The 57,324-nt window shown below is 71.0% G+C and carries 51 protein-coding genes; 38 read left to right on the top strand and 13 right to left on the bottom strand.

The window, feature by feature from the left end; translation table 11 throughout:
- The first annotated feature begins 95 nt into the window (after positions 1-95).
- Positions 96-1,037: an acetamidase/formamidase family protein gene (locus IEX89_RS00005; RefSeq protein WP_188908162.1), complete on the top strand. Its 942-nt coding sequence runs from the start codon at positions 96-98 to the stop codon at positions 1,035-1,037.
- Between the two features lie 63 nt (positions 1,038-1,100).
- The gene (locus IEX89_RS00010) at positions 1,101-2,231 is read left to right on the top strand and encodes an AI-2E family transporter (RefSeq protein ID WP_188908164.1); all 1,131 of its coding nucleotides are present in this window, start codon (positions 1,101-1,103) and stop codon (positions 2,229-2,231) included.
- Here the strand turns inward: IEX89_RS00010 and IEX89_RS00015 are convergent.
- From IEX89_RS00015 to IEX89_RS00030, 4 genes are all read right to left on the bottom strand, one after another.
- Entirely contained in the window at positions 2,228-2,794 is a 567-nt protein-coding gene (locus IEX89_RS00015; protein WP_188908166.1) for a hypothetical protein, read from the bottom strand. The two genes, IEX89_RS00010 and IEX89_RS00015, sit on opposite strands and share 4 nt — an antisense overlap.
- A gap of 136 nt (positions 2,795-2,930) precedes the next feature.
- A complete protein-coding gene (locus IEX89_RS00020; RefSeq protein WP_188908168.1) occupies positions 2,931-3,359 on the bottom strand; it encodes a hypothetical protein in 429 nt (142 codons plus the stop codon).
- 172 nt (positions 3,360-3,531) lie between these two features.
- Positions 3,532-5,943 carry a methyl-accepting chemotaxis protein gene (locus IEX89_RS00025; protein ID WP_188908170.1) on the bottom strand — a complete coding sequence of 804 codons (2,412 nt, stop codon included), beginning with the start codon at positions 5,941-5,943 and terminating at the stop codon, positions 3,532-3,534.
- Between the two features lie 112 nt (positions 5,944-6,055).
- Complete coding sequence (locus IEX89_RS00030) at positions 6,056-6,544, bottom strand: YcgN family cysteine cluster protein (RefSeq protein WP_188908172.1); 489 nt, start codon at positions 6,542-6,544, stop codon at positions 6,056-6,058.
- Positions 6,545-6,837: 293 nt separating this feature from the next.
- Between IEX89_RS00030 and IEX89_RS00035 the strand changes: the two genes are divergently transcribed.
- From IEX89_RS00035 to IEX89_RS00060, 6 genes are all read left to right on the top strand, one after another.
- On the top strand, positions 6,838-9,051 hold the full coding sequence (locus IEX89_RS00035; RefSeq protein ID WP_188908174.1) for a transglycosylase domain-containing protein: 2,214 nt from the start codon (positions 6,838-6,840) through the stop codon (positions 9,049-9,051).
- 80 nt (positions 9,052-9,131) lie between these two features.
- Complete coding sequence (locus tag IEX89_RS00040; RefSeq protein WP_188908176.1) at positions 9,132-9,758, top strand: DUF1214 domain-containing protein; 627 nt, start codon at positions 9,132-9,134, stop codon at positions 9,756-9,758.
- On the top strand, positions 9,755-10,402 hold the full coding sequence (locus IEX89_RS00045; protein WP_244645036.1) for a DUF1254 domain-containing protein: 648 nt from the start codon (positions 9,755-9,757) through the stop codon (positions 10,400-10,402). The genes IEX89_RS00040 and IEX89_RS00045 overlap by 4 nt, the downstream gene beginning before the upstream one ends.
- A gap of 161 nt (positions 10,403-10,563) precedes the next feature.
- A complete protein-coding gene (locus IEX89_RS00050; protein WP_188908178.1) occupies positions 10,564-11,310 on the top strand; it encodes a heme ABC transporter permease in 747 nt (248 codons plus the stop codon).
- Between the two features lie 11 nt (positions 11,311-11,321).
- Positions 11,322-11,507: a heme exporter protein CcmD gene (gene ccmD / locus IEX89_RS00055; RefSeq protein WP_188908180.1), complete on the top strand. Its 186-nt coding sequence runs from the start codon at positions 11,322-11,324 to the stop codon at positions 11,505-11,507.
- A 1-nt stretch (position 11,508) separates the two neighbouring features.
- On the top strand, positions 11,509-12,165 hold the full coding sequence (locus IEX89_RS00060; protein WP_188908182.1) for a DsbE family thiol:disulfide interchange protein: 657 nt from the start codon (positions 11,509-11,511) through the stop codon (positions 12,163-12,165).
- A gap of 8 nt (positions 12,166-12,173) precedes the next feature.
- Here the strand turns inward: IEX89_RS00060 and leuD are convergent, their stop codons facing one another.
- Entirely contained in the window at positions 12,174-12,785 is a 612-nt protein-coding gene (gene leuD / locus IEX89_RS00065; RefSeq protein ID WP_188908184.1) for a 3-isopropylmalate dehydratase small subunit, read from the bottom strand.
- A 2-nt stretch (positions 12,786-12,787) separates the two neighbouring features.
- On the bottom strand, positions 12,788-14,224 hold the full coding sequence (leuC, locus tag IEX89_RS00070; RefSeq protein WP_188908186.1) for a 3-isopropylmalate dehydratase large subunit: 1,437 nt from the start codon (positions 14,222-14,224) through the stop codon (positions 12,788-12,790).
- Positions 14,225-14,349: 125 nt separating this feature from the next.
- Between leuC and IEX89_RS00075 the strand changes: the two genes are divergently transcribed.
- From IEX89_RS00075 to IEX89_RS00130, 12 genes are all read left to right on the top strand, one after another.
- Positions 14,350-15,204 carry a GntR family transcriptional regulator gene (locus IEX89_RS00075; RefSeq protein WP_188908188.1) on the top strand — a complete coding sequence of 285 codons (855 nt, stop codon included), beginning with the start codon at positions 14,350-14,352 and terminating at the stop codon, positions 15,202-15,204.
- On the top strand, positions 15,201-16,409 hold the full coding sequence (locus tag IEX89_RS00080; RefSeq protein WP_188908190.1) for an ABC transporter substrate-binding protein: 1,209 nt from the start codon (positions 15,201-15,203) through the stop codon (positions 16,407-16,409). The genes IEX89_RS00075 and IEX89_RS00080 overlap by 4 nt, the downstream gene beginning before the upstream one ends.
- 282 nt (positions 16,410-16,691) lie before the next feature.
- Positions 16,692-17,564 carry a branched-chain amino acid ABC transporter permease gene (locus tag IEX89_RS00085; RefSeq protein ID WP_188909083.1) on the top strand — a complete coding sequence of 291 codons (873 nt, stop codon included), beginning with the start codon at positions 16,692-16,694 and terminating at the stop codon, positions 17,562-17,564.
- Positions 17,561-18,607: a branched-chain amino acid ABC transporter permease gene (locus IEX89_RS00090; protein WP_188908192.1), complete on the top strand. Its 1,047-nt coding sequence runs from the start codon at positions 17,561-17,563 to the stop codon at positions 18,605-18,607. Before IEX89_RS00085 ends, IEX89_RS00090 begins: the two co-directional genes overlap by 4 nt.
- A 2-nt stretch (positions 18,608-18,609) precedes the next feature.
- Entirely contained in the window at positions 18,610-19,380 is a 771-nt protein-coding gene (locus IEX89_RS00095; protein ID WP_188909085.1) for an ABC transporter ATP-binding protein, read from the top strand.
- The gene (locus tag IEX89_RS00100; protein WP_188908194.1) at positions 19,364-20,065 is read left to right on the top strand and encodes an ABC transporter ATP-binding protein; all 702 of its coding nucleotides are present in this window, start codon (positions 19,364-19,366) and stop codon (positions 20,063-20,065) included. The genes IEX89_RS00095 and IEX89_RS00100 overlap by 17 nt, the downstream gene beginning before the upstream one ends.
- 39 nt (positions 20,066-20,104) lie before the next feature.
- On the top strand, positions 20,105-21,487 hold the full coding sequence (locus IEX89_RS00105; protein ID WP_188908196.1) for an MmgE/PrpD family protein: 1,383 nt from the start codon (positions 20,105-20,107) through the stop codon (positions 21,485-21,487).
- A 24-nt stretch (positions 21,488-21,511) separates the two neighbouring features.
- On the top strand, positions 21,512-22,408 hold the full coding sequence (locus IEX89_RS00110) for an isocitrate lyase/PEP mutase family protein (protein ID WP_188908198.1): 897 nt from the start codon (positions 21,512-21,514) through the stop codon (positions 22,406-22,408).
- Positions 22,405-24,144, top strand: coding sequence for a hydantoinase B/oxoprolinase family protein (locus IEX89_RS00115; protein ID WP_188908200.1), 1,740 nt, complete (start codon positions 22,405-22,407; stop codon positions 24,142-24,144). Before IEX89_RS00110 ends, IEX89_RS00115 begins: the two co-directional genes overlap by 4 nt.
- A 232-nt stretch (positions 24,145-24,376) precedes the next feature.
- On the top strand, positions 24,377-26,464 hold the full coding sequence (locus IEX89_RS00120; RefSeq protein ID WP_244645038.1) for a hydantoinase/oxoprolinase family protein: 2,088 nt from the start codon (positions 24,377-24,379) through the stop codon (positions 26,462-26,464).
- Positions 26,465-26,687: 223 nt separating this feature from the next.
- Positions 26,688-27,287: a cysteine hydrolase family protein gene (locus IEX89_RS00125; protein ID WP_188908202.1), complete on the top strand. Its 600-nt coding sequence runs from the start codon at positions 26,688-26,690 to the stop codon at positions 27,285-27,287.
- On the top strand, positions 27,284-28,684 hold the full coding sequence (locus IEX89_RS00130; RefSeq protein WP_188908205.1) for an FAD-dependent oxidoreductase: 1,401 nt from the start codon (positions 27,284-27,286) through the stop codon (positions 28,682-28,684). Before IEX89_RS00125 ends, IEX89_RS00130 begins: the two co-directional genes overlap by 4 nt.
- Here the strand turns inward: IEX89_RS00130 and IEX89_RS00135 are convergent, their stop codons facing one another.
- Both IEX89_RS00135 and ilvD read right to left on the bottom strand, forming a co-directional pair.
- Positions 28,685-29,500 (bottom strand): tetratricopeptide repeat protein, encoded by an 816-nt coding sequence (locus tag IEX89_RS00135; protein WP_188908207.1) that lies wholly within the window; start codon positions 29,498-29,500, stop codon positions 28,685-28,687.
- On the bottom strand, positions 29,487-31,217 hold the full coding sequence (gene ilvD / locus IEX89_RS00140) for a dihydroxy-acid dehydratase (RefSeq protein WP_188908209.1): 1,731 nt from the start codon (positions 31,215-31,217) through the stop codon (positions 29,487-29,489). The genes IEX89_RS00135 and ilvD overlap by 14 nt, the downstream gene beginning before the upstream one ends.
- A 514-nt stretch (positions 31,218-31,731) precedes the next feature.
- On the opposite strand from ilvD, the gene IEX89_RS00145 reads away from it, so the two are divergent.
- A complete protein-coding gene (locus IEX89_RS00145) occupies positions 31,732-32,619 on the top strand; it encodes a diiron oxygenase (RefSeq protein ID WP_188908211.1) in 888 nt (295 codons plus the stop codon).
- A gap of 47 nt (positions 32,620-32,666) precedes the next feature.
- On the top strand, positions 32,667-33,470 hold the full coding sequence (locus tag IEX89_RS00150) for a class-II aminoacyl-tRNA synthetase family protein (RefSeq protein ID WP_188908213.1): 804 nt from the start codon (positions 32,667-32,669) through the stop codon (positions 33,468-33,470).
- Between the two features lie 23 nt (positions 33,471-33,493).
- On the opposite strand, the gene IEX89_RS00155 is transcribed toward IEX89_RS00150, so the two are convergent.
- Positions 33,494-34,525 (bottom strand): helix-turn-helix domain-containing protein, encoded by a 1,032-nt coding sequence (locus IEX89_RS00155; RefSeq protein WP_188908215.1) that lies wholly within the window; start codon positions 34,523-34,525, stop codon positions 33,494-33,496.
- 154 nt (positions 34,526-34,679) lie between these two features.
- Here IEX89_RS00155 and IEX89_RS00160 point away from each other — a divergent pair, with 154 nt between their 5' ends.
- From IEX89_RS00160 to IEX89_RS00170, 3 genes are all read left to right on the top strand, one after another.
- Positions 34,680-35,738 (top strand): alpha/beta hydrolase family protein, encoded by a 1,059-nt coding sequence (locus tag IEX89_RS00160; RefSeq protein ID WP_188908217.1) that lies wholly within the window; start codon positions 34,680-34,682, stop codon positions 35,736-35,738.
- Positions 35,739-35,842: 104 nt separating this feature from the next.
- On the top strand, positions 35,843-36,820 hold the full coding sequence (locus tag IEX89_RS00165) for an ABC transporter ATP-binding protein (RefSeq protein ID WP_188908219.1): 978 nt from the start codon (positions 35,843-35,845) through the stop codon (positions 36,818-36,820).
- Positions 36,817-37,578 (top strand): ABC transporter permease, encoded by a 762-nt coding sequence (locus IEX89_RS00170; protein ID WP_188908221.1) that lies wholly within the window; start codon positions 36,817-36,819, stop codon positions 37,576-37,578. The genes IEX89_RS00165 and IEX89_RS00170 overlap by 4 nt, the downstream gene beginning before the upstream one ends.
- Before the next feature lie 39 nt (positions 37,579-37,617).
- Here the strand turns inward: IEX89_RS00170 and IEX89_RS00175 are convergent, their stop codons facing one another.
- A complete protein-coding gene (locus IEX89_RS00175) occupies positions 37,618-38,790 on the bottom strand; it encodes an isovaleryl-CoA dehydrogenase (protein WP_188908223.1) in 1,173 nt (390 codons plus the stop codon).
- A gap of 107 nt (positions 38,791-38,897) precedes the next feature.
- Between IEX89_RS00175 and IEX89_RS00180 the strand changes: the two genes are divergently transcribed.
- From IEX89_RS00180 to IEX89_RS00190, 3 genes are all read left to right on the top strand, one after another.
- Positions 38,898-39,359, top strand: a complete 462-nt coding sequence (locus IEX89_RS00180; RefSeq protein WP_188908225.1) for a methyltransferase family protein — start codon at positions 38,898-38,900, stop codon at positions 39,357-39,359.
- 87 nt (positions 39,360-39,446) lie between these two features.
- A complete protein-coding gene (locus tag IEX89_RS00185) occupies positions 39,447-39,611 on the top strand; it encodes a hypothetical protein (RefSeq protein WP_188908227.1) in 165 nt (54 codons plus the stop codon).
- Between the two features lie 103 nt (positions 39,612-39,714).
- Entirely contained in the window at positions 39,715-42,198 is a 2,484-nt protein-coding gene (locus tag IEX89_RS00190) for a putative bifunctional diguanylate cyclase/phosphodiesterase (protein WP_188908229.1), read from the top strand.
- A 12-nt stretch (positions 42,199-42,210) separates the two neighbouring features.
- Here IEX89_RS00190 and IEX89_RS00195 read toward each other — a convergent pair whose 3' ends face one another.
- A complete protein-coding gene (locus IEX89_RS00195) occupies positions 42,211-43,236 on the bottom strand; it encodes an SDR family oxidoreductase (protein ID WP_188908231.1) in 1,026 nt (341 codons plus the stop codon).
- A gap of 264 nt (positions 43,237-43,500) precedes the next feature.
- Here IEX89_RS00195 and IEX89_RS00200 point away from each other — a divergent pair, with 264 nt between their 5' ends.
- Entirely contained in the window at positions 43,501-43,968 is a 468-nt protein-coding gene (locus IEX89_RS00200; RefSeq protein ID WP_244645039.1) for an NUDIX hydrolase, read from the top strand.
- A 93-nt stretch (positions 43,969-44,061) separates the two neighbouring features.
- The gene (locus IEX89_RS00205) at positions 44,062-44,220 is read left to right on the top strand and encodes a hypothetical protein (protein WP_188908235.1); all 159 of its coding nucleotides are present in this window, start codon (positions 44,062-44,064) and stop codon (positions 44,218-44,220) included.
- On the opposite strand, the gene nagA is transcribed toward IEX89_RS00205, so the two are convergent.
- Positions 44,196-45,380, bottom strand: coding sequence for an N-acetylglucosamine-6-phosphate deacetylase (nagA, locus tag IEX89_RS00210; RefSeq protein ID WP_188908237.1), 1,185 nt, complete (start codon positions 45,378-45,380; stop codon positions 44,196-44,198). The two genes, IEX89_RS00205 and nagA, sit on opposite strands and share 25 nt — an antisense overlap.
- Before the next feature lie 123 nt (positions 45,381-45,503).
- Here nagA and murA point away from each other — a divergent pair, with 123 nt between their 5' ends.
- From murA to IEX89_RS00250, 8 genes are all read left to right on the top strand, one after another.
- The gene (gene murA / locus IEX89_RS00215; protein ID WP_188908239.1) at positions 45,504-46,766 is read left to right on the top strand and encodes a UDP-N-acetylglucosamine 1-carboxyvinyltransferase; all 1,263 of its coding nucleotides are present in this window, start codon (positions 45,504-45,506) and stop codon (positions 46,764-46,766) included.
- 19 nt (positions 46,767-46,785) lie between these two features.
- On the top strand, positions 46,786-47,487 hold the full coding sequence (locus tag IEX89_RS00220; protein WP_188908241.1) for a D-lyxose/D-mannose family sugar isomerase: 702 nt from the start codon (positions 46,786-46,788) through the stop codon (positions 47,485-47,487).
- A 155-nt stretch (positions 47,488-47,642) separates the two neighbouring features.
- Complete coding sequence (locus IEX89_RS00225; protein WP_188908244.1) at positions 47,643-49,136, top strand: replicative DNA helicase; 1,494 nt, start codon at positions 47,643-47,645, stop codon at positions 49,134-49,136.
- Between the two features lie 19 nt (positions 49,137-49,155).
- Positions 49,156-50,355 (top strand): alanine racemase, encoded by a 1,200-nt coding sequence (gene alr / locus IEX89_RS00230; protein WP_188908246.1) that lies wholly within the window; start codon positions 49,156-49,158, stop codon positions 50,353-50,355.
- 3 nt (positions 50,356-50,358) lie between these two features.
- On the top strand, positions 50,359-51,771 hold the full coding sequence (gene radA, locus IEX89_RS00235) for a DNA repair protein RadA (RefSeq protein WP_188908248.1): 1,413 nt from the start codon (positions 50,359-50,361) through the stop codon (positions 51,769-51,771).
- 91 nt (positions 51,772-51,862) lie between these two features.
- The gene (locus IEX89_RS00240) at positions 51,863-52,429 is read left to right on the top strand and encodes a CvpA family protein (protein WP_188908250.1); all 567 of its coding nucleotides are present in this window, start codon (positions 51,863-51,865) and stop codon (positions 52,427-52,429) included.
- 98 nt (positions 52,430-52,527) lie between these two features.
- The gene (gene purF / locus IEX89_RS00245) at positions 52,528-54,000 is read left to right on the top strand and encodes an amidophosphoribosyltransferase (protein WP_188908252.1); all 1,473 of its coding nucleotides are present in this window, start codon (positions 52,528-52,530) and stop codon (positions 53,998-54,000) included.
- Between the two features lie 18 nt (positions 54,001-54,018).
- Entirely contained in the window at positions 54,019-54,762 is a 744-nt protein-coding gene (locus IEX89_RS00250) for an SDR family NAD(P)-dependent oxidoreductase (RefSeq protein WP_188908254.1), read from the top strand.
- Positions 54,763-54,853: 91 nt separating this feature from the next.
- Here IEX89_RS00250 and IEX89_RS00255 read toward each other — a convergent pair whose 3' ends face one another.
- Positions 54,854-57,289: a penicillin-binding protein 1A gene (locus tag IEX89_RS00255; RefSeq protein ID WP_188908256.1), complete on the bottom strand. Its 2,436-nt coding sequence runs from the start codon at positions 57,287-57,289 to the stop codon at positions 54,854-54,856.
- Between the last annotated feature and the right edge of the window lie 35 nt (positions 57,290-57,324).

Raw genomic sequence — 57,324 nt, forward strand, 5'->3', positions numbered from 1 at the left:
AAGGGCGAGCACACGTGGCCGTCGCGGCAAGTGCTCGGGCTGGAGAATACTACGCCGCTTCGCGGCTCCGCATCCTCCAGCCCGAAGGTGCACCAATGAGCACGCACCGCCTCGACGCGTCGCCGCAGACCGTCCACTGGGGCTATTTCGACGCCGCGCTGGCGCCGCGCCTCGAGATCGACAGCGGCGAGACGGTGACGATCTCCACCGTCTCCGGAGCGCCCGAGGTGATGCCGGGAGCGCCCTTCGTCGTGCCACCGGCGCTTTCCGCCATCCACGCCGCGCTCTCGCCGAAGCTGCCGGGCCACATCTGCACGGGCCCCGTCGCCGTGCGCGGGCTGAAGGCCGGGGGCGTGCTCGAGGTACGCATCCGCGAGATCGAGCTGCACTACGACTGGGGCTACAACACGCTCGGCCCCCAGCGCGGCGCGCTGCCGGACGACTTCGCCACGCCGCGCTGCGTGCACATCCCGCTCGATCGCGAGAAGAACGTCGCGCGCCTCTCCTGGGGCCTGGAATTGCCGCTCGCGCCGTTCTTCGGGGTCATGGGCGTCGCGCCGCCGAAGGAATGGGGCGCGCTCTCCACACTCCCGCCGCGCCGCAACGGCGGCAATCTCGACAACAAGGAACTCGTCGCCGGCACGACGCTCTACCTCCCCTGCTTCGTCGACGGCGGCAATTTCTCCGTCGGCGACGGCCACGGCGCGCAGGGCGACGGCGAGGTCTGCATCACGGCGATCGAGACCGGCCTCGTCGGCACGTTCGAGCTGCACGCCCGCAACGACATGCGGCTCGCCTGGCCGCTCGCGGAGACGCCGACGCACTGGATCACCATGGCCTTCGACCCGGATCTCGACGATTGCGTCGTGATCGCGCTGCGCGAGATGATCGACCTCGTCGTCGATCGCGTCGGCATCTCGCGGGAGGACGCCTACATGCTGGCGAGCCTCGCCGCGGACCTGCGGGTGACGCAGGTCGTCAACGGCAACAAGGGCGTCCACTGCATGCTCGCCAAGGACTTCATGCGCCGCGGCTGAACCGAAGGCCGCACGGAACGACCCCGCTCCTCTCCCGTTCATCGGCGGCGAAGAGGAGCGGGCATGCCTGAAGACGAAACGAAGCCGGCGACGAGAACCACGCGTGCGCAGGGCGCGAGACGGGGCGATTTCGCCGGCGTCGAGGCGGGGTTCGTGCGCAAGGTCCTCGTGGTCCTCGCGGTCGTCGCCATCGCCTACGCCCTCTACAACGTCGCCTACGTCCTCGTTCTCGCCTTCGGCGCCCTGCTGCTGGGGATCATCATCCGCGCCTTCGTGCGGCTCGTCGAGCGCATCCCGGGCCTGCCGGAGCCGGCCGCGTTCTATGTGGGGCTCCTGGTCCTCGTCGCGCTCCTCGTCGGCTTCGGCTTCTTCTTCACGATGACGATGCAGAGCCAGGTTCGCGACGTCGTCGAGCAGCTGCCGCAGGCGATCGAGAGCCTCGGCGAGCGCTTCGACATCCAGGACCCGGTCCAGCGGCTGGAGGAACGCTTCACGGAGGCGAGCGGCAGCGGCACGACGCTGATGGGACGCGCCGCGAACATCGGCTTCACCGTCCTGGGCGGGCTCGTCGACGTCGGCATCGTGCTGTTCGCGGCGATCTATCTCGCCTACGACCCCTCCCTCTACCGGCGCGGCCTCGTGCACCTCTTCCCGCCCGAGCAGCACGAGCGCATCGACGCCGCGCTCGTCACGACGGGCAACGCGCTCGAGCTGTGGTTCTTCGGCCAGCTCGTCTCGATGGCCCTCGTGGGGCTGCTGACGGGTCTCGGCTTCTGGTGGGTCGGGCTGCCGGCCCCGGCGGCGCTGGGGCTGATCGCGGGGGTGACGAACTTCATCCCCTTCCTCGGACCCTTCCTCGGCTCCGCGCCCGCCCTCGTCTTCGCCTTCGGCGAGGGCATGAACGCGGTCTGGTGGACGATCGGCATCGTCGTCGTCGTCCAGCAGCTCGAAGGCAACCTCTTCCTGCCGCTGATCCAGCGCCGCGCGGTGAGCCTCGCCCCCGCCTTCGCGCTGTTCGCCATCGTCGCCTTCGGCCTGCTCTGGGGCTTCCTCGGCGTCTTCCTCGCCGTCCCCATGGCCGTGACGATCATGGTGCTCGTCAAGATGCTCTGGATGCGCGACACGCTGGGCGAGGAGACGGACGTGCCGGGGGAGGCGGATGGGGAGGACGACGGGGAGACGCGCGATCACTAGGGCGTGAACGCCGCCGTGCTTCTCTCGTCCGATCCAGCCCGGGCAAGCGTCGCCTCTACCGCGCGCACGAAACGTTCGCGACCATGCGAGAAGGCGCGCGCGTCGCTCGGCACGGTCTCAACCGCCCAGCAGAGGATCGCACGCAGCGGATCTGCGACCTCCTCGCGCGAAAGCCGTACGGCTCCGGGCGCACAATCGGTCTCGAGGAACGCTGGCGCGAACGACGCCCGCTCGCCCGACCACGAGATTTCGACGCCGTCGCCGAACCGCCTGATGTAGAGGTCCGGGACGATGCCGCCCGCCGCGGCGCTCCGAAGGCCGTGCCGGGCGTACCAATCCGACGCGGCACGCTCCAGAACGTCACCGTCCCGCTCGTCCGCCGCAAAGGCTCGATCCAGCGCATCCCGGACCGCTCGCGCCGCGGGAACGTCCGGCCGTTCCGCCCACGTGTAGGCTTGCTCGCCGAGGAGATGATCCCATTCCTCTGCCACCCATTCGAGCAGGGGCGCGAGATACCAGCGGATGCCGCTCGCAGGGCCGTCCGGCGTCACCAGCGCGCTCACGCGGTGGCCCGCTACGACGATCTCGAGCTCGCCCCACGACCAGCCGTAATCTGCCGGGCGCCGCTCCGGCGGATCGGGATCCTGCAGCCAGCGTGCCGCGAAGGCGAAGCGGGATGGATCACCGGTGCGAAATAGGTCAGTCATCGTCGCTCAACGCCCAGAAGCGGTCATTCGGTGCAAGCCGGACCTGCCGGCGAATGTCGCGCCGTACGACATGCCCCGCGTCGACCAGGGCGTCGCGCACAACGGGCGGCACGTCCAGCCAAGGCACCGGATAGCCATGCCATGTCCCATCATTGCTCATCTGCGCCGAGAATGCGATGCCGCGGCTCGCAGCATATCGGCGCCCGCGCTTATCGACCACGCTCGCCGAGAGCATCGTCTGAGCGGTCGTTCGGCTCCAGGCTGTCGCATCGTCCTCGTCGACGATAGCTCTTCGCCCATCGGTGTGCGTCCATGCCGGGCAGATGGTGCCGAACCCACCGTCCGGTCGCCAGAGCTTGTGCTTCTTGCTCCCGCGATAGACCAGACCGGTCGTCGACGATGGACTCTCCTCGCCTCGCATGCTCCGCCCCGTCTATGCACGTGTGGAGCCTATAGTATAGATCACCATCATGATGCAACTTTCGAATCGTGACCAGATCCATCCACGCTAGTCATCGTCGATCCGCGACAAACGAAAGGCGGAGCCCTCGCGAGCCCCGCCCCGTCGCTGATCGAACCTCGGCGTCAATCCCTCACGCCGCCAGCGCCTCCAGCTCATCCTGGCGCTCGACGAAGCGCAGGCCGGCGTCGCCGTCGCCGGCGCGGACGAGCTCGGCGTCGATGCGGCGGCCGGTGCCGAGCTCGAGCTGGACGCGGGTGCCGCGCGGCAGGTCGCCGGCGCCGGAGACGCGCGCGCCGGTCTCGCTGACGTCGACGATGGTCACCGGGCGGCGGCCGCCGGCGGCCCAGAGGGAAGCGCCCGTCATGATGCGCTTGCGGAAGCTCTCGCGGCGATCCCGCACGTCGGCCGCGACGTCGGCGAGGAAGCGCTCGACCGCGGTGGCGAGCTCGCCCGCCACCGCGTTGAGGTCGTCGGAGACCTTGTTGACCCGAGACGCCTCGCTCGAGGTCTCGTCGATGGCCGCGGTGACGGTGTCGACGTTGCGCGTCGCCTCGGTGCTGCCGTTCGAGGCCACCGAGATCGAGTGCGATATCTCCTTCGTTGCGGCGTCCTGCTGCTCCACGGCGGCGGCGATGGCGCCCATGAAGCTGCGGATCTCGCGCACCGCCGCGTCGATCTCGCGGATCGCCTCGACGGAGGAGGAGGCCGCGGACTGCACGGCGGCGATCTGCTCGGCGATCTCGGCGGTGGCCTTGCCGGTCTGGCCGGCGAGCGTCTTCACCTCCGCCGCCACGACGGCGAAGCCCTTGCCGGCCTCGCCCGCTCGCGCGGCCTCGATCGTCGCGTTCAGAGCCAGCAGGTTCGTCTGCGCGGCGATGGCGTCGATCATCTCGACGACGGCGCCGATGCGGTCGGCGCTCTCGGAGAGGCCGCCCACGCGGGCGTTGGTGCGCTCGGCGACCTCGCTGGCGCGCCCCACGACGCCGGTGGCGCGCTGGGCCTGCTCGGCGATCTCGCGGATCGAGGCGGCGAGCTGCTCCGCCGCGGCGGCGACGGACTGGACCTCGTTGGCCGCCGTCATCGAGGCGGAGCGGGCGGCGCCGGCGCGGGTGACCGCGTTGCCGGCGACGCTCGCCAGATGACCGGCCGTGTCGCGCATCGTCCCGGTCCCCTCGCGCATGCCGGCGATGGTGCGCGAGATCAGGTCGCGGAAGCGCGCGATGAGCGTGTCGAGCTGGGCCTGACGCTGGCGCTCGCGGTCGCGTTCGCGCTGCGCCTCGGCCTCCAGCCGCTCGCGGGCCAACGCGTTCTCCTTGAACACGGCGACCGCGCGGCTCATGGCGCCGATCTCGTCGGCGCGCTCGGTGCCGTCGATGGCGACGCCCAGGCGCCCGTCCGCGATCTCGCCCATGGTGCGCACGAGGCGCGTGATCGGCACCGTGAGCGTGCGGGCGATCAGCCAGCCGCCGATCGCGGCCGCCGCGAACAGGACGAGGGCGGTGAGGATCATCATGTTGCGCATGGCGACGAGCGGCGCGCCGATCTCCGTCGTTCCCTGGCTCGCGACGATGGCCCAGGTCGTGCCGTGGAAGGAGAGCGGCGTGCCCACCTTCAGGTGGGGCGTGCCGTCCGCCCCGGTGCTCTCGACGACGACGTGGCGTCCCTCCAGCGCGGCGTCGATGGCCGGGCCGTCGACGCGCGTCGCGAGGATGTCGTTGGCCTCCGTCAGGCGGCTGTCGTTGCGCGCGAGGCGGTCCGTCCCGACGATGAGCGTCTCGCCCGTCTCGCCGAGGCCGGAGGCGGCGCTCATCACGGTGTTGATCGTGTCGATGGGCATCTGGAAGGCGAGGACGCCGACGGTGCGCCCGTCAGCGACGATCGGCGTCGAGATGAAGCTCGCCGGCGCGTCGGCGCTCGGGGCGTAGGGCTCGAAATCGAAGAAGGAGATCGCCCCCTCCCCGGCCGGGCGCGCGGCGCGGAACGCCTCGCCGAGCGCCGTGCGCGCCCATTCGCCGGCACCGCTCGCGAAGCCGGTGGCGAAGTCCTCCTCCTTGAACACCGTGTAGACGAGGCGCCCTTCGGCGTCGAAGAGGAAGATGTCGTAATAGCCGCGCTCCTCCAGGAGCGTGCGGAACCAGGGGTGATAGGCCGCGTGGGCGTCGTCGTAGGCCGCGCCCGCGTCGCCGCGGTCGAGCAGGTGCTTCGACCCGAGCGGGTTGGGGTTCTCGCGGATGTAGGCGCGCTTCAGGACCGTGGTGGCATCGGCGCCCAGCGCGTCGTAGCCGGCGGTGAAGCTCTCGAGCGCCTCGGCGACGAAGGGGCTCTGGGCCGTGATGCGCAGATCCTGCTCGATCGAGGCGAGGTAGGCGCCGAGTTGCCGGGCGCGGTCGTCGGCGATCGCCGCCAGATCGTCCTGCTTGATCGTCACGAGGGCGTCCGCCGCCCGCCAATAGCTGGCGGCGCCGACGCCGATCCCCACCAGCATGGCGAAGCCGACGATGGTCGCCGGCAGCTTTGCCTCGATCTTGAGCCCCTTGATCATCCCGTTCCCCCGGCAAGCCACGTTGCACGGGAGACGAATGTCGACACGATCATCTAAGAAAGCGCTAATTTTATCGTATGTGAGTGTATACAATGGGAACCGCGGCGCGTCCTCAGGCGCCCTCCTCGTCCTCCCACGGCCAGGCGACGACGCGCGCGCAGATCTCGCCGAGCGTCATCTGCGTCTCGAGACCGGACACCCGCCCCCGCACGGAGATCCCGGCGGCATGCACCGTCTCGGGCGAGCCCGAGACGAGGGGGTGCCACCAGGCGAGCCCCCTGCCCTCCGCCACGCGGCGATAGGCGCAGGTCCCCGGCAGCCAGGAGAGCGTCTCCACCGCCTGGGGCGTGAGACGCACGCAATCGGGCACCTTCGCCTGACGGTTCGGGTAGTCGCGGCAGCGGCAGCTCTGCGCGTCGAGGAGCTCGCACCCGACGTCGGTGTAGACGATCTCGTCGGTGTCCTCGTCCTCCAGCTTGACGAGGCAGCAGCGCCCGCAGCCGTCGCACAGGCTCTCCCATTCCGCCTCGCTCATCTCGGAAAGAGACTTCTCGTCCCAGAACGGGGCGGCGGCGGTGAGTGGCGTGTCGCGACGGGACATGCGGGCGATCCTCGACGGGCGTTCACCGCCCGTCAACCTCAACGAATTCCGAACGCGGCCGTGCCGTTTCGCGACGAATGCGAGCGGCACGACCCTTGCGGAGCCCGCCCATCAGGCGCCGGCCGGGCGGCAGCGGGGCCGCGGCGCGGCGAGAATGCGGCGAACGAGTTCCGTCCGGCGTCGTTTAACGAACGGAGCTGGTGACGCGAAATCGATTCGCGGGCCTACGAGGGTTCTGGTACGAAGCTTAACCTGCGGTTAAGCACCGCGAACGGGGACGGGGGCTCATCGACGTGCGTTTCGATCGGAGGATCAGCGTCTGGACACGCATCAAGCGGGCCTCGCTCGCTTTCGACGCGTGGCTGTCCGCCTCCGCCTTCGATTCGAGCGAGGACCTGAAGGGCGTCTGGCGCCGCTTCACGGCCTTCACCGACCTGTTCCGTGCCCGCGGCGCCACGCGCGTCGTGCTCGATCTCGCCTCCGAGGGCGTGACGCTCGGCCTCGCCGGCGCCTTCGTCATGCTCGGCCTCGCCATCCCCGCCTTCTACGAGACGCAGGAGGATTGGCGCCGCACGGACGAGCTCGCCGTCACCTTCCTGGACCGCTACGGGCAGGAGGTCGGCCGCCGCGGCATCCGCCACGACGACAGCGTGGCGCTGGACGAGATCCCCGAGGTCGTCATCAAGGCGGCGCTCGCCACCGAGGACCGGCGGTTCTTCACCCATTGGGGCATCGACCCGATCGGCACCGCCCGCGCGCTCGTCGCGAACTCGCGGGAGGGCGGCGTCGTCCAGGGCGGCTCGACGATCACCCAGCAGCTCGCCAAGAACCTGTTCCTGTCGAACGAGCGCACCCTCGACCGCAAGATCAAGGAGGCGTTCCTCGCGCTCTGGCTCGAGTTCCAGCTCTCGAAGAACGAGATCCTCAAGCTCTATCTCGACCGCGCCTACATGGGCGGCGGCAATTTCGGCGTCGTCGCGGCGGCGGACTTCTATTTCGGCAAGCCGATCGGCGAGGTGACGCTCGCGGAGGCCGCCATGCTGGCGGGCCTGTTCAAGGCGCCCTCGCGCTATTCGCCGCACGTGAACCTGCCCGCTGCCCGCGCCCGCGCCAACGACGTGCTCGGCGCCATGGTGGATGCCGGCTTCATGTCGGAGGGCCAGGTCCAGATCGCCCGCCGCAACCCGGCGAGCGCCATCGACCGCGGCCGCGAGACGACGCCGGACTATTACCTCGACTGGGCCTTCGAGCAGGTCCGCGACATGGCGCGGGACGGGCGCTTCGGCGACCACCGCGTCCTCCTCGTGAAGACGCCGCTCGACCAGGCCATGCAGCGCCGCTCCGAGCTCGCGGTGGAGGACACGCTGCGCCAGAACGGCGAGCGCTACGACGTCGCCCAGGCGGCCGCCGTGCTGATGGAGCCCGACGGCGCGGTGCGCGCCATCGTCGGCGGGCGCGATTACGGGCAGAGCCAGTTCAACCGCGCGGCCCATGCGCGCCGGCAGCCGGGCTCGTCGTTCAAGCCCTTCGTCTACGCGACGGCGCTCTCCTACCTGCCCTACAGGCCCGATTCGACCGTCGTCGACCGGCCGATCTGCCTCGGCAATTGGTGCCCCAACAACTACAATCGCTCCTTCGCCGGGGCGATGCCGATGATCACGGCGCTGGCGCGCTCGATCAACACCATCCCCGTGCGGCTCTCCGTCGAGATCGGCGAGGGCAACGCCCGGCGCGGGCGCGCGCGAATCATCGAGACGGCGCGTGCCATGGGCGTCGAGACGCCGCTCGCCGACACGTCCTCGCTGCCGATCGGCGCCTCCGAGATGACGGTGCTCGACATGGCGGCGGGCTACGCCGTCTTCGCCAACGGCGGCCAGCGCGCGCGGCCCTACGCCGCCGTGGAGGTGACGACGCCCGACGGCGAGGTGCTCTACGTCCACGATCGCGACGAGCCGCGCCCTCAGGTCCTCTCGAGCCGCGTGGTCGGCGACATGAACACCATGCTCGTCGCCGTGCCCGAGCGCGGCACCGGCCGCCGCGCGGCGCTGGACGGCATCCGCTCGGCCGGCAAGACCGGGACGACGAACGCCTATCGCGACGCGTGGTACGCCGGCTACACCGGCAATTTCGTCACCGCCGTGTGGTTCGGCAACGACGACTTCACCTCCACGAACCGCATGACCGGCGGCTCCCTCCCCGCGATGGCCTTCAAGGAGATCATGAGCTTCGCCCATCGCAACGTCGAGATCCGCCCCATCCCCGGCCTCGACGGCGACGGGCCGGCCATGGCCGCCGTCGATCCGGCGACGACGGCGAGCGTCGATCCCCAGGTGCTCGCGCTCCAGCGCAACACGCTCTCGCGGCGCTCCTTCGAGGTGATCAACGGGATCGGCAGCCTGTTCGAGACCGCCCGCGCGCCCCGCGGCTTCCGCGAGAGCCGCGCCGTGCCGGGTGCGGGGCTGGCGCAGCCGGCGGCGGCGGGCGGCTTCACGTCCGTGACCCGCTGAGCGAGGGCGTGCTTCCCGCGCACGCCGCGACGGGGTAGGAGTACGCGGCGCCGGTCGGCGCCCGCCAACGAAGACGTGCCATGCTCGATGCCCTGCGCCGCGCGGCGCGGAACGCCTACCACCTCCTGCTGATCGGATATGCGGCGGCGCTCGGCGCCGGGCTCGGGCTCGGCTCGGCGCTGTGGGTGCTGGAGGGGGACTATCCGTTCGGGGAGCGTCGCGCCCAGGCCTGGCTCGCCTGGCCGAGCGTCGGCTCGCCGCAATCGGACCCGTATGCCCGCGCCATCCTCGCCCGCTCGGCGGACGTGCCGCTGGCGCTGGGCGAAGGCATCGCCTTCCACGCCTACGAGGACGAGCTCGGCCGCCCCCTCGACGCGCGCTGCCGCTACGCGATCTCCGGCGAGACGCCCGTGGCGCGCGCCTGGACGCTCACCCTCTACGATCCCGACGGGCGCCTGATCGAGACGCCGCAACGTCGCCCGGGCCTCACCTCGGCGGAGGTGCTCCGCGCGGAAGACGGCGCCGTGACGATCGCGCTCGCGCCCGATCCGCAGCCCGGCAACTGGATCCAGCTTCCCGGCAGCGGCGGCTTCCAGGCGGTGCTGCGGCTCTACGACAGCCCCGTCTCCGGCGCGCTCGGCTGGCTCGACGACGGCGCCATGCCGCGAATCGTGCGCCTCTCCTGCACCGGGGAGGCGACGTCGTGAGGCCCCGCTCCCGCGCCATCCTCGACAGCCTGGGCCGCAACGTCGGCAAGCTCGCGCTCGCCACGACGATCGCGATCGTGCTCGCGGCGATGACGCACATCGCCGCGATCCTGATGCTCCCCTGGCTCGCGCGGCAGGACGCGTACGCTCGCCTCGCGCCCACGGCGAGCGCGGAGAACGCCGTCCTCGTCGCCGCCCCGCGCGCCGGCGGCTTCGGCGAGGTCGACGCGCCGCTTCCCGAGACCTGGCTGCCGCTGCACGACCCCGCGCTCGCGGTCGGCGCCTGCGCCTACGATCTCGCCGACGGGCCGCTGCGCGTCAGCGCGCCGGACGGTGCGCTCTTTCAGACGATCTCCCTCCACGCGAGGGGCGCCGGCGCCTACTACGCAATCACCGACCGCGCCGCCGTGCGCGGGCGCCTGGAGCTCGTCGTCGCGACCCGCGACCAGCTCGACGCAATCCTCGCGGAGGAGGCGGCGGCACAGGTGGAGACGGGGCCCGCCGACGCCTTCGGAGACCTGCGCGTCGTCGCACCCACGCGGGAGGGCTTCGTCCTCGTGCGCACGCTCGCCGCCTTCCCGAGCGAGGCGCCGCTGGCGGAGGCGCTGGTCGAGGCGGTGTCCTGCACGATCGAGCCGCTCTGAGGCGCGAAGATCGGCGTGACGGGGTCCGGTCTTGCGCGCATTGCCGGGTGCGTCCGCGCGAGGCATGGTCGGCCGGCCCGGAACGGTTCCGAGGTGCGACCACGGCGCCGTTGCGGCGCGGAGGCCCGCTCGCTACATCGAACGGGGTCCGAGGAAGCCGAATGCTGACGAAACTCGCCAATCCGACCACGTTCCTGCGCTGGTCAGGGGCTCTCCTGCCCTGGCTCGGCGGCCTCGCCGTCGCCACGCTCGCGGTCGGCCTCTACATGGCCTGGTTCGTCGCCCCGCCGGACTACCAGCAGGGCGAGACGATCCGGATCATGTACATCCACGTCCCGGCCGCCTGGCTCGCGCTCTTCCTGTACGCGATGATGAGCGCCTCCGCGATCGGCACGCTGGTCTGGCGCCATCCCCTCGCAGACGTCTCGCAGAAGGCGGCCGCTCCCATCGGCGCGGCGTTCACCCTCGTGTGCCTGATCACGGGGGCGCTGTGGGGCAAGCCGATGTGGGGGACCTACTGGGTATGGGACGCGCGGCTGACCTCCGTGCTCGTCCTCTTCCTCGTCTATGCCGGCATCATCGCGCTGTGGCGCACGATCGAGGATCCCTCCCGCGCCGCGCGGGCGGTAGCGATCCTCACCCTCGTCGGCGCGCTGAACCTGCCCATCGTCAAGTTCTCGGTCGATTGGTGGAACACGCTGCACCAGCCCGCCAGCGTCTTCCGCGTCGACGGCCCGACGATCTACCCGTCCATGCTCTACCCGCTGCTCGTCATGGCGGTGGGCGTCAGCCTGCTCGCCATCGCCATGCACATGTACGCCATGCGCACCGAGATCTTCCGGAGGCGCGTGCGCACCCTCTCCATCCTCGAGGCCGAGCGCCTCGACGAGCGCCGCCTCGCGGCCTGAAGCGTCCCCCGATGAGCGATCCGCACACGCCCTTCATCCTCGCGAGCTACGCCGCGACAATCCTCGTCGTCGGCGGGCTGATGGTGCGCATGGTCCTCGACCAGCGCGCCCAGAAGCGCGCGCTCGCCGATCTCGAGGCCCGCGGCGTGGGTCGTGGGCGGCGCAGCGGCCGCGCGGCCGAGACGGAGAAGAGGTGAGATGGACGAGCGCCCGCACCATCCGCCCGAGGCTACGTCGCCCGACGCGGCCGATCCCGCGCCCCGCGCCAAGGTGCGCGTGCTCTTCCTCCTGCCGGTCCTGATCTTCGCGGGCCTCGCAATCGTGTTCCTGATCGGGCTCTTCGGCGACCCGTCCCGCGTGCCCTCCGTCCTCATCGGCCGCGCCGCGCCGGAGGTGAGCCTGCCGCCGCTGGAGGGGCTCACCGAGGCCGGCATGCAGATCCCGGGCTTCGCCACGGCCGATCTCGCGGGCACGCCGGAGGCGCCCGTCACCATCGTCAACGTCTGGGCCTCCTGGTGCGGCCCCTGCCGCGTCGAGCATCCGGTGCTCATGGAGCTCGCGACGCTGCCCTACCTCAACATCGTCGGCATCAACTACAAGGACGCGCCCGAGAACGCGCGGCGCTTCCTCGGCGCGCTCGGCAACCCGTACGACCGCGTCGGCGTCGATGAGAACGGCCGCTCCGCCATCGAATGGGGCGTCTACGGCGTGCCGGAGACCTTCGTCGTCGATTCCGAGGGCGTCATCCGCTACAAGCACATCGGGCCGATCGAGCCGCACCAGATCGAGACGTTCCTGGACGCCGTGCGCGCCGCCCTCCCCGAGGACATGCGCGCGCGCCTGCCCACCGGCTGAACGCTTCCTCAGGCGTCCGGCCGCGCCCAGGGCCGGCGCGTGGCATCGGCCTCGGCGAAGGCGGCGATCTCGTCGGCGCGGCTGAGCGTCATGTCGAGATCGTCCCAGCCGTTGAGCAGCTTCGTGCGCATCACGGGGTCGATCATGATGGCGATGGGCTCGCCCGCGCCCTCGATCCGCTCCGCCTCGAGATCGACGACGAGCTCCTCGAGCCCCGCTTCGAGCGCGAAGAGCAGGCGCTCGGCGTCCTCCTCGCTCACCACCGCCGGCAGGAGACCGTTGTTGGCGGCATTGGCGGCGAAGATGTCGCCGAAGCTCGGGGCGATCACGCAGCGGATCCCGTAATCGACCAGCGCGTAGACCGCGGCCTCGCGCGAGGAGCCCGCACCGAAATTGCGCCGCGCGACGAGGATCTGCGCGCCCGCCCGCGCCGGTTCGTCGAGGGGAAGCGCACCGCTCGGCCGCCCGTCCGAACCGTATCGCAGGTCGTACAGCAGAAAGCGCCCGTAGCCCTCCGCGCGCGGCGTCTTCATGAATCGCGCGGGGATGAGCTGGTCGGTGTCCACCGAGGCGAGCGGCAGCGGGCAGGCGAGTGCGCTCAGGCGTCGAAACGGCTCCATCCTCAGATCCTCCCCTCGAGCAGCGGGCGCGCATCGGCGAGACGGCCCTCGATGGCCGCGGCGGCGACCATCGCGGGCGACATCAGGTGCGTACGCGCGCCGGGGCCCTGACGGCCCTTGAAGTTGCGGTTCGTGGTCGAGGCGCAGCGCTCGCCCGACGCGACGATGTCGCCGTTCATGCCCACGCACATCGAGCAGCCCGAGGCGACCCATTCGAGCCCGGCCTCGACGAAGATCCGGTCGAGCCCCTCCTCCTCCGCCTGGCGCTTGACGAGGGAGGAGCCCGGCGAGACCAGGCCCGGCACCCGCGCCTTGCGCCCGGCGAGGATCGCGGCGGCCGCACGCAGGTCCTCGATGCGGCTGTTGGTACACGAGCCGATGAAGACGCGGTCCACCGCGATCTCCGTGAGCTTTCGCCCGGGCTCGAGGCCCATGTAGGCGAGCGCCTCGCGCGCATGCGCGGCTCGGCCGGGATCGGCGATCCGATCGGGATCGGGCGTCTCGCCGGTGATGGGGAGCGCGTCCTCCGGGCTCGTGCCCCAGGTGACGACGGGGGCGATCTCGTTGGCTGCGATGACGAACTCGCGATCGAAGGCGGCGTCGGCATCGCTGGCGAGCGCCAGCCAGTCCTCGGCGGCGCGCGCGAACGTCTCGCCCTTCGGCGCGAAGGGGCGTCCCTCCAGATAGCCGATCGTGGTCGCGTCCGGCGCGATCATGCCGAGCCGCCCGCCGCCCTCGATCGAGAGGTTGCACAGCGTCAGCCGGCCTTCCATGGAGAGCGCGCGCACGGCCGAGCCGGCATATTCGATGGCGTGACCGCGCGCACCGTCGGCGCCGAGCCGCGCGATCCAGGCGAGCGCCATGTCCTTGGCACCGACGCCCGGCATCAGCTTGCCCTCGAAGCAGATGCGCATGCGCCGCGGCTTCTTCTGCCACAGCGTCTGCGTCGCCAGCACGTGCGCCACGTCCGAGGCGCCGATGCCGAAGGCGAAGGCGCCGAACGCGCCGTGCGTCGAGGTGTGGCTGTCGCCGCACACCATCGTCAGCCCCGGCAGCGTCAGGCCCTGCTCGGGCCCCACCACGTGGACTATACCCTGGCGCGGATCGTCGAGGCCGAACAGGCGGATGCCGTGCGTGGCCGTGTTGTCCGCGAGCTGTCCGACCATGCGCGCGATCCCCTCGTCGGCGATGGCGCCGCCGCGCCCGCGGGTCGGCACGTAATGGTCGGCGACGCCGAAGGTGAGGTCCGGCCGGCTCACGGGCAGGCCCTTCTCGCGCAGCTTGGCGAAGGCGTGGTGCGAGCCTTCGTGGACGAGGTGGCGGTCGATGTAGAGGAGGCTCGGCCCGTCGTCGCGGGTGGTGACGACGTGCTGATCCCAGACCTTCTCGAACAGGGTGCGCGGGGCTCCGTGCGGGTTCGACGGGCTCGGGTCGGGCATGGGGGATGTCCTCGGCAACTCGGCGCTTGACGCGCCGCTCTTGTCTTATACTCTCGCCAGCAAGCTGTCTGATAGATAGCGCAAAGCGCTCCGCAAAGGAAGCGGCGGCCGGAGGTGGGGACACGATGGAAGTTCACGCCGACACGCGGGCACGGGTGGAGCCGTCGAAGACGCAGCGGCTCTATCTCGTCCTGCGCGACCGCATCGTCGGCGGCGCCCTCCCCCCGGGATCGCGGCTGCCGAGCGAGCCGGAGCTGTCGCAGGTCCACGGCGTCTCGCGCGTCACCGTTCGCCGCGCCCTCGACGGGCTCGAGCGCGACGGGCTCATCCGCCGCCAGCCGGGCGCGGGCACCTTCGTGATCAACCGCGGCAACGGCCCGGCCATCCTCGCCGACTTCTCGAACATGCTCGCCCATCTCGTGGAGATGGGTCGCGCCACCTCCGTGCGGCTGATCTCCTTCGCCTACGAGATCCCGGCAGCGCCGGTGGCGGGATCGCTGCGCCTCGCAGCCGAGGAGCGCGCCCAGCGCTCGGTGCGCGTGCGCCTCATCGACGGCGCGCCCTTCTCGCATCTGACGACGTGGGTCCCCGAGCGGATCGGCGTCACCTATTCCGAGGCCGATCTCGCCACGACGCCGCTGCTCGCGCTGCTCGAGCGCTCCGGCGTCGTCTGCGCCCGCGCCAGCCAGACCATCGGTGCGACGCTCGCCGGCCCCGAGACGGCGGGCGCGCTCGACGTCGAGGTCGGATCGGCCCTCCTTTCCCTCACCCGCACGGTCTTCGACGAGACCGGGCGCGGTGTGGAGCACCTGCACGCCCTCTATCGGCCGGATCGCTACGCGTTCCAGATGGAGATGACGCGCACCGGCCGGGACGGCGCTCGCCGCTGGAGCCCGGTCGCCACCACGACGAAGCCGTCCGCCGAAGACGGCTCGGGAACGGTCCGTAGAGCCCCGCATCCAGGAGACCTTCAGCCGTGAGCAAGTCCACGTTCTCGATCACCCGCCGCACGCTGCTCCAGGGCGCGGCGGCCACCACCGCCCTCGTCGCGGCGCCCGCCTACCTGCGCGCCCAGTCCGCGCCGATCAAGGTCGGCATCCTCCAGCCGGTCACCGGCGCCCTCGCCTTCGACGGCCAGCAGGGCCGCATCGGCGCCGAGCTCGCCATCGAGATGATCAACGGCGCCGGCGGCATCGACGGCCAGATGATCGAGCCCGTCTTCGGCGACGCGCGCTCGACGCCCGAAGGCGGCACGGCCGAGGTCGAGAAGATGCAGGCCGAGGGCGTCGTCGCCATCGTCGGCGGCTTCGCCTCGCCCATCTGCCTCGCCTCCTCCCAGGCCGCCTCGCGCTACGACCTGCCCTACCTCGTCGACGTCGGCGTGTCGGACCAGATCGTCTCGCGCGGGCTCACCAACACGTTCCGCTTCGGCCCGGGCTTCGGCAAGGTGACGCAGCAGGCGCTGGAGAACCTCGTCAAGATCAACGAGGCCGCCGGCAATCCGGCCAAGACCGTCGTCCTCGTCCACGAGGACGGCCTGTTCGGCTCCGGCCTCGCCCAGCTCCTGCAGAACGAGCTGCCCAAGCGCGGCTTCGAGGTGCTGCAGACGCTCGCCCATCCGACGCCCGCGCGCGACATGTCGAACATCGCGCTCCAGATCCGCGCGGCGAACCCCGACCTCGTCATCCCCTCGAGCTATTACGGCGAGTTCGTGCTGCTCGCGCGCACCATGCAGCAGCAGCGCATCCAGCCCAAGGGCATCTACGCCGTCCTCAACGGCGCCGCCTCGAACTTCCGCTTCGTGCAGGAATTCCCGGACGCGGCCGAGAACGTCATGGACTGCAACCATTGGCACGATCCCCGCAAGGAGGAATCCCAGGCGCTGCTCGAGCGGGTGCGCGCGGACGGCAACGTGTGGACCTACAACATCCCGCTCAACTACTCGAACGTGAAGCTCCTCGCCGACGCCATCGCGCGAGCAGGCTCCACGGAGCGCACGGCCATCCGCGACGCGCTCGCCGCCTCCACCTTCGAGGACCACGTGATGCCCTACGGCCCGACGCAGTTCGTGGACGGCCAGAACCAGGGCGCCGCGCCGGTCAACACGCAGGTCCAGGGCGGGGACATCAAGGTGATCTTCCCCGAGGACTTCGCCGACGCCGAGGCCGTCTTCCCGGTGACGTGATCGGGGTCACGGCGCTCTCCACGCTCTCCCCTCCCCCTTGTGGGGAGGGGTCGGGGGTGGGGTCGTGCAGGACGATCTCGACGCGAATGCCGGGGGAGCGCCGAGGTGGTCGTTTTTCCACCCTCCGAGCTCTCCACGACGACCCCCATCCGACCCCTTCGGGGCCACCTTCCCCACAAGGGGGAAGGAAAAGCGCCGCAGGCGCCCGCGACCGACGCTCCGGCGTGCAGAGAAGCGAGCTCCCTCCGCAAGACGCTCACCGAACGAGGCCGCAGACACGTGATGTTCACGCCCGACATCGTCCTCACCGCCACGATCAACGGCCTGATGACCGGCGCGGTCTACGCGCTGATCGCGCTCGGGCTCACCCTCGTCTACGGCGTGCTCCACATCATCAACTTCGCCCACGGCGCCACGCTGACGGCGGCGATGTTCGGCGTGCTCGTGCTCAACCAGGCTCTGGGGATCGACCCCTACCTCGCGATCCTCGTCCTCACGCCGCTGTTCTTCGCCCTCGGCTACGCGGTCCAGCGCCTCGTCATCGGGCCCGCGAGCCACGGGGAGGACGTGAACATCCTCCTCGTGACGCTCGGCCTCGCCATCATCATCGAGAACGCGCTCCTCGCCATCTTCCGCTCGGACACGCGCAGCGTCGACACGCCCTACGGCTTCTCGGTGATCGAGGTCGGGAACCTCTTCCTCTCCACGCCGCGGGTGATCGCCTTCTTCGGCTCGATCGCGGTGGCGGTCGCGCTCTGGCTCGTCCTGGCGCGCACCGACACGGGCAAGGCGATCCGCGCCGTCGCCAAGGAGAAGACCGGCGCGGCGCTCGTGGGGATCGACGTGCGCCACGTCTACGCCGTCACCTTCGGGCTCGGCGCGGCGTGCGTCGCCATCGCCGCCTGCCTCCTGATGCCGACCTTCTACGTCAATCCGCGCGTGGGCGGTGCCTTCGTCCTCGTCGCCTTCACCATCGTGGTGCTCGGCGGCATGGGCTCGATCGCGGGCGCGCTCGTCGGCGGGCTCTTCATCGGCGTCGTGGAGAGCCTGTCGGGGCTCTATCTCGGCGAGAGCCTGGGGCAGATCGGCATCTTCCTGATCTTCATCCTCGTGCTCCTCTTCCGGCCGACGGGCCTGTTCGGAGCCAAGGCATGAGCGCGCGCGACCTCTCCACGGGCTTCCTGCCGATCGTCCTCGTCGTGGCGCTGCTGGCGCTCGTGCCGCTCTTCGTGACCTCGAACACGATCCTCAACTTCCTCGTCTTCACGCTGATCATCGCGCTGGCCGCGCAGGGCTGGAACCTGCTGGCGGGATACGGCGGGCAGTTCTCCTTCGGCCACGCGGCCTTCTTCGGCACCGGCGCCTACGCGGCGGCGATCCTGCAGGTGAATCTCGGCGTCAACGCCTATGTCGCGTTCCTCGTCGGCATCGGCCTCGGCGCGCTGGTGGGCTTCGTCATCGGCTATCTCTCCTTCCGCTCCGGTCTCAAGGGCTCGTATTTCGCGCTCGTAACGCTCGCCTTCGCGGAGGTGCTGCGCATCCTCGCCAATTCCGCGGGCTTCACCGGTGGCGCCGCCGGCATCCTGATCCCGCTGGACGTGTCGGCCTGGAACTTCCAGTTCGAGAGCCGCGGGGCGTATTACTGGGTGGCGCTCGCCCTCGTCGCGGCCGTGCTCGTGCTCAATCGGGCCATCGAGCGCGCGCGTTTCGGGGCGCAGCTCGTGGCGGTGCGCGAGAACGAGGCGGCGGCCCGGGCGCTCGGCGTCGATGCGCTGTCCGTCAAGCTCAAGGCGATCGCGCTCTCGGGCGCCATCACCGCCGCCGCGGGCGGGCTCTACGCGCAATACTTCCTCTATCTCGACGCGCTCATCGCCTACGGCCCGTGGATCTCCATCGAGGCGCTGCTCGCCCCCATCGTCGGCGGGCTCGGCACGGTGTTCGGGCCGCTCGTCGGGGCGCTGGCGCTGCACGGGCTGTCGGAGGCGTCCAAGCTGTTCGTGGGCGAGATCCCCGGCATCGATCTCGTGATCTTCGGCGCGGTGCTGATCCTCGTCGTCGCCTTCGCGCCGGACGGCGTCATGGGCGTCATCGGCCGGGTGCGCCGGCGTCTCGGCGGCGTGTCCGCCAAGACCTCTCCGGCCTCGGCCGCCGCGCCCGCTCCCGCGCCAGCGCCCACCCGCGAGGAGACGCCGGCATGACGATCCTGCGCGTCGAGAACGTCACCAAGCGCTTCGGCGGCCTCGTCGCCGTCGACGACGCCTCGCTCTCCGTGACGCCGGGCTCCATCACCGGGCTGATCGGGCCCAACGGCGCCGGCAAGACGACCCTCTTCACGGTGATCTCCGGCTTCGCCGCGCCGACGACGGGCCGCGTCCTCTTCGAGGAGCGTGACATCACCCGCGTCGAGGCCCACGAGCGCGCGCGGATGGGGATCGCGCGCACCTTCCAGATCGTCCAGCCCTTCGCGACGCTCTCGGTCGTCGAGAACATCGCGGTGGGCGCCTTCCTGCGCCACGCGGCGCGGGCGGACGCGCTCGAGGAGGCGCGGCGCGTCGCCGCCGAGGTCGGCCTCACCCCGATGCTCGACCAGCCGGCGAAGGCGCTCACCGTCGCCGGCCGCAAGCGCCTGGAGCTCGCCCGCGCGCTGGCGACGGGCCCGCGGCTCCTCCTCCTCGACGAGGTGCTCGCCGGCCTCAACCCCTCCGAGATCCGCGACATGATCCCCGTCATCCGCGCCATCCGCGCGCGCGGCGTGACGATCCTCATCGTCGAGCACGTGATGCAGGCCGTGATGAGCCTGTGCGACGACATCTACGTTCTCGCCCAGGGCAAGCTCATCGCGCAGGGGCCACCGGCCCGCATCGCGCGCGATCCGCACGTCGTCGAGGCCTATCTCGGCCACGGCGCGGCGCAGCGCCTCCAGGCGAAAGCCGGACAGATCGGGGAGGCCGCCCATGCTGAGCGTGCGTGATCTCGTCTCCGGCTACGGCGGCGTACCCGTCCTGCGCGGCATCTCGCTCGACGTCGGCCCCGGCGAGGTCGTCGCGGTGCTGGGCGCCAACGGTGTGGGCAAGACCACGCTCAACGCCACGATCTCGGGCCTCGTGCGCGCAACGGCCGGGGAGATCGTGTTCGACGGAGAGCGGATCGACGGCCTCGCGGCGCCGCAGATCGTGCGGCGCGGGCTCGTCCACGTGCCCGAGGGCCGCAAGATCTTCCCCAACCTCTCGGTGCGCGAGAACCTCGAGCTCGGCAGCTACACCCGCGCCAAGCCCAACCGCGCGAGGAACCTCGAACGCGTCTTCGAGACCTTCCCGCGGCTGCGCGAGCGCGCGGCGCAATTCGCCGGCACGCTGTCGGGCGGCGAGCAGCAGATGCTCGCCATCGGCCGCGGGCTGATGGGCGAACCCAAGCTCCTCATCCTCGACGAGCCCTCGCTCGGCCTCTCCCCGCTCCTCGTCGACGAGCTGTTCCGGCTCATCGCCGAGATCGCCAAGGGCGGGCTCGCCGTGATGCTGGTGGAGCAGAACGTCGTGCAGTCGCTGGAGCTCGCCGACCGCGCCTACGTGCTGGAGAACGGCGCGGTGACCATGTCGGGCGCGGCGCGCGACCTCGCCGCCAATCCGGAACTCGAGAAGGCGTATCTCGGCATGTGAGCGCATGCGCCCGCACCGAGCCGAAACCAGGAAAACCCCATGCGTATCGTCGCCGAACCCGTGCTGAGACGTCCCCCCACCCCCGATTGGGCGGTGCGATGGGGCGCTTTCGCCCACGACCTGCGCTTCGAGGACCTGCCGGAGGAGGCGGTGGCGCGCACCAAGCTCGTGATCGCCGACTGCATCGCCGCCATCGCCGCGGGCGCGCAGGAGTCCGAGACGCTCGCGCTCGCCGAGCGCCTGCTGGCGAGCGTCGGCATCGGGCCGCATCCGCTGATCGGCGCGCGCGTGCGCGGCTCGGCCGCCGCGGCGGCGCTCTTCAACGGCACGGCCGGCACGATGCTCGAGCTCGACGAGGGCAACCAGTACGCCCGCGGCCATCCCGGCATCCACGTCGTCCCCGCCGCCCTCGTCGCGGCGCAGCGCGCCGGCGCCACCGGGCGCGACCTGATCACGGCGGTGGCGCTCGGCTACGAGGTCGGCGCGCGCATCGGCATCGCCTCGAAGCTGCGGGTGAGCATGCATCCGCACGGCACCTGGGGAACGATCGGCGCCGCGGTCGCGGTGGCCAAGCTCAACGGTGCGACTGCCGAGCAGATCGTCGAGGCGATGAACGTCGCCTCCTCGCTGGGCCTCACGACGAGCCGGCGCACGATGCTGGAGGGCGGCACCGTCCGCAACAGCTTCGCCGGCTTCTCGAACCAGATCGGGCTCACCGTCTGGGACCTCGTCGCGGCGGGTTTCACCGGCGAGGCCGACGGCGTCGGCACCGTCTACGGCACGATCGCCGCGGAGGATTGGCGGCCGGACGAGATGACCGCCGAGCTCGGCACGCGCTGGGAGATCGCGCGCAACTACTTCAAGCGCCACGCCTGCTGCCGCTACAACCACGCCGCCCTCGACGCGCTGGCGAAGATCACCGGCGAGAGCGACGTCGCGCCCGACGACGTCGAGCGGGTGGAGGTCGACACCTACGTCTGGGCGGCCCAGCTCGCCTCGCCCGAGCCCCACAACATGCTCGCGGCGAAGTTCTCCCTGCCCTTCTCGATCGCGACGACCCTGGTCCACGGCGCCGCCACCGTCGACGCCTTCCGCGAGCCCGCGCGCAACGATGCGCGGGTGAGCGCGCTCGCGAAGCGCGTCGTCGTGCGCGAGGACGAGGCGCTCACCGCCCGACTTCCCGTGGAGCGCGCCGCGCGGGTGCGCGTGACGCTGCGCGACGGCCACACGCTCGACGCCGAGACCTACACCAATCGCGGGGACACCGAGGACCCCTACGGCGAGGCCGAGATCGAGGACAAGTTCCTGGAGCTGACGACCCCCGTCTGGGGCGCGCGCCAGGCGCAGGCGCTGCTGTGCGCCTGCCGCACGCTCGAGACCGCGGCCGGCCTCGACGACATCTACGCGCTGATCGCGCGTTGACCGGAGAAGACGATGGGTAACCCGATGAAGCTCAGAGATCGCTTGAACGGAGACGGCATCACCGTCGCGCCGGGCGTCTACGACGCGCTCACCGCGCTCCTCGCCGTGGAAGCCGGCTTCTCGACGCTCTACGTCTCCGGCGCCGCGCAGGCCTATACGCGGCTCGGCCGGCCCGACATCGGCCTCGTCGCGATGAGCGAGGTGGCGGACCAGGTGGCGCTGATCCGCGACCGCGTGGCGGCGGATCTCGTCGTGGACGCGGATACGGGCTACGGCAATGCGCTCAACGTGCAGCGGACGGTGCGCGTCTTCGAGCGCGCCGGCGCGAGCGCGCTGCAGCTCGAGGACCAGACCTTCCCCAAGCGCTGCGGGCACCTCTCCGACAAGGGCGTGATCCCCGCCGGCGAGATGGTGGGCAAGGTCAAGGCCGCCGTCGATGCGCGGGCGAGCGAGGATACGCTGATCATCGCGCGCACCGACGCGGTCGCGGTGGAGGGCTTCGAGCAGGCGATCGAGCGCGCGCATCTCTACGCCGAAGCGGGCGCGGACGTGCTCTTCGTCGAGGCGCCGCGCACGGAGGACCAGCTGCGGGGCGTCGTCTCGGCGCTGGGGCGCACGAAGCCGTTGATGGCCAACATGGTGGAGGGCGGCCACACGCCGCTGACCGAGGCCGCCGCGCTGGAGCGGATCGGCTTCAAGCTCGTGATCTTCCCCGGCGCCATCGTGCGCGTGCTCGCCCGCACGGCGCGGGAATTCTACCGCACCCTCGCCGCGAACGGCGCCTCCGCCCCCTTCGCGGACCGGATGTTCACCTTCGACGAGCTCAACGCCGTCATCGGCACGCCCGAGATGCTGGCGCTCGGCGAGAGCTACGAGCCGCAGAAGCCGGCCTCCCCGGCAAAGCCCGGAGAGCGCGCGTGAGCCCCGCCCTCGACCCCGTCACCTTCGCCGTGCTCAAGGGCCGGCTCGAGCAGATCGCGGACGAGATGGACGCGACGCTCTACCGCTCGGCCTTCAACCCGATCATCGCGGAGGCCCGCGACGCCTGCCACGGCCTCTACCATCGCGAGACCGGCGACACGCTCGTCCAGGGCGCGAAGGGCCTGCCGATCTTCGTGGGCGCCATGGCCTTCGCGGTGCGCGCCGTCATCGACATCGTGAAGCGCACCGGCGACCTCGCGCCCGGCGACGTGTTCCTGTTCAACGACCCTTATGCGGGCGGCACCCACCTCAACGATTTTCGCCTCGTGCGCCCCATCTTCCGGAACGGCGAGCTGTTCTGCTGGCTCGCCTCCGTCGGCCATTGGCTCGACATCGGCGGCAACGTGCCGGGCGGCTACAATCCGCAGGCCGTCGAGTGCTTCCAGGAGGGCGTGCTGATCCCGCCGGTACGGCTCTTCCGGGCGGGCGTTCTGCAGGAGGACATCGTCTCGATCCTGCGGGCGAACACGCGCGTGCCGGATTCGAACTGGGGCGACCTCAACGGCCAGCTCAACGCCCTCGACCTCGGCGAGGGCCGCCTCCACGCGCTCGTCGACGAGTACGGCGAGGCGACGATCGAGGCCGCCTTCGAGGCCTTCTCCGCCCGCGCCGAGGCGCTCATGCGCGAGGCGATCGCCTCGCTGCCGGACGGGACCTATTCCTACGAGGACTATCTCGACAACGACGGCATCACCGACGACAGGCTCACCATCGCGCTCGAGGTGACGATCGCCGGCGACACGATGCGCCTCGACTTCTCCCGCTCCTCGCCGCCCTGCCGAGGCCCCGTCAACATCGCCCGCTCGACCGCGGTGGCGGCCTGCTACGTCGCCCTGAAGCACGTCTTCACCGAGGTCCCGGCGAACGCGGGATGCCTGCGGCCCATCGCCTTCGACATTCCGGAGACGACCTTCCTCGGCGTCGGCGCGCCGCGTCCCGTCGCGGGCTACACCGAGACGATCCTGCGGATGATCGGCGTCGTCTTCGGCGCGCTGGCCAAGGCCGATCCGGCGCGAGCGACGGCGGGGCCGTTCGGGACGATCAACGCGCTCTCGCTCTCGGGCCATCGCCCGGACGGCAAGCGCTGGGTGATGTTCACCTTCTTCGGCGGCGGGCTCGGCGGCAATCCCGCGAGCGACGGGCTCAATCACGCCAACAACCCGATCTCGACGGCGACCATGCCGCCCGCAGAGATCCTGGAGGCGTCCTATCCCGTGATGTTCACGCAATGGGCGCTGCGCCCCGATTCCGCCGGCGCGGGCGAGCATCGCGGCGGCGTCGGCGCGATCTACGAGGTGGAGGCCCTCGACGCGGGCGGCGCGGAAGTGGCGCTCCTCGGCGAGCGCGGCAAGTTCGCGCCCTTCGGCGTCGCCGGCGGCCTGCCTGCCGAAAAGAACCGCTTCACCTGGGATACGCCGGACGGCCCGCGCGAGCCGCCCTTCGTCTCGAAGATCACGGGCGTGCGCATCGAGGCGGGCGGGCGCGTGCGGCTCGAGAGCCCCGGCGGCGGCGGCTGGGGCGACCCGCGCCGCCGCGCCCCCTCCGCCGTCGCCCGCGACGTGGCCAACGGGCTCGTGAGCGTCGATGCCGCCCGGCAGGACTACGCCGTCGCGGTGGACGCGCGCGGCATCGTCGACGAAGCGCAGACGGCGACGCTTCGGGAGGCGGGGCGATGACGAGCGCGCTCACTCTCCTTCCCTGTAGGGGAAGGTGGATCGACGCCGAAGGCGGCGAGACGGATGGGGCGCGGCGAAGCCGCGTTGCGCGCAGCGGAAATTCCGCGCCGCTGCCCCGCACGGTCGAGACCTGCCCCGGCGATTTCGGCTTCGCCGAACGCGCGTTCCGCGCGCCCCATCCGTCTCGGCTTCGCCGAGCCACCTTCCCCTACAGGGAAGGAGATCGGAGCCAATGAGCGCCCCCATGACGCCCTCCCGCACACCCTCCTCCCGCACCCTGGTCGGCGTCGATGTCGGCGGCACCTTCACCGATCTCGCGTATTTCGACGAGGAGAGCCGCAGCTTCCGCACGGCGAAGGTGCCCTCGAACCGCGGCGACGAGGCGTCCGGCTTCCTCGACGGGCTCTCGGTCTTCGGCGCGGTGTCGGACCTCGGCGCCATCGTCCACGGCACGACGGTGGGGACGAACGCGCTCTTGGAGCGCAAGGGCGCGCGCATCGGCGTGATCACGACGCGCGGTTTTCGCGACGTGCTGGAGATGCGCCGGCGCGATCGCCTGCACACCTGGGGCCTGTGGGGCGACTTCACGCCGATCACCGAGCGCCGCCTGCGCCTCGAGGTCGGCGAGCGCACGCTCGCCGACGGCACGATCCGCGAGGCCGTCGATCCGGCGGAGGTGGAGCGCGCCGTGCGCGCGCTGCTGGCGGAGGGCGCCGAGGCGCTCGCCATCGTCTTCATCAACGCCTACGCCAACCCGGCCAACGAGCGTGCGGCCCTCGACGCCGCCCGCGCGGTGTGGCCGAACCCGCACGTCTGCGCCTCCACCGAGATCCTCCCCGAGATCCGCGAGTTCGAGCGCTCCTCGACGACTGCGCTCAATGCCTACCTGATGCCGGTGGTCGCCTCCTATCTCGCGAAGCTGGAGGACGCCCTCGCCTCCGCGGCCTTCCCGGGCTCGTTCCACATCGTGCAGTCGAACGGCGGCGTGATGTCGACGCAGACGGCGCGGCGCCTGCCGGTGCGAACCGCCCTCTCGGGACCGGCGGCGGGCGTCATCGCCGCCGCGGCCATCGCGCGGGCGGCAGGGGTCGAGAACATCATCACCGCCGATCTCGGCGGCACCTCCTTCGACGTCTCCCTCGTCGCCGGTGGCGAGGCGGCGCTCGCGGCGCAGACGACGATCGATTTCGGCCTCGTCATCCGCACGCCGATGATCGAGATCGCGACCATCGGCGCCGGCGGCGGCTCCATCGCCTCCGTCGATGCCGGCGGGCTGATCGCGGTGGGCCCCGAAAGCGCCGGCTCGCGTCCGGGGCCCGTCGCCTACGGCCAGGGCAACGAGCGTCCGACGCTCACCGACGCCAACGTCGTGCTCGGGCGCATCAACGCCGAGCGCCCCATCGGCGGCAAGCTCGCGCGGCTCGACGTGGACGCCGCGCGCGCGGCCATCGCGCGGGAGATCGGCGAGCCGCTCGGGCTCTCGCCCCTCGACGCCGCGGAGGCGATCGTGAAGGTCGCCAACGCCAAGATGGCGGGCGCCATCCGCCTCGTCTCCATCGAGCGCGGACACGACCCGGCGAAGTTCGCCGCCGTGCCCTTCGGCGGTGGCGGGGCGCTGCACGTCGGCGCGCTGATCCGCGACGTCGGGCTGAAATCGGCGCTCGTGCCGCGCTATCCGGGCGTCACCTCGGCGCTCGGCTGCATCATCGCCGACATCCGCCACGACCAGGTGCTGACGCTCAACCTCATGCTCGACGGCCTCGACGAGGCGGCGCTCCAGGAGCGGCTCGTCGCGGCGGGGCATGAGGCGCGCGAGGTCGTCGCCCATGCGGGCCTCTCGACGGAAGGGATCGCGATCGTCTTCGAGCTCGACATGCACTATGTCGGCCAGACCCACACCGTCGCCGCCCGCCTTCCCGCGGGCATCGGCAGCGATGCCGCGCCGGTGACGGCCGCGATCGTGCGCGCCGCCTTCGAGCAGGCCTACGGCGCCGCGTTCAGCCGGCTCCTGCCGGGCATTCCCGTGAAGATCGTCTCGCTGCGCACCGCCGCCATCGGCAAGCGCCCGAGCTTCGACCTGAAGGCGCTCGCGCCCATGCCGGACGCCAGCCTCGACAAGGCCGCACGGGGCACCCGGCCGGTCTATTTCGAGGGCGCGTTCCACGACACGGCGATCTATTCGCGCCTCGACCTCCCCGTCGGCGCCATCGTTCCCGGGCCCGCCATCCTCGAGCAGCCCGACGCCACCACCGTCGTCGACCCCGGCCTCATGGCCCACGTCGACGCTTTCGGCAATTTGATCGTCGAGCGCGGCGGGTGAGATCGCCGTCCGCATCTCGCGCGACACGCTCCCCTCTCCCTCGTCGAGAGGGGCTGGGGGTGTGGGGCGTGCAAGACGATCACCGGCCCCGATGCCGTCTCCCGGAGCCCTTGGCGAACCATCCGAGAGCTTTCGACGCCCCACACCCCCGACCCCTCTCCACGAGGGAGAGGGGAGACCGTCGGCGCCCTTCATCCGCGATGACGTCAGAGGAACGAGCCTCATGATCGACCCCGCCCGCACAGCCCTCCTCGTCGTCGACCTGCAGAACGACTTCGTCCATCCCGATGGCGCCTATGCCCGCGGCGGGCAGACGTCGGAGGCGATCGCCGCGCTGCCCGCGCGGGTGAAGCCGCTCGCCGACGCCATGCGCGCGGCGGGCGGGCTCGTCGTCTCGACGCAGTTCACGCTCCAGCCGGGTCGCGGCGGGGAGCCGCTGATCTCGCCGCATCTGAAAGCGATGCGCCCGTTCCTGCGGCGCGGCGACTTCCTGCCTGGCTCCTGGGGTCACGCGCTGGTCGATACGCTGCAGCCGGCCGACGTGGTGATCGAGAAGGTGGCCTATTCCGCCTTCTACATGACGCGGCTCGAATGGGTGCTGCGCAAGCTCGACGTCGACCGGCTCCTCGTCGCCGGCATCGTCACGAACGGCGGCGTCGCCTCGACGGTGCGGGAGGCGCACGTGCGCGACATCGAGGTCACGGTGCTGACCGACGGCTGCGCGGCCTTCTCGCATGAGGTGCACGAGACGGCGCTCGCCGCGCTCGCGCCGGTGGCGCGCCTGGCGATGATCGCGGATGCCCTGGCGGAGATGCCGCGATGAGCGTGGTGCGTTTCGAGACACCGGATTACGAGGTGGAGGCGCCGGTCCTCGTCGTCGGCGCGGGCGCGGCCGGCCTCGTCGCGGCGCTCGCGGCGAGGGCGAAGGGCGCCGAGATCGTCGTGCTCGAGCGCGATCCCCTCCCGCGAGGCTCGACGGCGCTGTCCGCCGGCCTGATCCCTGCCGCCGGCACCCGCTGGCAGACGGCGGCGGGCGCGCAGGATTCGCCGGAGCTCTTCGCCGCGGATATCCTGGCGAAGGCCGAGAACGAGCCCGATCCCGCCGCCGTGAAGCGCCTCGCGGCGCTGTCGGGCCCCGTGATCGAGTGGCTGGCAGACGCGCACGGGCTCGACTTCTCGCTCGTGGACGACTTCCGCTATCCCGGCCATTCCGCTTATCGCATGCACGGCCTGCCCAGCCGCTCGGGTGAGGAGCTGGTCGACCGGCTGCGCCAGGCCGCGGAGGCGGCGGACGTCGCGATCCTCACGGGCGCCCACGTCACGGCGCTTTTCGCGACGCCCGATCGCCGCGTCACCGGCGTCGAGATCGCGCGCCCGGACGGATCACGCGAGCGGATCGGCTGCGGCGCCCTGATCCTCGCCTGCAACGGCTATGGCGGGAACAAGGAACTGGTGGCGCAGCATATCCCGCAGATGCGCGACGCGCTCTATTTCGGCCATCCCGGGAACCAGGGCGACGCCGTGCTCTGGGGCGAGGCGCTCGGCGCGCGCACCCGCCATCTCGGAGGACATCAGGGCCACGGCTCGGTCGCGCATCCGCACGGGATCCTGATCACCTGGGCGACGATCATGGAGGGCGGCGTTCAGGTGAACGCCGAAGGGCGGCGCTTCGCCGACGAGAGCCAAGGCTATTCGGAGGCGGCGGCCGGCGTCATCGCTCAGCCGGACGCCATCGCCTTCACGATCTTCGACGCGCGCATCGCCGGCATCGCCCGCCAGTTCGAGGACTTTCGCCAGGCGGAGGCGCAGGGCGCGGTGATCGAGGCCGCGGACGCGACCACCCTCGCCGAGCGGCTCGGGCTGCCGGCGGACGCGCTGGCGCACACCCTCGACGAGGTCGAGCGCCTGAAGGCGCAGGGCGGGACGGACACGTTCGGCCGCAGCTTCTCCGGCGTGAAGCCGCTCGTGCCGCCCTATCGCGCCGTGCGCGTGACGGGCGCGCTCTTCCACACGCAGGGCGGGCTCGTGGTCGACGACGATGCGCGCGTCGTCGGCGAGGACGGCGGCCCGCTGCCGAACATGTTCGCGGCGGGCGGTGCGGCCTGCGGCGTGTCGGGCTCGAAGGCGTCGGGCTATCTCTCGGGGAACGGGCTCCTCAGCGCCGTCGCCTGGGGCTACGCGGCGGGAGGCGCGGCCGCGGACGACGCGGCCTCGCGCTGATCAGCGATCCGTCTGCAGGTGGCGCTCGAGATAGGCGAGCGCGCCGCGGCGATCGCTTTCGGTCGCATCGGCGAAGGCGTCGGCGTGGAGGTCCGCGATCCAGGAGGCGCCCACGGAATCCGCCGCGCCGTCGCGGGCGAGCGTCAGCCACATCAGGCCGAGGGAGCGCTGGCGCGGCACGCCGTCTCCGGTGACGAGCATGTTGCCGAGCACGGCCTGCGCGGCGACGTGCCCCTTCTCGGCGGCGAGGTGGAGCCAGCGCGCGGCGATGCGCGCATTGGTCTCGACGCCGTTTCCGTCGAGGTAGAGCCGCGCGAGGTTGTACTGCGCGTCCGCGTCGCCGAACCAGGAGGCGGCGTAGGAGAACATCTCGTGGGCACGCGCGGGGTTGCGCCGCACGTAGGTGCCGGGAATTCCGTCGAGAAAATAAGCACCGAGCGCCACGAAGGCGTTGGAGACGACGCCGGCGTCGAGCGCGTCCGGCGACTGCTCGGCGTGGCCGTCGGCGATCTTCGAGAAATATTCGAAGGCCTTGAGATCGTCGTGGGTCACGCCGTCGCCGGCCGCGTACATGCGCCCGAGCTTCCACTGGGCGAGCGTGTCCCCCTGCACGGCGGCGAACTCGAGCGCGCGCACCGCGCTCGCCTTGTCGCCGGCATTGTAGTCGCGCATGCCCGTGCGCAGCGCGTCGCGCACGGAGGCGAAGGGGGACTCCGCCTGCGTACGGGCCGCGTCGACGGCGAGCGCCGGCCCCGCGAGGAGGCCGAGCGCGATCGTCGTCGCGAGCGCGCGGGATGTCAGATCAGAGATCCGCATAGCACTGCTTTTCGCCCTTGCCGCCCGGATGGGTCACCGCGCCGTAGCGGGCGGGGCCGACCGTCTGGGCGAACTTCCAAACCACGCCCGAGCCGTAGGCCGTCTCCCGCGGCTGCCATTCCTGGCGGCGCCGGTCGAGCTCCTCGTCGGAGAGAAGAACGTTCAGGACGCCGTTGATCGCGTCCATCTCGATGATGTCGCCATCCTTCAGGAGGCCGATGGGCCCGCCCACGGCGGCCTCGGGCCCGACATGGCCGATGCAGAAGCCGCGCGTGGCGCCCGAGAAGCGCCCGTCGGTGATCAGCGCGACCTTGTCGCCCATGCCCTGGCCGTAGAGCGCCGCGGTGGTGGAGAGCATCTCGCGCATGCCGGGGCCACCCTTGGGGCCCTCGTAGCGGATGACGAGCACGTCGCCCTCCTGGTAGGCACGGTTCTTCACCGCCTCGAAACAGGCCTCCTCGCCGTCGAAGACGCGCGCGGGGCCCTTGAAGACCTGCTTCTCGGGGGGCATGCCGGCGACCTTCACGATCGCGCCCTCGGGGGCGAGGTTGCCCTTCAGGCCCACCACGCCGCCGGTGACGGTGATCGGCTTGTCGGCCGGGCGCACCACGTCCTGATCGGCGTTCCACTTCACCGAGGCCATGTTCTCGGCCATCGTGCGGCCGGTGACCGTCATGCAGTCGCCGTGCATGTAGCCCTGGTCGAGCAGCGTCTTCATCAGGAGCGGAATGCCGCCGACCTCGAAGAGATCCTTGGCGACGTATCGTCCGCCGGGCTTCAGGTCCGCGATGTAGGGCGTGCGCTTGAAGATCTCGGCGACGTCGAAGAGGTCGAACTCGATGCCGCATTCGTGCGCGATCGCCGGCAGGTGCAGCGCGGCGTTGGTCGAGCCGCCCGAGGCCGCGACCACGGTCGCGGCGTTCTCCAGCGCCTTGCGGGTGACGATGTCGCGCGGGCGGATGTTCTTGGCGATCAGGTCCATCACCATCTCGCCGGCCGTCATGCAGAATTGGTCGCGGATCTCGTAGGGCGCCGGCGCGCCTGCGGAGTAGGGCAGCGCGAGGCCGATCGCCTCGGAGACCGTCGCCATGGTGTTGGCCGTGAACTGCGCGCCGCAGGCGCCCGCCGACGGGCAGGCCACCTTCTCGAGCTCGGCGAGGTCCTCGTCCGACATGGCGCCGACGGAATGCTTGCCGACGGCCTCGAACACGTCCTGCACCGTGACGGGCTGGCCGCGGAACGAGCCCGGAAGGATCGAGCCGCCGTAGATGAAGACGGAGGGCACGTTCAGGCGGACCATGGCCATCATCATGCCCGGCAGGGACTTGTCGCACCCAGCCATGCCGACGAGGGCGTCGTAGCCGTGGCCGCGCATGGTCAGCTCGACCGAATCCGCGATCACGTCGCGGGACGGGAGCGAGGAGCGCATGCCCTCGTGGCCCATGGCGATGCCGTCGGTGACGGTGATGGTGCAGAACTCGCGCGGGGTCCCGCCCTGGGCCGCGACGCCCTTCTTCACCGCCTGCGCCTGGCGCATGAGGGCGATGTTGCAGGGTGCGGCCTCGTTCCAGCAGGTGGCGACGCCGACGAAGGGCTGGTGGATCTGCTTCTCCGTCAGCCCCATGGCGTAGTAGTAGGACCGGTGCGGCGCGCGCGCGGGCCCCTCCGTCACGTGACGGCTCGGCAGCTTCGACTTGTCGTACGTGCGCTCGCTCATAGCCCTCGTTCCTTCCCACAGACGCTTTGCCGCCCGCTTAACGACCCTTCGTGAGACGCTGGTCGCGCGGGCTCTCCTCATACGCAAGCGGAACGGTTCCCGCCAAGAACCGCCCGATACCGCCGAGCCTTCGCCGACGCCGCATGCCGGGCCTCGGCGAGGCCCGGTGCGCACGCTCGGATCGTCTCGGGGGAACGCTAAAGCGTTGAAAAGGCGAGCGTTTGTGACACGATGGACCATGCTCCCGGAAAGTGGCGGGATCGCGGCGCGGACCATGGCCGCAGCCGCCGCCCGGTTCGATGCGGCCCGTGTGTTGCGAGGCGGCAACATTTCGTGAGGCGGGCACGACCCGCGCGGCGCCCGGCGTCGGAACTCGCGACGCAGGATACGACGCGACGGGGCTGCGCGCTTGACGGTTCGCGTCGAGGTTGTCATAGTCGACTGCAATTAAAAGTTACGTCGGTCAGGAATTGCCGCCGCGTCAACAACCCCGTCGCGAAGGGAGGCCCCGTCCATGCAGATCGATCCGCAGCGCATCCAACGCCTCGTCTCGCTCTCGAAGAGCAAGGCCTACGATCCCTACGAGCGCTTCGACTGGCCCGACAGCCTCGCCCTCGATCGGCTGTGGTGCGACGAGGATCTGCTGACCACCCACGGCACCGCGGTCCACGATCGCCTCTCGTTCGAGCAGAAGGCCGCGCTCAGCAAGTGGGAGGCGGTGAACTTCTTCAGCCTGAACGTGCACGGCATCAAGGGCGTCATGGAATTCGTCTCGCGCTGCATCTACGAGGAGCGGTACGACGACATCTCGGAATACCTGCACATCTTCATCGCCGAAGAGAACGCCCACATGTGGTTCTTCGCGGCCTTCTGCCGGCGCTATGCACGGACGATCTATCCGACACCCGCGTTCTCGACCGGCGACGTGCAGGATCGGCTGGAGGCGGACCTGTACATGTTCGCCAGCACCCTCGTCTTCGAGGAGTTCGTCGACTTCTACAATCACAAGGTCGGCACCAACCCGGACGTCGCCGACATCGTGCGCGAGATCAACCACCAGCACCATCTCGACGAGTCGCGGCACGTCTCCTTCGGGCGGGAGGTGGTGAAGGATCTCTACGGCGAGATCCTGTCCCGCGACGGCTCGAACGAGACCCGCGAGCGCATCGCCCGCACGATCGAGGGCATCATCCGCTACTTCATCAGCCTGATGTACAACCCCCAGGCCTATATCGACGCGGGCGTCGTCGAGGCGTCGGGCTTCAAGACCGCGAGCGCGCTCCGCAACGCCCTGCGCACCGATCCGGCGCGGCGCGAGCATCACGGCGTCTGGTTCCGCCGCACGGCCGACTTCTTCCGCCGCTCGGGGCTGATCGAGGACGTCTCCTTCGTCACGCAATGAGGCACGCGCCGCGCCCGGCGGCGCGGACGCCAGAGAGGAGCGTCACCATGGATCTCGTGGACGGCTGGTATCACGTGCGGATGGCGCTCGAGCGGGCGCTCGACGACCTCTTCGCCCTCGACCCGCGCGCCTTCGTCGAGTTCGACAGCGTGGTCGGGACCGAGGACATGGAGGCGCTCGGATACGTGCGCAACTTCCCGCACCTCACCTGCCTGATGTGCTCGCTGCCGCCCGCGCGGCTCGGCGCGTTCTCCAAGGGCGAGGAGCGCCTTTCCCGCGGCTATCAGGCGGTGGACGTCGACTTCGCGCTCCTGCCGGCGGCCTGCTACAAGATCTATCTCGGGCTGCGGGGCCGGCGCCTCGACGCCGAGCGCGTCGTCGGCTGCATCGCCAAGTGCTTCCGCCACGAGGACAAGCCGCTCGACGCCTACCGCGCCGTAAACTTCACGATGAAGGAATACGTCCATCTCGGCTCGGCGCAAGCCGCGCAGGCGCATCTCGAGGCGGGCGCGGCGCGCATCGACGCCCTCATGCGCCACCTCGGCCTCGCCTACGGCACCGAGACCGCGAGCGACCCCTTCTTCGACGCGACGACATCCGTCGCCGTCATGTCGCGGCTGATGCCGACGAAGCGCGAGATCGTCTACGACGGGCACGCCGTCTCCTCGCTGAACTATCATCGCAATTATTTCGGCGACAAGTTCGACATCCGCCTCGGCGAGGAGCCGGTGCATACGAGCTGCGTCGCCTTCGGGATCGAGCGCTGGATGGCGATGCTGGCGGAGCGCTTCGGCGAGGCGGCCGCGGCGGAGGAGGCGCTTCGCGGCTTCGAGGCGGGGCAAGCGGCCTGAGACGCGCGTCGCGAGCGGCTGCATCACCCCCGCCGCTCGGCGAGCCAGGCCGTGGGGCTCGTGCCCGTGACGCGCAGGAATTCGCGGTTGAAGTTCGACTTCGTGCCGAAGCCACTCTCCAGCATCGCCCTTGTCACCCCCTCCCCCGATACGAGCAGCCCGCAGGCATGGGCGACGCGGTGGCGGTTGACGAAGCGCGAGACGTTCTCCGCATGCGCGCGGTTGATGGCGGCGGAGAGCACCTTCGCCGGCACGCCGAGGCGTCGCGCGAGGCGTGCGAGGGTGAGATCCGGGTCGAGGTGCGGCCGCTCGCGCGCCATGAGCGCGTCGAGCCGCGCGATGAGCTCCGCCTCGCGCGCGGCGTCCTGCGGGTCGCGGCTCTCGGGTGAAACGCTCTCCGACGTGACGGGCTCGTCCTCGCCCGATATGGTGCCGTCGTCGGCCGGTGGCGAGACGTCGCGCGAGAGCGCCAGCGCGCCGATGGCGAGGAGCGCGCCCGCCGTGAAGGCGCTGATGATCGGCGCGCGCCACGCGCCCGCACCGAGCACCATGTCGGCGGCGATGAGCGCATCGCTCGCCGCCGACGCCAAGAGAAGGACGCCGATCGCCCGCCAGGTGCGGGCGGGCACCTCGCCGCTCGAGAGCCGCGCCGTCGGCAGCGCCGCGCCGGGCCGTGCGGCGACGAGGAGCGCGAGGCCGTAGCCCGCGAAGGCGCCGATGACGATCGCATCGACGAGAACGGGCGCTGCCGTCACCGAGAACGCGGCGGCCAAAGGGACGAGCGCATGCGCCGCGTCCTTCGCCGTGAGCGGACGTGCGGCCGCGGCGATGAAGGCGAGCCAGGCGAGCGGCGGCAGCAGCGTCGCCGTGACCGGCTGGAGCGGGCGCAGGGGTACGAGCCCATAATGCTGGACGAGCGCGACCACCGTCGCCTGCGAGGCGCCGGCGGCGACGAGCGCGAGGAGGAGCGGCGTGCCCTCCCTCCGAATCAGAGCCCGGGCGAGCAGGAAGGCCAGCACGAGGGCGGCGACGAGGGGAACGGGGAGGAGGAGCATCGGGCCAGGACGGAATCGAGACGGAATCGGGACGGGACCGCGCGATCCTAGACCGCGAACCGGTTCGCGGACGACCTAGAACCGGATCTCGGACGCCATGTGGGTGCGTCAGAGGCAGGAAGGAGGCCTCGCAACGTCACCACGAGGTACACCCGTGACCCGCTCCCCCCTCCTCCTCGCCGCCCTCGGCGCCACCTTCGCCGTCCATGGCGCTTTCGCCTCCGAGCCTACGATCGGAACCGCGTCCTTCACCGCTCCCGCCCCGCATCATGGCGCCGACCTCTCGGGCGACGTCTTCTACCCCGCGGGCGATGGCGGCGACGTCGCGCGCGTGGCGGAGAACGTCGTCTTCCACGGCTTCGACGCCCGCCTCGGCGCCTCGCCGGCCGAGGGGCGCCACCCGGTCGTGCTCCTCTCCCACGGCATCGGCGGGCACGTGCGCTCCCTCGCCTGGCTCGCGGCGGGCCTCGCGGAACGCGGCGCGATCGTCGTCGGCGTGGGCCATCCCGGCAGCACGTTCGGCGATTTCGAGCACGAACGCGCCCTCGACCACTGGACGCGCGCGCAGGACCTCTCGGCGGCCCTCGACGCGCTCCTCGCGCACGAGACCTTCGGCCCGCACGTCGATTCGGCGCGGATCTTCGCGGCGGGCTTCTCCTTCGGCGGCTTCACGGCGCTCTCGCTCGGCGGGCTGCGCGGCGATCTCGCGGCCTACACCGCCTTCTGCGCGAACGCGGCACCGCACGTCGCCCATTGCCGCGAGCTGCGCGAGGCCGGCATCGACCTCACGGCGCGAGCGGCGGCGGAGTGGGACGCGTCCTACGCCGATCCGCGCGTCGTCGGGGTGGCGGCGATCGATCCCGGCTTCCACGCGGGGCTCACCGCGGTCCACGCGGCCGACCTGCCGGAGAATGTCGTCCTGATCGGGCTCGGGGACGAGGGCGAGAGGCTCGTCGCCACCGACTTCACGCCCGGCGGCAGCGGCTTCTCGGCGGCCGTGCCGCAGGCGCGCGTCCACATGATCGCGCCCGCGAACCATTTCTCGGCGCTGCCGCTCTGTAAGCCGGAGGGCGCCGCGCTCCTCGCCGAGGAGGGCGACGACCCGGTCTGCACGGACCCGCCCGGCACCGATCGCGCCGCCGTGCACGCCGCGATCATCGAAGCGATCGCGACGGGATTCATGCTCGATGAGTCCCGGCCGGCCATGCCCTGAGCGGAACGCTCGCGCTCCTGCTCTGCGGCGGGAGGCCTGGACGAACCGCCGCACCTCCTCCATGTGAAGGCTCCCAGATCCCCCGAACGCCCCTCGGAGCCCGCATGAGACCCGCCGCGCACGCCCATCCGGCGCCGCCGCCCGCCGGCGCGGACGATTTCGTCATCCGCGTCGAGGGCCTGGAAAAGACCTATGCCTCGGGCTTCAAGGCCCTCGAAACCGTGGACCTCGCCATCCGCCGCGGCGAGATCTTCGCGCTCCTGGGCGAGAACGGCGCCGGCAAGTCGACGCTCATCGGCGCGATCTGCGGCCTCGTTCGCCCGAGCGGCGGGCGCATCCTCGTCGACGGCCACGACGCCGTCGCCGACTACCGCGCCGTGCGCGCCAAGATCGGCCTCGTGCCGCAGGAGTTGCACGTCGATTCCTTCGAGCGGGTGATGGACACCGTCGCCTTCTCCCGCGGGCTCTTCGGCAAGCCGCGCGATCCCGCCTTCATCGAGGGCATCCTGCGCGAGCTGTCGCTGTGGGAGAAGCGCAACGACAAGATCATCGCGCTCTCGGGCGGCATGAAGCGGCGGCTGCTCATCGCCAAGGCGCTCGCCCACGAGCCGACGATCCTCTTCCTCGACGAGCCCAGCGCCGGCGTCGACGTCGAGCTGCGCCGCGAGATGTGGCAGATGGTGCACCGCCTGCGCGCGCGCGGCGTCACCATCATCCTGACGACGCACTACATCGAGGAGGCCGAGGAGATGGCCGACCGGGTGGGCGTCATCAACAAGGGCGAGATCCTCCTCGTGGAGGAGAAGACGACGCTCATGCGCAAGCTCGGCCGGCGCGAGCTGACGCTGCACCTGCGCGAGCCCCTCGCCGCCCTGCCGGACGGCGTCGCCGGGCCGGCGCTGACCCTCGCCGAGGACGGGCGCTCGCTCACCTACGTCTTCGATTCCCAGAGCGAGGACACCGGCATCGCCGGCCTCCTGCGCAGCCTCGCCGAAGCCGGCATCGAGGTGCGCGACCTCGCCACCTCCGAGAGCTCGCTCGAGGAGATCTTCGTCTCGCTCGTGAGAGGGCGCCCGCAATGAACCTCAACGCCATCCGCGCCATCTACCTGTTCGAGATGAACCGTTTCCGGCGCACGATCATGCAGAGCGTCGCCGCGCCCGTGCTCTCGACCTCGCTCTATTTCATTGTCTTCGGCTCGGCCATCGGCTCGCGCATCGACACGGTGGAGGGCATCGCCTACGGCGCCTTCATCGTGCCGGGGCTGATCATGCTCACCGTGATCACCGAGAGCCTGACCAACGCCTCCTTCGGCATCTACCTGCCGAAGTTCCAGGGCACGATCTACGAGCTGCTCTCCGCGCCCGTCTCGGCGGTGGAGACCGTCATCGGCTACGTGGGCGCGGCGGCGACGAAATCCTTCCTGATCGGCTGCCTCATCCTGGCGACGGCGAGGATCTTCGTCGACTACACCATCCTGCATCCGCTGTTCACGGCGGCCTTCCTGATCCTGACGTGCACGGCGTTCAGCCTGTTCGGCTTCATCATCGGCATCTGGGCGGACTCGTTCCAGCGCCTGCAGTTGATCCCGCTCATGGTGGTGACGCCCCTCGCCTTCCTGGGCGGCACGTTCTACTCCATCACCATGCTGCCCGAGCCGTGGGACACGGTGGCTCTGTTCAACCCGGTCCTCTACCTCGTCAGCGGCTTCCGCTGGAGCTTCTACGGCGTCGCCGACGTGGCCCCTCTGATCAGCCTCGCCATGACGGGCGTGTTCATGCTGATCTGCCTCGGCGTGGTCGCCTGGATCTTCCGGACCGGCTGGCGGCTGAAGAGCTGAGGGACGCCCGCGGATCGCCCGGGACGTCCCGCTTTCGCCTCAAGCGGTCTTCTCGAACAGCTCCCGCCCGATCAGCATGCGGCGAATTTCGCTCGTGCCGGCGCCGATCTCGTAGAGCTTGGCGTCGCGCAAAAGGCGGCCCGTCGGGTAGTCGTTGATGTAGCCGTTGCCGCCCAGCAGCTGGATCGCGTCGAGCGCCATCTGCGTCGCGAGCTCGGCCGCGTAGAGGATGGCGCCGGCGGCGTCCTCGCGCGTGGTGCGGCCGCGGTCGCAGGCCTTGGCGACGGCGTAGACGTAGGCCTTGGCCGCGTTCATGCGCACGTACATGTCGGCGATCTTGCCCTGGACGAGCTGGAACGTGCCGATGGGCTGGCCGAACTGCTTCCTTTCGTGGACGTAGGGCATCACCACGTCCATGGCCGCCTGCATGATGCCCAGCGGCCCCGCCGCGAGCACCGCGCGCTCGTAGTCGAGCCCGGACATCAAGACATTTACGCCCTTGCCGACGGCGCCGAGCACGTTCTCCTCGGGCACCTCGCAATCCTCGAAGACGAGCTCGCAGGTGTCGGAGCCGCGCATGCCGAGCTTGTCGAGCTTCTGGTGCGTGGAGAAGCCCTTCATGCCCTTCTCGATGAGGAAGGCGGTGATGCCGCGCGGGCCCGCGTCCGGATCGGTCTTGGCGTAGACGACGAGCGTCTCGGCGATGGGGCCGTTGGTGATCCACATCTTCGTGCCGTTGAGCACGAAGCGATCGCCCTTCTTGTCGGCGCGGGTGCGCATGGAGACGACGTCCGAGCCCGAGCCGGGCTCGGACATGGCCAGCGCGCCGACATGCTCGCCCGACATCAGCTTGGGGAGATACTTCTGCTTCTGCGCGGCATTGCCGTTGCGGCCGATCTGGTTGATGCACAGGTTCGAATGCGCGCCGTAGGACAGACCCACCGAGGCGGAGGCGCGGGAGATCTCCTCCATCGCCACCACGTGCTCGAGATAGCCGAGCCCGGTGCCGCCGTCCTCCTCCGCGATGGTGATGCCGTGGAGACCGAGCTCGCCCATGGGCACCCACAGGTCGCGCGGGAACTGGTTCGTGCGGTCGATCTCCTCGGCGCGAGGCGCGATCTTCTCCTGGGCGAAGGCCGCGACCGTCTCGCGGATGGCGTCGGCGGTCTCGCCGAGGTCGAAATCGAAGGCGGGGGCGGCGTTGGGGATCATCGGGCGTTCCTCGCGCGTCTGGTCGTTTCCCGCGTTATATCAGGGTGCGGACGCGTGTCACCGGGCCGGTGGTCGCGCGGCATCCGCGCCGCGCAGCGGAGGCGATCATGTCGGACACGCCCAACCGGTGGCCCTGGCCGCCGATCGTCTATCTCGCGACCATCGTCGCGGGCTTTCTCGTCGAGCGCCACCTCGTGCCGACGAGCCATGGCGGCGGGCTCGCGCTGGGCGTGCTCGGCATCGTCGCGATCGCCGCGGGGCTCGGGCTCGATCTGTGGACCGCCTGGACCTTCTCGCGGGCGCGCACCACGATCATGCCCCATCGCGGCGCGAAGGCGCTCGTCACCTGGGGGCCGTTCCGCTTCTCGCGCAACCCGATCTACGTCGGCAACACGCTGCTGACGATCGGGCTCGGCCTCGTCTTCGACAATCTCTGGCTCATGGCGCTGGCCTTCCTCGCCGCCTTCGCCGTCCAGAAGCTCGCCATCGAGCGCGAGGAGGCGCATCTCGCACGGCGCTTCGGCGCGGAATGGGACGCCTACGCCGCGCGGGTGCGGCGCTGGATCTGAGATCCGCGCGCCCGTTCGTTGACGCGCGTGCCCCGGTGCCGTAACCGCGCCTCTCCGGCCCACGCACCGGGACACGAGGAGAGCGCGATGACCAAAGCCCAGATCGCCGCCGCCCTGGAGGCGATCGTCAAGCAGCAGCTCGACGATTGCGAGCGCGCGATCAAGGCCGGCCAGCGCACGATCGCGCTCAACGAGCTCGCCGACGCCATGGCCCAGCTCAAGCAGCTGGCCAAGATCGTCAAGAAGTCCTGATACGTCGTATCCGGTTTAGCTTAGCCCACTAAGTTCTTCTGTTTACGGAGTTTTCGGACTCTCCCGGTAAGCGTCGCGGCAGCGCAGCAACCGCGGAACGTCCATGTTCGTCTCCCCCCGACGCAGCAATCCGACCATCGCGTCGGAGGCCATCGCACTGACGCGCCGCTGGCGTGCGGCGGCGGGACCGCGCCGGGAGGTTCCGCTCTACGAGGACCTCGTCCTCGGCGAGCTCGGCCCCATGGCGGAGCGCTGCGGCGTGCTCGCCCGCAAGGCCGAGGGCTGGGCCTTCATGTTCGCCGGCGAGCGCATCGAGGCTTGGATCGGCCGCACCGTGCGTTCGACGCTCCTCGACGAGCTTCCCACGCACGCCCGCCGTGCGATCGCGGAGGCGGCGGACCGCGCCCTCGCCACCGGCACGCCCGCCGCAGGCGTCGCCAATCGCATCCTCGACGGATCGGTGCTCACGGTCGACCTGACGGTGCTGCCCCTCGCCAGCCGCTGGTCGAGCGAGCCGTGGGTCCTCGTCCATGCGGCGCCGCGCCGGGAGACGATCTCCCTCGTCGAGGCGATCGTGCGCGCCACCGACGACGCGCTCATCGGGCTCTCGGCCCTGCGCGGCGCGGACGGCGCGGTGTTCGACTTCCAGATCGTGACGGCGAACGAAGGCGCCGCGCGTCTCCTCGGGCGCTCGCGCGAGAGCCTCGCCTTCGGGCGGCTCGGCGAGGCGGTGGAGCCGCTCGCGCCCGACATCGTCTCGCGCCTGGCGGGCGTGCTGGAGAGCGGCGAGCGGATCAGCTTCGAGATCGACCTGCCGCTGACCGGGCGCATCGTCCCGGTGCGCGTCAACGCCGCCGCCTTCGGCGACCTGCTCTCGCTCGGCATCACGGACATCAGCGTCTTTCGCGATCGCGAGGCGCGCTTTCGGCTCCTCTACGAGGACAATCCCGCGCCGGTCTGGGTCTACGACGTCGAGACGCTGCGCTTTCTCGAGGTCAACCGCGCCGCCTGCGACCTCTACGGCTACGACCGCGACACCTTCCTCGGCCTCACCGTCCTCGACATCCGCCCGCAGAGCGAGCGCGCCCGCGCCGCCGAGATCGCCCGCACCGTCTGCGGTTCCTATGCCGCGAGCGAGCCTTTCCGGCACCTGCGCGCCGACGGCAGCGAGATCGCGGTCCTCAGCTACGCGCGCTCCATCGAGATGGGCGGCTCGCGGGCCGTCGTTGTGCTCGGCGTCGACGTCACCGAGCGCGAGCGGGCGGAGGCGAAGATCGCCCACATGGCGCTCCACGACGCGCTGACCGATCTGCCCAACCGCGTCCTCTTCCGCGAGCGGGTGGACGAGGCGCTCTCGCGCCTGCGGCGCGCGGGCGACGGCGTCGCGGTCCTATGCCTCGACCTCGATCACTTCAAGGCGGTGAACGACACGCTCGGCCATCCCGTGGGCGACAAGCTCCTCACCCAGGTCGCCGCGCGCCTCACGGCGAACGTGCGCGAGGCCGACATGGTGGCGCGGCTCTCGGGCGACGAGTTCGCCATCGTCGCCCGAGACGCCTGCGCGCCGCAGGCGCTCGACGCGCTCGCCCAGCGCCTCGTCGCCGCCCTCGACGAGCCCTTCGAGATCGACGGCCACCAGGTGGTCATCGGCCTCTCGATCGGCATCGCGATCGCTCCCGCGGACGGGGCCGACGCGGATACGCTGATCAAGAACGCCGACATCGCGCTCTATCGCGCCAAGGCCGAGGGACGGCGGGGCTACCGCTTCTTCGAGGCGAGCATGGATGCGCGGCTGCAGGCGCGGCGGCTGCTCGAGCTCGATCTGCGCGAGGCGGTGCGCCGCGGCGAGCTCGTGCTCCACTACCAGCCGCAGATGGACACCGAGCACGACCGCATCACCGGCTTCGAGGCGCTGCTGCGCTGGCAGCATCCCACGCGCGGCCTGGTTCCGCCCGCCGACTTCATCCCCGTCGCCGAGGAGACCGGGCTCATCGTTCCCATCGGCGAATGGGTGGTGCGTCGCGCCTGCGCCGACGCCACGGCCTGGCGCGAGCCCTACCGCGTGGCGGTGAACCTCTCCCCCGCCCAGTTCAAGAGCAAGGCGCTCGTCGCGAGCATCGTGCACGCGCTCGCCGACACGCGGCTTCCGGCGCAACGGCTCGAGCTCGAGATCACCGAGAGCGTGCTCCTCGCCGAGACCGAGGGCAACCTCGCGACGCTCCACGCGCTCAAGCAGCTCGGCGTGAAGATCTCGCTCGACGATTTCGGGACGGGCTACTCCTCGCTCTCCTACCTGCGCTCGTTCCCGTTCGACAAGATCAAGATCGACCGCTCCTTCGTGCGCGAGCTCTCCGAGCGCGAAGATTCGGCCGCCATCATCCGCGCCATCGCCGGGCTCGGGCAGAGCCTCGGCATGGCGACGATGGCGGAGGGTGTCGAGACGCGCGAGCAGCTCGAGCGGCTGCGCACGCTCGGCCTCACCGAGGTCCAGGGCTACCTGCTCTCACCGCCGCGGCCGGCCGACGCCTTCCCCGAGATCGCTCCGCGGATCACCTCGGCCGAGCGCGACGCGGCCGACGCGGCCTGAGGGCGCGTCGCCTCAGCGCCGGGAGACGCGCCCGAGCGCGAGCCCGATCCCGGCGGCGATCGCCGCGGCCACGACCGCCGTGCCGATGCGCGCCTCCGGCCCGGGCACCCGCATGGCGGACCCCTTCGCCTGCTTGCCGAACGAGCCGCGGGTGCGATGCAGCGCGCGGGAGGCCGGCTGGTAGAGATTGCCCTCCGGGGGGATCTGCCGGCGATCGGGGCCTTCGCGCATCTGCCCCTCGACGGCGTTGGCGCCGAGGTAGCGATCCGCGAGGGAGGGGGCGAGCGCGTTGCCGATGATCGCCGCCGCGGTGACGCCGCCGAGCCACCAGGCGCGCTCGGGCGAGCGGATCGCGTGCACGATGGCGTCGGCCGCGGCCTCCGGCTCGTAGATCGGGCCGGACGGCTTGGGCGGATGACCGATGCGGGCGCGCGCCCAGTCGAACTGGGGCGTGTTGACGCCGGGCAGGTGGACCTCGGTGACGGCGATGTCCATGTCGTCGTGCCGCAGCTCCGTGCGCAGCGAATCGGAGAAGCCGACGATGGCGTGCTTCGCCCCGCAATAGGCGCTCTGCAGCGGGATGCCGCGATAGGCGAGCGCCGAGCCCACCTGCACGATGATGCCGCGCCCGCGCGGACGCATGCTGCGCAAGGCCGCGAGCGTGCCGTGCACGACGCCGAGATAGGTCACCTCCGTCACCCGGCGGTATTCGTCCGGCAGCATCTGGTGGACCGGGGAGAACACGGTCACCATGGCGTCGTTGATCCACACGTCGAGCGCGCCGAAGCGCGACTCGAGCGCGCCGGCGGCGGCGAAGACCGCGTCCGCGTCGGCGACGTCGCAGGGCAGCACCATCGCCTGACCGCCGCGGGCATTCACCTCGCGGGCGACGTCCTCGAGCGCTTCTTCGCTGCGGGCGAGGAGGCCGATCCGCGCACCCTCGTGGGCGAGGCGCAGCGCGATCGCCCGCCCGACCCCGGCGGACGCCCCCGTCAGCATCAGCACCCGTCCCCGGAGATCCTTCAAGCCGCCGCGCATCCGCGCCTCCCTCGTCGTCGATTTCGGGAGCGGCGCCATCGTGCCGCCCCATCGGCCTCGACAATGAGCCTGGCCGCGCGGTCGTTCCCAGGCGGCTTTCTCCTCACCCGCCGGAGACGCGCGCGATGGCGTACTCATCGTTTTGATCTTTTTAAATGACGCTGTGACACGCTGTGTTACAGTCGTGATTCCCACACCTTCTTTCGTAGCGTTGCGCCGCGTGATCCCTGCCCCTACGTGAAGACGATGAAAAAGAACGATAAAATGAACGACGAACCGCGCAAGCAATTCGGTGCTCTCCCCTTCCGCGTCGACGACGAGGGGCGGATCGAGGTCATGCTCGTGACGTCCCGCGAGACGCGTCGCTGGGTCATCCCCAAGGGTTGGCCGATCCGCAAGCTACGTCCGGACGAGACGGCTGCGCGCGAAGCCTACGAGGAGGCAGGTCTCGCCGGCGACATCTCGCGCGATCCCTACGGCGTCTTCACCTACGACAAGCGTCTCAAGTCGCGCAGCTTCGTTCCGTGCACCGTCGACGTCTTCCTGATGCGTGTGGAAAAGGAGCAGAAGCGCTGGCCGGAGCGCGACGAGCGCGAGCGGCGCTGGTTCGATCCGCAGACCGCGGCCGAGCTCGTGGACGAGCCGGAGCTCTCCGATCTCATCGCCGAGCTGCCCGAGCGGCTCGCCGCCCGCACGGGGCGGCTCGCCAAGGCGGTTTCCGGGCGCGGCTGACGGCGCGGCGTCGCCCGCGCCCGATCCGCACACCCCCGGAAACCGCGCCGGCGGCACCCGTTCTCCAGTCATACACGAACACGGAGAACAACCATGCTCGACAAGACCACACGCCTTCTCGCGACGCTCGCCTTCGCCGCCACGCTCGGCCTCGCCGCGACGTCCGCGCATGCCATCACCAACACGCAGGACACGACCTACGACCGGCCGCAGCAGGACCGGGAGTTCTACTCGATCTTCCGCGGCGGCTGAGCCGGTTCGCCGTCGATCCAGGTCGCGATCGTGCGCAGATCCGCGTCGAGCGCGACGAGATCGGCGCGGGCGCCTTTCACAAGGCGCCCGCGTCCCGCGAGACCGACGATGCGCGCCGGGACCGCCGACGCCATCGCGAGCGCATCGCCGAGCGACGCCCCCATCATGTTGACGGCGTTGCGCACCACCTCGTCCATGCCGAGATGCGCGCCGGCGAGCGTCCCGTCCCGTGCGGTGAGCCGCCCGCCTTCGAGGGCTATCGCCCTCCCCTGCAGGACGAAGCCTCCCTCCTCCGATCCCACCGACGGCATCGCATCCGTGACGAGCGCGAGACGGCGCGGCCCGAGCACGCGATAGGCGAGGCGCAGGTTCGCCTCGTGCACATGGAGGCCGTCGGCGATGATGCCGGCGCACAGCCGCGCGTCGTCCAGCACCGCGCCGACGATGCCTGGCTCCCGCGGCCCGATCTGCGACATCGCGTTGAAGAGGTGCGTGGCGCCGATCGCCCCCTCCTCTACCGCCCGCGCGACGCACGCCGCATCCGCCTGCGAATGCCCGATGAAGACCCGCACGCCCGACTCGGCGAAGCGGCGGATCGTGCCCGCGGGCACGCGTTCCGGCGCGAGCGTCAGGATCGTGGGCGCGACCGCGGCGAGCCGGGCGAGGCGCCGGAAATCGGCCTCGTCGGGGATGCGAAGCACGTCGAGGCGATGCACGCCGCGCCGCTCCGGCGCGAGGAAGGGCCCTTCGACATGGAAGCCGGCGACGCCCCGCACCGCGGCGATGTCGGCCGCCGCCTCGACGAGCGCGTCGAGCACACTCGGCCCGTCGCTGATCAGCGTGAGCATGAGCCCCGTCGACCCGTGGGCGCGATGCGCCGTGACGATCGCGACCGCGCCCTCCGGCGTCGGCGCGTCGTTGAGGAGGACGCCCCCTCCCCCGTTCACCTGGAGATCGACGAAGCCGGGCGCGAGCAGCGCATCCTCCGGGAGGTGCGTGCCCGGCATCGCGGCGACATCCGCCTCCGGCACGACCGCGAGCACGCGCCCGGCCTCGATCACGACGGCGGCTGCCTCGTGGAAGGCGTCGCCGTCGAACAGGCGCGAGGCCCTGACGGCCCATCGGTCGGGGCCGGATCTCGCCGTCTCGGGCGCGCTCATCGGGTCTCTCCGGCTTGTGCCGCGCGGCGATGCCTGCGACCTTTCCGCTGGCGATGACCGCGCGCTGCGACTAGACCAATATAGGACCACATGCTGCGGCCTCACAAGCCGCGAGGAGGCGCGATGGACGTTCTGGTGATCGAGGGCGGCCGGCGGCTGGACGGCGCGGTGGCGATCGCCGGCGCCAAGAACGCCGCGCTCCCGCAGATCGCGGCCTCGCTCCTCTCCGAGGCGCCGCTGACGCTGTGCGGCCTGCCGAAGGTGACGGACGTGGCCACCATGCTCGGCCTCGCCGAGACCTACGGCGTCGTCGTCGAGCGTATCGGCCCGCACGAGGCGATCCTCGGCGCGGCCCGCGCCGGCAATGCGGAGGCGCCCTACGACAGCGTGCGGCGCATGCGCGCCTCCGTCCTGGTGCTCGGCCCGCTGCTGGCCCGCTTCGGCGAGGCGCGCGTCTCGCTGCCCGGCGGCTGCGCCATCGGGGCGCGGCCGGTAGACCTTCATCTGAAGGCCCTCGCCGCGCTGGGCGCGACGCTCGACGTCGAGGCCGGCATCATCGTCGCGCAGGTGCCGGCGGGCGGCCTCGTCGGCGGACGCATCGTGCTCGCAAGCCCGTCCGTCGGCGCCACCGAGACGGCGATGATGGCGGCCACACGCGCCCGCGGCGAGACCGAGATCCTCAACGCCGCCCGCGATCCCGAGGTACAGGACCTCGCCGAGTGCCTCTGCGCCATGGGGGCGACCATCGAGGGCGCGGGCACCCACCGCATCCGCGTCGCGGGCCCCACGACCTGGCGTCCCGCCCGCCACGAGATCGTGCCGGACCGCATCGAGGCCGGCACCTACGCCATCGCCGCCGCGATCACCGGCGGGCGGCTCGAGCTGTCGGGCGCGCGCCTCGAGCATCTCGCCATCGTCGGCGAGGTGCTGGAGAGCATGGGCGTGCGGCTGTTTCCCACCGATCGGGGTCTCATGGTCGACGGGACGGGGCGGCTCCACGGCGTCGACATCGCCACCGAGCCCTACCCAGGCTTTCCCACGGACCTGCAGGCCCAGTACATGGCGCTCGCGAGCATCGCGGAGGGCGCCGCGCTCGTGCGCGAGACGGTGTTCGAGAACCGCTTCATGCATGTGCCCGAGCTTGCGCGGCTGGGCGCGGACATCCGCCTCGAGGGCACCTCGGCGCTGGTACGCGGCGGGCGGCGCCTTCGCGGCGCGCCGGTGATGGCCACCGACCTGCGCGCCTCCGTCTGCCTCGTGCTCGCGGGCCTCGCGGCGGAGGGGACGACGATCGTGAACCGCGTCTACCATCTCGACCGCGGCTACGAGGAGCTCGACCGCAAGCTCGTGCGCTGCGGCGCCGCGATCTCGCGCGAGACACGCTGAAAAGGGGGAGGACATCCGGATGAGGCGCTCCGAGATCAACGCCATCCTGCGCCGGGCGGACGATTTCATCCGCTCCTTCGGCTTGGCGCTGCCGCCCTTCGCGCACTGGGAGCCCGCGCGTTTCGAGGCGGAGCGCGACCGCATCGCGGGGATCGTCGACGCACGGCTGGGATGGGACGTCACCGATTACGGGCGCGGCGACTTCTCGAAGATCGGGCTCGTCCTGTTCACGATGCGCAACGGCAAGGCCGACGATCTCGCCCGCGGGCGCGGCATGCTCTACGCAGAGAAGGCGATGATCGTCGGGCGCGACCAGCTCGGGCCGATGCATCGCCACGACGTCAAGGCCGAGGACATCATCGTGCGCGGCGCCCGCGACGGCGCGCGGCTCGCCCTGAAGCTCTTCGCGCCGGCGCCCGACGGGAGCATCGACCGGACTGCCCGCGTGCGGGTTCCCTGCGACGGGCTGGTCCGCGAGGTCGAGCCGGGCGGGGTGATCACGCTGTCCCCCGGCGAGAGCATCACCTTGATGCCCGGCGTCTGGCACGCCTTCTGGGGAGAGGGCGGCGACGTCCTCGTGGGCGAGGTCTCCACGGTCAACGACGACGAGACCGACAACGTCTTCGAGGACCCGCTGCCGCGCTTCCCCACGATCGAGGAGGACGAGGCGCCCTGGCGGCTCCTGGTGGGCGACTATGCGCGGCTCGCCGAATTCGCCTGAGGCACGCCGCCGCGGGCCCTCCCGCGCTGTGGAGAACGGGGATTGCGCGGGCGGCGTCGCGGGGGCGGCGCCCCTGCCCTTCCGTGCCGTTCCCTCGCCACGATCGCTGCTCTAGGGTGGCCCGGTAGAGGAAAACGATTCGGGAACACGGGACCATGGCCCAAGGTACGGCGCTCGTCGCACGGCTCGACGAGCCGGACCGCGAATTTCGCCTCGCGCCCTCCAACGTCGAGGCGGAGCAGGCGCTGATCGGCGCGATCCTCGTCAACAACGAGGCCTATTACCGCGTCTCCGACTTCCTGCTGCCGGAGCATTTCCACGAGGAGCTGCACCGGCGCATCTACGAGGTCACGGCGAGCCTGATCAAGGCGGGCAAGGTCGCGACGCCGATCACCCTCAAGACCTATCTCGGCGACGCCGATCTCGGTGGGCTCACCGTCTCGCAATACCTCGCGCGCCTCGCGGCGGAGGCGACGACGATCATCAACGCGCTCGATTACGGGCGCACCATCTACGATCTCGCCACCCGCCGCCAGCTGATCACCATCGGCGAGGACATGGTCAACACGGCCTTCGACGCGCCGGTGGAGAGCTCTCCCCGCGAGCAGATCGAGGAGGCCGAGCGCAAGCTCTTCGCGCTCGCCGAGACCGGGCGCTACGACGGCGGCTTCCAGCGCTTCACCGACGCGCTGACGGCCGCCATCGACATGGCGGCGAAGGCCTACCAGCGCGAGGGCAAGCTCTCGGGCATCTCGACGGGGCTCGTCGACCTCGACCGGATGATGGGCGGCCTGCAGGGCTCGGACCTGATCATCCTCGCGGGCCGCCCCGCCATGGGCAAAACCTCGCTCGTGACCAATATCGGCTTCAACGTCGCCAAGGCCTACCGTGCCGAGAAGCGTCAGGACGGGACGCTCGAGACCGTCAACGGGGGCATCGTCGGCTTCTTCTCGCTGGAGATGTCGGCCGAGCAGCTCGCCACCCGCATCATCGCCGAGCAATCGGGCGTGCCCTCCTACAAGATCCGCCGCGGCGACATCCGCGAGGACGAGTTCTACAAGATCACCGACGCCGCCCGCGAGATGCAGTCGATGCCCTTCTACATCGACCAGACCGGCGGCATCTCCATCGCCCAGCTCACCGCCCGAGCGCGCCGCCTGAAGCGCCAGCGCGGGCTCGACATGCTGATCGTCGACTACCTGCAGCTGCTCTCCGGCTCCGGCAAGCGCGGCGAGAACCGCGTGCAGGAGCTCACCGAGATCACGACGGGGCTGAAGGCGCTGGCGAAGGAGCTGGCGGTGCCGATCATCGCGCTCTCGCAGCTCTCCCGCCAGGTGGAATCCCGCGACGACAAGCGCCCGCAGCTCTCGGACCTGCGCGAATCGGGCTCGATCGAGCAGGACGCCGACGTGGTGATGTTCGTCTATCGCGACGAGTACTATCTCAAGATGAAGGAGCCGAAGCCCGGCACGGAAGAGCACTTCAAGTGGCAGTCGGAGATGGACGCCGCGCACGGCAAGGCCGAGGTGATCATCGGCAAGCAGCGCCACGGCCCGACCGGCACCGTGCAGCTCTCCTTCCAGGCCGACATCACCCGCTTCGGCAACCTCGCCGACGAGGACAAGCTGCCCGAGCGGATGGGCGATTGAGGAGGCGATCGAGGAGCGCATGAGCCCGAACGACGAGCCGGCCGAGCACGAGCCCGGCGCCGACGCCGCCACGCTGACGATCGACCTCGACGCGCTCGGGGCGAACTGGCGGCGCCTGCGCGACGCCTCGCGGGACGCGGCCTGCGCCGCCGTGGTCAAGGCGAACGCCTACGGCACGGGCCTCGAACGCGCCGTTCCGGCGCTGGCGAAGGCGGGCTGCCGGACCTTCTTCGTCGCGCAGGTCTCGGAGGGACGTCGCCTGCGCCACGTCGCGCGGGACGCCGAGGTCTACGTTCTCGACGGCCTCGCGCCCGGGGGCGCGGGGGAGCTGATCGCGGCGAACCTGCGGCCCGTCCTGAACTCGGCCGAGGAGGTGCGCGAGTGGGTCGCGGCCTGCGGCGGCGCGGGGCTGCCCGCGGCTCTGCACGTCGACACCGGCATGAACCGCCTCGGGCTCCCCGCCGACGAGGCGCTGCGGCTGAAGGCAGAGGGCGCCTTCGACGGGCTCGGCGAGGCGCTCCTGATGACGCATCTCGTCAGCGCGGAGGACCCGGCGGCGCCGATCAACGCCCGCCAGGCGGACGCCTTCCGCGCGCTGGCGCAGGCCTTCGCGGGCTGGCGCACGTCCTTCGCCAATTCCTCGGGCGGCTTCCTTCCGGACGCGCCGCCCTGCGACCTCGCCCGGCCGGGCTACAGCCTCTACGGCGGCAACCCGACGCCCGGGCGCGAGAACCCGATGCGGCCCGTGGTGCGGCTCGAGGCCGTGATCCTGCAGGTGCGCGACGTCCCCGCCGGCGCCACCGCCGGCTACGGATCGCACTGGACCGCGCCCGGCCCGCGCCGGCTCGCGACGATCGCGCTCGGCTACGCAGACGGCTATCCGCGCGCCGCCGGCGGCACGGACGCGAAGACCCGCGCGGGCGTGCCCGCCGGCGTCGCGCTGGTCGGCGGCGTGCGCTGCCCGTTCTCGGGCGTGCTGTCGATGGACCTCACCATCCTCGACGTCACCGACGCGCCGGCCGAGGCGGCCGTGCGCGGCGGGAGAGCGGTGATGATCGGCGACGGGCTCGAGATCGACGAGGTGGGGATGCGCGCCGGCACGATCGGCTACGAGATCCTCACCGGGCTCGGCCCGCGCTATCGCCGCGTGTACGTCGGCGACGGCGCGGGAACGGGCGCGGGGACCGGCTCGGGAACGGGCGCAGGCGGGGGCGGCTGAGGCATGGCCAAGCGCAACGCGGTCTTCATCTGCCAGAATTGCGGCGCGGTCTACAATCGCTGGAAGGGCAAGTGCGAGGCCTGCGGCGAGTGGAATTCCGTCGTCGAGGAGACGAGCGACGCCACGCCCATGGCCGGGCCCGCGGCGACGCGGCTCTCCCGCAAGGGCCGCGTCTTTCCCATGGAAGGGCTCGCCGGCTCCTCCAAGGAGCCGCCGCGCACGCCCGCGCAGATCGGCGAGCTCGACCGCGTCACCGGCGGCGGCTTCGTCAAGGGCTCCGTCATCCTCATCGGCGGCGATCCCGGCATCGGCAAGTCGACGCTCCTGATGCAGGCCTCCGCGGCTCTGGCCAAGGCCGGCGAGCGGGTCGCCTACATCTCGGGCGAGGAGGCGGTGGGCCAGGTGCGGCTTCGCGCCGAGCGGCTGGGCCTCGCCGACGCGCCCGTCGAGCTCGCGGCGCAGACGAACGTCGAGGACATCGTCGCCACGCTCTCGCAGGGGCGCACGCCTGCGCTCGCCGTGATCGATTCGATCCAGACGATGTGGACGGAGGCGGTCGATTCGGCGCCCGGCACCGTCACCCAGGTGCGCGCGTCGGCACAGGCGCTCATCCGATTCGCCAAGACGACGGGTACCGCCGTCATCCTCGTCGGCCACGTCACCAAGGACGGGCAGATCGCAGGTCCGCGCGTCGTCGAGCACATGGTCGACGCGGTCATCTCCTTCGAAGGCGACAACGCGCATCATTTCCGCATCATGCGCGCGGTGAAGAACCGCTTCGGCCCCACCGACGAGATCGGCGTCTTCGAGATGACGGGCAAGGGGCTGGCCGAGGTCGGCAACCCCTCCGCCCTGTTCCTGGAGGGGCGCGACGTGGCGGCGCCCGGCACCGCCGTCTTCGCCGGCATGGAGGGCACGCGCCCGCTCCTCGTCGAGGTCCAGGCGCTGGTCGCGCCCTCCTCGCTCGGCACGCCGCGGCGCGCCGTCGTCGGCTGGGATCCGGCGCGGCTCTCGATGGTGGTCGCCGTGCTCGAGGCGCATGCCGGCCTCAAGCTCGGCATGCACGACATCTACCTCAACATCGCCGGCGGCCTGAAGATCACCGAGCCGGCGGCAGACCTCGCCGCGGCGGCGGCGCTCGTCTCCTCCCTCTCCGGCGCGCCGCTGCCGGCGGACGCGGTGTTCTTCGGCGAGATCGGGCTCTCCGGCGCCGTGCGGCCCGTGTCGCAGGCGCCGACGCGCATGAAGGAGGCCGCCAAGCTCGGCTTCTCGTCGGCCGTCACGCCCGTGGGGCGCGGCGAGCGCGGGGATGCGAGCGGCCTCGACGCCCGCGAGATCCCCCATATCGGCGACCTCGTCGGGCAGGTCGCCGCCCGCGGCGGGCGGGGACGCCGTGCGGCGGTAGAGCGAGGATGACGGGCGAGAAATCGTCGGCTATACGCTTCGCTCAGGCGTCGCTCGACCGCGCCGTGAAAACGCTTCATTTCGCCCTCAGGCCCGCGAGACCATGCCTGTACCCATCCTCGACCTGGTCGTCATCGGCGTCGTCCTGATTTCGGCCCTCCTCGCCATGGTGCGCGGCTTCACCCGAGAGGTTCTCGCCATCGTCGCCTGGGTGACGGCGGCGGCGGCCGCCTGGTTCCTGCATCCGCTGGCTCTGCCGCTGGCGCAGGACTACATCGCCAACGGCACGATCGCCCTCGTCGCGGCGATCGCGGGCATCTTCGTGATCACGCTGATCATCGTCTCGCTGATCACGGTGAAGGTCTCCGACTTCATCCTCGATTCGCGCATCGGCCCGCTCGACCGCACGATGGGCTTCGTGTTCGGCGCGGCCCGCGGCTTCCTGATCTGCGTCATCGGCTGGGTGTTCTTCGCCTGGCTCGTGCAGGGCCAGATGCCGCTCTGGGCCGAGACCGCCCGCACCCGCGCGCTCCTCCAGTCCACGGGCGATTCGCTCATCGCGATGATGCCCGAGGATCCCGAGGGCGTGCTCCAGCAATTCCGCACGCCGCAGGTCGAGGGCGACCCGGGCGAGCCCGCCGATCCCGCCGCCGCGCCCGACCGCAGCTGAGCGCGCGCCACTGGTCTTCCCGCTCCCGCGCTCCCATCTGGGAGGCGCGGGCGGCGCCGTTTCCACCGTTCCGGTCCGCTCTCTCCCGAGGATCAGACATGCACGACGCACTCCCCTCCGCCAGCCGCGATCTCGATCTCGACGGCGACACGCTGCGCGAGGAGTGCGGCGTGTTCGGCATCTTCGGGCACCCGGACGCCGCCGCCATCACGGCGCTGGGCCTGCACGCGCTCCAGCATCGCGGCCAGGAGGCGGCTGGCATCGTCACCTTCGACGGCGCGCGCTTCCATGCGGAGCGCAAGCTCGGCCTCGTGGGCGATTCGTTCTCGAGCCGCGAGGTGATCGAGCGCCTCACCGGCGCCAACGCGATCGGCCACGTTCGCTATTCCACCACCGGCGAGACGGTGATGCGCAACGTCCAGCCGCTCTTCGCCGAGCTCGACGCCGGCGGCTTCGCGGTGGCGCACAACGGGAACCTGACGAACGGCCTGACGCTGCGCCGCGAGCTGATCCGCGAGGGCGCGATCTGCCAGTCCACGACGGACACCGAGGTGATCCTCCATCTCCTCGCGCGCTCGCGCAAGCCGCGCATCGTCGAGCGTTTCCTCGACGCGATCCGCGCGCTCGAGGGCGCCTTCGCCCTCGTCTGCCTCTCCAACAAGAAGCTCATCGGCGCGCGCGACCCCTACGGCATCCGCCCGCTCGTCATCGGCGAGCTCGACGGGCGCTACATCCTCGCCTCCGAGACCTGCGCGCTCGACATCATCGGCGCGCGCTTCGTGCGCGACGTGGAGAACGGCGAGGTCGTGGTGATCACGGAGGGCGGCATCGAGAGCCTGCGGCCCTTCCCCGCCGTCCCTGAGCGGCCCTGCGTGTTCGAGTACATCTATTTCGCCCGCCCCGATTCCATCGTGAACGGCAAGAGCGTCTACGAGGCGCGCAAGAATCTCGGCGCGCAGCTCGCCGCCGAATCGCCGGCCGAGGTCGACGTCGTCGTCCCCGTGCCCGATTCGGGCGTGCCGGCGGCCATCGGCTACGCCCAGGCCGCTTGCGTGCCCTTCGAGATGGGCATCATCCGCAACCATTACGTCGGGCGCACCTTCATCCAGCCGACGCAGTCCGTGCGCGAGCTCGGCGTGCGCATGAAGCACTCCGCCAATCGCGGCGTGATCGCGGGCAAGCGCATCGTGCTCATCGACGACAGCCTCGTGCGCGGCACGACGTCGGTGAAGATCGTGCGGATGATGCGCGAGGCGGGCGCCAAGGAGGTGCATTTCCGCATCGCGAGCCCGCCGATCAAGCATCCCGACTTCTACGGCATCGACACGCCGGAGCGCGAGAAGCTGCTCGCCGCGACCCACGACCTCGAGGCCATGCGCGCCTATATCGGCGCAGACAGCCTCGCCTTCCTGTCCATCGACGGGCTCTACCGGGCGCTCGGCTTCGCCGGCCGCAATGCCGAGCGGCCGCAATTCACGGACCATTGCTTCACCGGCGAGTATCCGACGGGGCTGACGGATCTCGGCATCGAGACGCCCAAGCGCCTGTCGATCCTCGCCGAAGCCGATTGAGAGCCGGGGGACACGCTCATGGACAAGCCGCTCGAAGGGCGCATCGCCGTCGTCACGGGGGCCTCGCGGGGCATCGGCCGCGCGGCGGCGCTCGAGCTCGCCCGCGCCGGCGCGCACGTCGTCGCCATCGCCCGCACGCAGGGCGGGCTGGAGGAGCTCGACGACGAGATCCGCGCCGTCGGCTCGGCGGCGACGCTCGTGCCCCTCGACCTGAAGGACCTCGACGCCCTCGATCGCCTCGGCGCCGCGCTCTACGAGCGCCACGGCAAGGTGGACGTGCTCCTCGGCAATGCCGGGCTGCTCGGCCAGATCGCGCCCATCAACCAGATCGACCAGCCGACCTGGGACGCGGTCATGACCGTGAACCTCACCGCGAACTGGCGGCTGATCCGCTCCCTCGACCCGCTCCTGCGGGCCTCCGACGCCGGGCGAGCGATCTTCCTCACTTCGGGTGCCGCCCACAAGGCGAAGGCCTATTGGGGCGCCTACGCGGTCTCGAAGGCAGGCCTCGAGGTGATGGTGCGCACCTGGGCCGACGAGACGCGCAACATCACGAAGATCCGCGCCATGCTGGTCAATCCCGGACCGCTGCGCACGCGCATGCGCGCCACCGCCATGCCCGGCGAGGACCCGATGACGCTGCGCACGCCGGAGGACCTCGCGCCGAAGATCCTCACCCTCGCCCTGCCCTCCTGGCAGGAGACGGGTAAGATCTACGACTTCCCCACCGATCGCGTGATCGAGGCGCTGCCGCCCGGCTGAAGCCCCGATCGGTTTGCCTAGCAAGCGAAACGCCCCGCTCTCGGCCGAGAGCGGGGCGTTCTCATGTTCGGAACCGGGGCCGCAGGCGGCCTCAATAGAGGCCGCCGGTGCCCCCGCCGATGGACTGGAGCGCCTCCGGCGGCACGAGCTCGCCGTCGGTCGCGCCGGGGCCGAAGCCCACGACGGCGTAATTGTCCGGCGGCGCGGTGCCGGGCTTGAACGCCTCGAGGATGACGTTCCCCTCCCCCGCGCCGGCGCGCAGCCCGGACGTGGCGTTGACGGGGATCAGCTTGACGCCCGGCGGGACGCGGAAGGGCGTCGCCGGCTCGTCGGCGAGCGCCATCTCCATGAAGTCGCCGAAGATCGGCGCGGCATAGCCGCCGCCGGTGACGCCGCGGCCGAGGGGGCGCGGCTGGTCGAAGCCGATATAGACGCCCACCGCCAGGTCCGGCGAGAAGCCGACGAACCACACGTCCTTGGCGTCGTTCGTGGTGCCGGTCTTGCCCGCGAGCGGCTTGCCGACGCGCTGCAGCGACGTCGCCGTGCCGCGCTCCACCACGCCCTCCATCATGGAGGTGATCTGGTAGGCGGTCAGCGGGTCGAGCACCTGCTCGCGATCGTCGACGAGCTGCGGCTCGTCCTGCCCCTGCCAGGCCTGCGCCTCGCAGCCCAGGCACTCGCGCGTGTCGTGGCGGAAGATGGTCTCGCCCTGACGGTCCTGGATTCGGTCGATGAGCGTCGGGCGGATGCGCTTGCCGCCGTTCACGAACATCGCATAGGCGGTGGTCATGCGAAGCACGGTGGTCTCGCCCGCGCCGAGCGACATGGAGAGCACCGGCAGCATGTCGTCGACGACGCCGAAGCGGCGGGCGTACTCGACGACGAGGGGCATGCCGACGTCCTGCGCCAGGCGCACGGTCATGAGGTTCTTCGAGCGCTCGATGCCGTAGCGCAGGGTCCGCGGGCCCGTGGGCCGGCCGTCGTAGTTCGTCGGCGACCACGCGTCCGTGCCGGCGGCCTGGATCGTGATCGGCTCGTCGAGGACGATGGAGGACGGGGTGTAGCCGTTGTCCAAAGCGGCGGCGTAGACGAAGGGCTTGAACGAGGAGCCGGGCTGGCGCAGCGCCTGGGTCGCGCGGTTGAACTCGCTCTGATCGTAGGAGAAGCCCCCGACCATGGCCTTCACGCGCCCGGTATGCGGGTCCATGGCGACGATGGCGCCGGAGACCTGCGGCACCTGGCGCAGGCGGAAGCCGCCGTCGTCCTGGCGCTCGACGTAGATCACGTCGCCCACGTCCAGCGCACCGTCGACGGACTGCCCGGTCCAGCGCACGCCCTCGGCCGCGAGACGACCAGTGATGCGCGCCTCGTCGATCTCGCCGGAGATCGCGACCTCGGGGCGGATGCCGATGCGGGCCGCGCCGTCGGCGATCTCGAGGACGACCGCGAGCTCCCACGGCTGCACGTCGGCGAGCGGGCGCACGCCCGCCAGCGCCACGCCCCAGTCGGAGGCGGCGGCCAGGTCGAGCTGCTCGACGGCGCCGCGCCAGCCACCACGCTCCTCGTCGTAGCGCACGAGGCCGTCGATGAGCGCCTTGCGCGCCATCGCCTGCATCTGCGGGTCGAGCGTCGTGCGGATGGAGAGGCCGCCCTCGTAGAGCGTCTCGTCGCCGTAGCGCGAGGCGATCTGGCGGCGCGCCTCCTCGACGAAATAGCCGGCGCCGAGCAGGTTCGGCGAGATGCGCCGCGGCGTTACCTCGAGCGGCTGGGCCTTGGCGGCCTGCGCCTCCTCGGCGGTGACGAAGCCGTTGTCGAGCATGCGGTCGATCACCCAGTCCCGGCGGCCGATCGCGGCCTCGCGCTCGCGGAAGGGGTGGTAATTGTTGGGCGCCTTCGGCAGGGCGGCGAGATAGGCCGATTCGGCGAGCGTCAGCTCGTGGACGGACTTGTCGAAATATTCCAGCGCCGCGGCGGCGACGCCGTGCAGGTTGCGGCCCGGCACGATGGTGCCGAGGAAGATCTCGTTGAGGTAGAGCTCGAGGATCTGGTCCTTGGTGAACGCCGCCTCCATCCGCAGCGCGATCAGCGCCTCGCGGATCTTGCGCTCGTAGGTCTGCTCGCTCGACAGCAGGAAGTTCTTCGCCACCTGCTGCGTGATGGTGGACGCGCCCTGCGTCGTGCCGGTGGCGACGTTCGTCACGATGGCGCGGGCGATGCCCTCCGGGTCGATGCCCAGATGCGAGTAGAAGTTCTTGTCCTCGGCGGAGAGGAAGGCGTTGATCAGCTGCTTGGGGATCGTCTCGATCGGCAGGTAGAGCCGGCGCTCGCGGGCGTATTCCGCGACGAGCGTGCCGTCCGCGGCGTGGACGCGGCTCATCACCGGGGGCTCGTACTGGGCGAGGGCGGCGTGGTCCGGCAGGTCCTGCGAGAAGTGCAGGTAGCCGATCCCGGCCGCGGCGGCGCCCACCAGGAAGGCGACGAAGCCCGCGCTGAACAGGATGCCGAAGAATCGCAGGACGATGCGCATAGAGTTCCCGATCCGTCAGAGCCCGCACCGCGTAG

The organism is Salinarimonas ramus, assembly GCF_014645695.1.
Lineage (GTDB): Bacteria > Pseudomonadota > Alphaproteobacteria > Rhizobiales > Beijerinckiaceae > Salinarimonas > Salinarimonas ramus.

Coding starts and splice junctions, on each gene's coding strand:
- IEX89_RS00005 (WP_188908162.1), top strand. CDS start 96: ATGAGCACGCACCGCCTCGACGCGTCGCCGCAGACCGTCCACTGGGGC.
- IEX89_RS00010 (WP_188908164.1), top strand. CDS start 1,101: ATGCCTGAAGACGAAACGAAGCCGGCGACGAGAACCACGCGTGCGCAG.
- IEX89_RS00020 (WP_188908168.1), bottom strand. CDS start 3,359: ATGCGAGGCGAGGAGAGTCCATCGTCGACGACCGGTCTGGTCTATCGC.
- IEX89_RS00025 (WP_188908170.1), bottom strand. CDS start 5,943: ATGATCAAGGGGCTCAAGATCGAGGCAAAGCTGCCGGCGACCATCGTC.
- IEX89_RS00030 (WP_188908172.1), bottom strand. CDS start 6,544: ATGTCCCGTCGCGACACGCCACTCACCGCCGCCGCCCCGTTCTGGGAC.
- IEX89_RS00040 (WP_188908176.1), top strand. CDS start 9,132: ATGCTCGATGCCCTGCGCCGCGCGGCGCGGAACGCCTACCACCTCCTG.
- IEX89_RS00050 (WP_188908178.1), top strand. CDS start 10,564: ATGCTGACGAAACTCGCCAATCCGACCACGTTCCTGCGCTGGTCAGGG.
- ccmD (WP_188908180.1), top strand. CDS start 11,322: ATGAGCGATCCGCACACGCCCTTCATCCTCGCGAGCTACGCCGCGACA.
- IEX89_RS00060 (WP_188908182.1), top strand. CDS start 11,509: ATGGACGAGCGCCCGCACCATCCGCCCGAGGCTACGTCGCCCGACGCG.
- leuD (WP_188908184.1), bottom strand. CDS start 12,785: ATGGAGCCGTTTCGACGCCTGAGCGCACTCGCCTGCCCGCTGCCGCTC.
- leuC (WP_188908186.1), bottom strand. CDS start 14,224: ATGCCCGACCCGAGCCCGTCGAACCCGCACGGAGCCCCGCGCACCCTG.
- IEX89_RS00075 (WP_188908188.1), top strand. CDS start 14,350: ATGGAAGTTCACGCCGACACGCGGGCACGGGTGGAGCCGTCGAAGACG.
- IEX89_RS00085 (WP_188909083.1), top strand. CDS start 16,692: ATGTTCACGCCCGACATCGTCCTCACCGCCACGATCAACGGCCTGATG.
- IEX89_RS00090 (WP_188908192.1), top strand. CDS start 17,561: ATGAGCGCGCGCGACCTCTCCACGGGCTTCCTGCCGATCGTCCTCGTC.
- IEX89_RS00100 (WP_188908194.1), top strand. CDS start 19,364: ATGCTGAGCGTGCGTGATCTCGTCTCCGGCTACGGCGGCGTACCCGTC.
- IEX89_RS00105 (WP_188908196.1), top strand. CDS start 20,105: ATGCGTATCGTCGCCGAACCCGTGCTGAGACGTCCCCCCACCCCCGAT.
- IEX89_RS00110 (WP_188908198.1), top strand. CDS start 21,512: ATGAAGCTCAGAGATCGCTTGAACGGAGACGGCATCACCGTCGCGCCG.
- IEX89_RS00120 (WP_244645038.1), top strand. CDS start 24,377: ATGAGCGCCCCCATGACGCCCTCCCGCACACCCTCCTCCCGCACCCTG.
- IEX89_RS00125 (WP_188908202.1), top strand. CDS start 26,688: ATGATCGACCCCGCCCGCACAGCCCTCCTCGTCGTCGACCTGCAGAAC.
- IEX89_RS00130 (WP_188908205.1), top strand. CDS start 27,284: ATGAGCGTGGTGCGTTTCGAGACACCGGATTACGAGGTGGAGGCGCCG.
- IEX89_RS00135 (WP_188908207.1), bottom strand. CDS start 29,500: ATGCGGATCTCTGATCTGACATCCCGCGCGCTCGCGACGACGATCGCG.
- ilvD (WP_188908209.1), bottom strand. CDS start 31,217: ATGAGCGAGCGCACGTACGACAAGTCGAAGCTGCCGAGCCGTCACGTG.
- IEX89_RS00145 (WP_188908211.1), top strand. CDS start 31,732: ATGCAGATCGATCCGCAGCGCATCCAACGCCTCGTCTCGCTCTCGAAG.
- IEX89_RS00150 (WP_188908213.1), top strand. CDS start 32,667: ATGGATCTCGTGGACGGCTGGTATCACGTGCGGATGGCGCTCGAGCGG.
- IEX89_RS00155 (WP_188908215.1), bottom strand. CDS start 34,525: ATGCTCCTCCTCCCCGTTCCCCTCGTCGCCGCCCTCGTGCTGGCCTTC.
- IEX89_RS00165 (WP_188908219.1), top strand. CDS start 35,843: ATGAGACCCGCCGCGCACGCCCATCCGGCGCCGCCGCCCGCCGGCGCG.
- IEX89_RS00170 (WP_188908221.1), top strand. CDS start 36,817: ATGAACCTCAACGCCATCCGCGCCATCTACCTGTTCGAGATGAACCGT.
- IEX89_RS00175 (WP_188908223.1), bottom strand. CDS start 38,790: ATGATCCCCAACGCCGCCCCCGCCTTCGATTTCGACCTCGGCGAGACC.
- IEX89_RS00180 (WP_188908225.1), top strand. CDS start 38,898: ATGTCGGACACGCCCAACCGGTGGCCCTGGCCGCCGATCGTCTATCTC.
- IEX89_RS00185 (WP_188908227.1), top strand. CDS start 39,447: ATGACCAAAGCCCAGATCGCCGCCGCCCTGGAGGCGATCGTCAAGCAG.
- IEX89_RS00190 (WP_188908229.1), top strand. CDS start 39,715: ATGTTCGTCTCCCCCCGACGCAGCAATCCGACCATCGCGTCGGAGGCC.
- IEX89_RS00195 (WP_188908231.1), bottom strand. CDS start 43,236: ATGCGCGGCGGCTTGAAGGATCTCCGGGGACGGGTGCTGATGCTGACG.
- IEX89_RS00200 (WP_244645039.1), top strand. CDS start 43,501: ATGAACGACGAACCGCGCAAGCAATTCGGTGCTCTCCCCTTCCGCGTC.
- IEX89_RS00205 (WP_188908235.1), top strand. CDS start 44,062: ATGCTCGACAAGACCACACGCCTTCTCGCGACGCTCGCCTTCGCCGCC.
- nagA (WP_188908237.1), bottom strand. CDS start 45,380: ATGAGCGCGCCCGAGACGGCGAGATCCGGCCCCGACCGATGGGCCGTC.
- murA (WP_188908239.1), top strand. CDS start 45,504: ATGGACGTTCTGGTGATCGAGGGCGGCCGGCGGCTGGACGGCGCGGTG.
- IEX89_RS00220 (WP_188908241.1), top strand. CDS start 46,786: ATGAGGCGCTCCGAGATCAACGCCATCCTGCGCCGGGCGGACGATTTC.
- IEX89_RS00225 (WP_188908244.1), top strand. CDS start 47,643: ATGGCCCAAGGTACGGCGCTCGTCGCACGGCTCGACGAGCCGGACCGC.
- alr (WP_188908246.1), top strand. CDS start 49,156: ATGAGCCCGAACGACGAGCCGGCCGAGCACGAGCCCGGCGCCGACGCC.
- radA (WP_188908248.1), top strand. CDS start 50,359: ATGGCCAAGCGCAACGCGGTCTTCATCTGCCAGAATTGCGGCGCGGTC.
- IEX89_RS00240 (WP_188908250.1), top strand. CDS start 51,863: ATGCCTGTACCCATCCTCGACCTGGTCGTCATCGGCGTCGTCCTGATT.
- purF (WP_188908252.1), top strand. CDS start 52,528: ATGCACGACGCACTCCCCTCCGCCAGCCGCGATCTCGATCTCGACGGC.
- IEX89_RS00250 (WP_188908254.1), top strand. CDS start 54,019: ATGGACAAGCCGCTCGAAGGGCGCATCGCCGTCGTCACGGGGGCCTCG.
- IEX89_RS00255 (WP_188908256.1), bottom strand. CDS start 57,289: ATGCGCATCGTCCTGCGATTCTTCGGCATCCTGTTCAGCGCGGGCTTC.